The sequence below is a fragment of the Bradyrhizobium sp. AZCC 2262 genome (genome assembly GCF_036924535.1).
Taxonomy (GTDB): Bacteria; Pseudomonadota; Alphaproteobacteria; order Rhizobiales; family Xanthobacteraceae; genus Bradyrhizobium.
Genome location: NZ_JAZHRT010000001.1, coordinates 54612 through 110061, shown reverse-complemented (window position 1 = coordinate 110061; position 55450 = coordinate 54612). Strand labels below are relative to the sequence as shown.

58 protein-coding genes (2 of these 58 only partly in view) are annotated in these 55450 nt (G+C 63.5%); 27 read left to right on the top strand and 31 right to left on the bottom strand.

Annotation, left to right across the window (positions count from 1 at the left end):
- The 6 genes in view from V1283_RS00605 to V1283_RS00580 are tightly spaced (at most 24 nt apart) and all read right to left on the bottom strand, a layout consistent with a single transcriptional unit that may run on beyond the window.
- Positions 1–290, bottom strand: partial view of a flavin reductase family protein gene (locus V1283_RS00605; RefSeq protein ID WP_334384525.1) — the 5' end (the start) only. Its footprint begins 295 nt before the window's first position; only the first 290 of its 585 coding nucleotides appear in the window; its start codon is at positions 288–290; the stop codon falls past the left edge of the window.
- A 7-nt stretch (positions 291–297) separates the two neighbouring features.
- Entirely contained in the window at positions 298–1143 is an 846-nt protein-coding gene (locus tag V1283_RS00600) for an ATP-binding cassette domain-containing protein (protein WP_334384524.1), read from the bottom strand.
- 9 nt (positions 1144–1152) lie between these two features.
- Positions 1153–1959 carry an aliphatic sulfonate ABC transporter permease SsuC gene (ssuC, locus tag V1283_RS00595; RefSeq protein ID WP_334384523.1) on the bottom strand — a complete coding sequence of 269 codons (807 nt, stop codon included), beginning with the start codon at positions 1957–1959 and terminating at the stop codon, positions 1153–1155.
- Positions 1956–3125, bottom strand: a complete 1170-nt coding sequence (gene ssuD, locus V1283_RS00590) for an FMNH2-dependent alkanesulfonate monooxygenase (protein WP_442895836.1) — start codon at positions 3123–3125, stop codon at positions 1956–1958. Before ssuD ends, ssuC begins: the two co-directional genes overlap by 4 nt.
- Positions 3119–4072, bottom strand: coding sequence for a sulfonate ABC transporter substrate-binding protein (locus V1283_RS00585; RefSeq protein WP_334384521.1), 954 nt, complete (start codon positions 4070–4072; stop codon positions 3119–3121). The genes ssuD and V1283_RS00585 overlap by 7 nt, the downstream gene beginning before the upstream one ends.
- A 24-nt stretch (positions 4073–4096) precedes the next feature.
- The gene (locus V1283_RS00580; protein ID WP_334384520.1) at positions 4097–5044 is read right to left on the bottom strand and encodes a sulfonate ABC transporter substrate-binding protein; all 948 of its coding nucleotides are present in this window, start codon (positions 5042–5044) and stop codon (positions 4097–4099) included.
- 54 nt (positions 5045–5098) lie between these two features.
- On the opposite strand from V1283_RS00580, the gene V1283_RS00575 reads away from it, so the two are divergent.
- Entirely contained in the window at positions 5099–5395 is a 297-nt protein-coding gene (locus V1283_RS00575) for a hypothetical protein (RefSeq protein ID WP_334384519.1), read from the top strand.
- A gap of 216 nt (positions 5396–5611) precedes the next feature.
- Positions 5612–6523, top strand: coding sequence for an ABC transporter substrate-binding protein (locus tag V1283_RS00570; protein WP_442895835.1), 912 nt, complete (start codon positions 5612–5614; stop codon positions 6521–6523).
- Between the two features lie 70 nt (positions 6524–6593).
- On the opposite strand, the gene V1283_RS00565 is transcribed toward V1283_RS00570, so the two are convergent.
- A complete protein-coding gene (locus V1283_RS00565) occupies positions 6594–7802 on the bottom strand; it encodes an LLM class flavin-dependent oxidoreductase (RefSeq protein WP_334384518.1) in 1209 nt (402 codons plus the stop codon).
- A gap of 184 nt (positions 7803–7986) precedes the next feature.
- Here V1283_RS00565 and V1283_RS00560 point away from each other — a divergent pair, with 184 nt between their 5' ends.
- The gene (locus tag V1283_RS00560) at positions 7987–9102 is read left to right on the top strand and encodes an ATP-dependent DNA helicase (RefSeq protein ID WP_334384517.1); all 1116 of its coding nucleotides are present in this window, start codon (positions 7987–7989) and stop codon (positions 9100–9102) included.
- 97 nt (positions 9103–9199) lie between these two features.
- Here V1283_RS00560 and V1283_RS00555 read toward each other — a convergent pair whose 3' ends face one another.
- Complete coding sequence (locus V1283_RS00555) at positions 9200–10909, bottom strand: caspase family protein (protein ID WP_334384516.1); 1710 nt, start codon at positions 10907–10909, stop codon at positions 9200–9202.
- Positions 10910–11174: 265 nt separating this feature from the next.
- Here V1283_RS00555 and msrA point away from each other — a divergent pair, with 265 nt between their 5' ends.
- From msrA to V1283_RS00530, 5 genes are all read left to right on the top strand, one after another.
- On the top strand, positions 11175–11894 hold the full coding sequence (gene msrA, locus V1283_RS00550) for a peptide-methionine (S)-S-oxide reductase MsrA (RefSeq protein ID WP_334384515.1): 720 nt from the start codon (positions 11175–11177) through the stop codon (positions 11892–11894).
- Positions 11895–12038: 144 nt separating this feature from the next.
- The gene (gene msrB / locus V1283_RS00545) at positions 12039–12449 is read left to right on the top strand and encodes a peptide-methionine (R)-S-oxide reductase MsrB (protein WP_334384514.1); all 411 of its coding nucleotides are present in this window, start codon (positions 12039–12041) and stop codon (positions 12447–12449) included.
- A 125-nt stretch (positions 12450–12574) separates the two neighbouring features.
- The gene (locus V1283_RS00540) at positions 12575–12949 is read left to right on the top strand and encodes a hypothetical protein (RefSeq protein ID WP_334384513.1); all 375 of its coding nucleotides are present in this window, start codon (positions 12575–12577) and stop codon (positions 12947–12949) included.
- 144 nt (positions 12950–13093) lie between these two features.
- Positions 13094–13258: a DUF3309 family protein gene (locus V1283_RS00535; RefSeq protein ID WP_334384512.1), complete on the top strand. Its 165-nt coding sequence runs from the start codon at positions 13094–13096 to the stop codon at positions 13256–13258.
- A gap of 225 nt (positions 13259–13483) precedes the next feature.
- Positions 13484–13768, top strand: a complete 285-nt coding sequence (locus V1283_RS00530; RefSeq protein WP_212417802.1) for a hypothetical protein — start codon at positions 13484–13486, stop codon at positions 13766–13768.
- A gap of 162 nt (positions 13769–13930) precedes the next feature.
- On the opposite strand, the gene V1283_RS00525 is transcribed toward V1283_RS00530, so the two are convergent.
- Complete coding sequence (locus V1283_RS00525) at positions 13931–14467, bottom strand: DUF4112 domain-containing protein (protein ID WP_334384511.1); 537 nt, start codon at positions 14465–14467, stop codon at positions 13931–13933.
- Positions 14468–14586: 119 nt separating this feature from the next.
- Positions 14587–15549 carry an AraC family transcriptional regulator gene (locus V1283_RS00520; protein WP_334384510.1) on the bottom strand — a complete coding sequence of 321 codons (963 nt, stop codon included), beginning with the start codon at positions 15547–15549 and terminating at the stop codon, positions 14587–14589.
- A gap of 258 nt (positions 15550–15807) precedes the next feature.
- Here V1283_RS00520 and V1283_RS00515 point away from each other — a divergent pair, with 258 nt between their 5' ends.
- Together V1283_RS00515 and V1283_RS00510 are read left to right on the top strand one after the other, a co-directional pair.
- Positions 15808–16047, top strand: coding sequence for a hypothetical protein (locus V1283_RS00515; RefSeq protein WP_334384509.1), 240 nt, complete (start codon positions 15808–15810; stop codon positions 16045–16047).
- Between the two features lie 36 nt (positions 16048–16083).
- Complete coding sequence (locus V1283_RS00510) at positions 16084–16332, top strand: GCG_CRPN prefix-to-repeats domain-containing protein (protein WP_334384508.1); 249 nt, start codon at positions 16084–16086, stop codon at positions 16330–16332.
- A gap of 318 nt (positions 16333–16650) precedes the next feature.
- On the opposite strand, the gene V1283_RS00505 is transcribed toward V1283_RS00510, so the two are convergent.
- A complete protein-coding gene (locus V1283_RS00505; RefSeq protein ID WP_334384507.1) occupies positions 16651–17073 on the bottom strand; it encodes a DUF5413 family protein in 423 nt (140 codons plus the stop codon).
- Between the two features lie 172 nt (positions 17074–17245).
- Positions 17246–18382 (bottom strand): DUF2336 domain-containing protein, encoded by a 1137-nt coding sequence (locus V1283_RS00500; RefSeq protein WP_334384506.1) that lies wholly within the window; start codon positions 18380–18382, stop codon positions 17246–17248.
- A gap of 769 nt (positions 18383–19151) precedes the next feature.
- On the opposite strand from V1283_RS00500, the gene V1283_RS00495 reads away from it, so the two are divergent.
- Entirely contained in the window at positions 19152–19421 is a 270-nt protein-coding gene (locus tag V1283_RS00495) for a hypothetical protein (protein ID WP_334384505.1), read from the top strand.
- 191 nt (positions 19422–19612) lie between these two features.
- Here the strand turns inward: V1283_RS00495 and V1283_RS00490 are convergent, their stop codons facing one another.
- Together V1283_RS00490 and V1283_RS00485 are read right to left on the bottom strand one after the other, a co-directional pair.
- A complete protein-coding gene (locus V1283_RS00490) occupies positions 19613–21256 on the bottom strand; it encodes a hypothetical protein (protein ID WP_334384504.1) in 1644 nt (547 codons plus the stop codon).
- A gap of 35 nt (positions 21257–21291) precedes the next feature.
- The gene (locus V1283_RS00485; protein ID WP_334384503.1) at positions 21292–22584 is read right to left on the bottom strand and encodes an adenylosuccinate synthase; all 1293 of its coding nucleotides are present in this window, start codon (positions 22582–22584) and stop codon (positions 21292–21294) included.
- Between the two features lie 292 nt (positions 22585–22876).
- Between V1283_RS00485 and ybaK the strand changes: the two genes are divergently transcribed.
- Positions 22877–23350: a Cys-tRNA(Pro) deacylase gene (ybaK, locus tag V1283_RS00480; RefSeq protein ID WP_334384502.1), complete on the top strand. Its 474-nt coding sequence runs from the start codon at positions 22877–22879 to the stop codon at positions 23348–23350.
- Between the two features lie 31 nt (positions 23351–23381).
- Here ybaK and V1283_RS00475 read toward each other — a convergent pair whose 3' ends face one another.
- Positions 23382–23546, bottom strand: a complete 165-nt coding sequence (locus V1283_RS00475) for a hypothetical protein (protein ID WP_334384501.1) — start codon at positions 23544–23546, stop codon at positions 23382–23384.
- A gap of 394 nt (positions 23547–23940) precedes the next feature.
- Here V1283_RS00475 and V1283_RS00470 point away from each other — a divergent pair, with 394 nt between their 5' ends.
- From V1283_RS00470 to V1283_RS00460, 3 genes are all read left to right on the top strand, one after another.
- Entirely contained in the window at positions 23941–24867 is a 927-nt protein-coding gene (locus tag V1283_RS00470; protein ID WP_334384500.1) for a DMT family transporter, read from the top strand.
- Positions 24868–25085: 218 nt separating this feature from the next.
- On the top strand, positions 25086–25901 hold the full coding sequence (locus V1283_RS00465) for an MlaD family protein (RefSeq protein WP_334384499.1): 816 nt from the start codon (positions 25086–25088) through the stop codon (positions 25899–25901).
- A 38-nt stretch (positions 25902–25939) separates the two neighbouring features.
- Positions 25940–27157 (top strand): alpha-hydroxy acid oxidase, encoded by a 1218-nt coding sequence (locus V1283_RS00460; RefSeq protein ID WP_334384498.1) that lies wholly within the window; start codon positions 25940–25942, stop codon positions 27155–27157.
- 72 nt (positions 27158–27229) lie between these two features.
- Here the strand turns inward: V1283_RS00460 and V1283_RS00455 are convergent, their stop codons facing one another.
- The gene (locus tag V1283_RS00455; protein ID WP_334384497.1) at positions 27230–27634 is read right to left on the bottom strand and encodes a hypothetical protein; all 405 of its coding nucleotides are present in this window, start codon (positions 27632–27634) and stop codon (positions 27230–27232) included.
- Between the two features lie 76 nt (positions 27635–27710).
- On the opposite strand from V1283_RS00455, the gene V1283_RS00450 reads away from it, so the two are divergent.
- On the top strand, positions 27711–28319 hold the full coding sequence (locus tag V1283_RS00450) for a TetR/AcrR family transcriptional regulator (RefSeq protein WP_334384496.1): 609 nt from the start codon (positions 27711–27713) through the stop codon (positions 28317–28319).
- Between the two features lie 85 nt (positions 28320–28404).
- Here V1283_RS00450 and V1283_RS00445 read toward each other — a convergent pair whose 3' ends face one another.
- Entirely contained in the window at positions 28405–28806 is a 402-nt protein-coding gene (locus V1283_RS00445) for a DUF1330 domain-containing protein (protein WP_334384495.1), read from the bottom strand.
- Positions 28807–28922: 116 nt separating this feature from the next.
- Here V1283_RS00445 and V1283_RS00440 point away from each other — a divergent pair, with 116 nt between their 5' ends.
- Together V1283_RS00440 and V1283_RS00435 are read left to right on the top strand one after the other, a co-directional pair.
- Positions 28923–29861, top strand: a complete 939-nt coding sequence (locus V1283_RS00440; RefSeq protein ID WP_334384494.1) for a DMT family transporter — start codon at positions 28923–28925, stop codon at positions 29859–29861.
- A gap of 147 nt (positions 29862–30008) precedes the next feature.
- On the top strand, positions 30009–30935 hold the full coding sequence (locus V1283_RS00435) for a Bug family tripartite tricarboxylate transporter substrate binding protein (protein WP_334392915.1): 927 nt from the start codon (positions 30009–30011) through the stop codon (positions 30933–30935).
- A gap of 827 nt (positions 30936–31762) precedes the next feature.
- On the opposite strand, the gene V1283_RS00430 is transcribed toward V1283_RS00435, so the two are convergent.
- Positions 31763–33448, bottom strand: coding sequence for a methyl-accepting chemotaxis protein (locus V1283_RS00430; protein WP_334384493.1), 1686 nt, complete (start codon positions 33446–33448; stop codon positions 31763–31765).
- 239 nt (positions 33449–33687) lie between these two features.
- Between V1283_RS00430 and V1283_RS00425 the strand changes: the two genes are divergently transcribed.
- The 4 genes from V1283_RS00425 (at position 33688) to V1283_RS00410 (ending at position 38119) form a co-directional block, all read left to right on the top strand.
- Positions 33688–34731: a C-terminal binding protein gene (locus V1283_RS00425; RefSeq protein ID WP_334384492.1), complete on the top strand. Its 1044-nt coding sequence runs from the start codon at positions 33688–33690 to the stop codon at positions 34729–34731.
- A 76-nt stretch (positions 34732–34807) separates the two neighbouring features.
- On the top strand, positions 34808–36151 hold the full coding sequence (locus V1283_RS00420; protein ID WP_334384491.1) for an ABC transporter substrate-binding protein: 1344 nt from the start codon (positions 34808–34810) through the stop codon (positions 36149–36151).
- A 116-nt stretch (positions 36152–36267) separates the two neighbouring features.
- On the top strand, positions 36268–37224 hold the full coding sequence (locus tag V1283_RS00415; protein ID WP_334384490.1) for a carbohydrate ABC transporter permease: 957 nt from the start codon (positions 36268–36270) through the stop codon (positions 37222–37224).
- A gap of 52 nt (positions 37225–37276) precedes the next feature.
- A complete protein-coding gene (locus tag V1283_RS00410; protein ID WP_442895834.1) occupies positions 37277–38119 on the top strand; it encodes a carbohydrate ABC transporter permease in 843 nt (280 codons plus the stop codon).
- Between the two features lie 8 nt (positions 38120–38127).
- Here the strand turns inward: V1283_RS00410 and V1283_RS00405 are convergent, their stop codons facing one another.
- From V1283_RS00405 to V1283_RS00380, 6 genes are all read right to left on the bottom strand, one after another.
- A complete protein-coding gene (locus V1283_RS00405) occupies positions 38128–38952 on the bottom strand; it encodes an energy transducer TonB (RefSeq protein ID WP_334384488.1) in 825 nt (274 codons plus the stop codon).
- 5 nt (positions 38953–38957) lie between these two features.
- Positions 38958–39401: a TonB system transport protein ExbD gene (exbD, locus tag V1283_RS00400; protein WP_334384487.1), complete on the bottom strand. Its 444-nt coding sequence runs from the start codon at positions 39399–39401 to the stop codon at positions 38958–38960.
- A gap of 18 nt (positions 39402–39419) precedes the next feature.
- A complete protein-coding gene (gene exbB / locus V1283_RS00395) occupies positions 39420–40181 on the bottom strand; it encodes a tonB-system energizer ExbB (RefSeq protein WP_442895833.1) in 762 nt (253 codons plus the stop codon).
- Positions 40182–40236: 55 nt separating this feature from the next.
- Positions 40237–40752 carry a heme utilization cystosolic carrier protein HutX gene (gene hutX / locus V1283_RS00390; RefSeq protein ID WP_334384485.1) on the bottom strand — a complete coding sequence of 172 codons (516 nt, stop codon included), beginning with the start codon at positions 40750–40752 and terminating at the stop codon, positions 40237–40239.
- 14 nt (positions 40753–40766) lie between these two features.
- Positions 40767–41102 (bottom strand): antibiotic biosynthesis monooxygenase family protein, encoded by a 336-nt coding sequence (locus tag V1283_RS00385; protein ID WP_334384484.1) that lies wholly within the window; start codon positions 41100–41102, stop codon positions 40767–40769.
- 134 nt (positions 41103–41236) lie between these two features.
- Entirely contained in the window at positions 41237–43531 is a 2295-nt protein-coding gene (locus V1283_RS00380) for a TonB-dependent hemoglobin/transferrin/lactoferrin family receptor (RefSeq protein WP_442895686.1), read from the bottom strand.
- A 326-nt stretch (positions 43532–43857) separates the two neighbouring features.
- Between V1283_RS00380 and V1283_RS00375 the strand changes: the two genes are divergently transcribed.
- From V1283_RS00375 to V1283_RS00355, 5 genes are all read left to right on the top strand, one after another.
- Complete coding sequence (locus tag V1283_RS00375) at positions 43858–44064, top strand: hemin uptake protein HemP (RefSeq protein ID WP_334384482.1); 207 nt, start codon at positions 43858–43860, stop codon at positions 44062–44064.
- A 19-nt stretch (positions 44065–44083) separates the two neighbouring features.
- Entirely contained in the window at positions 44084–45037 is a 954-nt protein-coding gene (locus V1283_RS00370) for a heme/hemin ABC transporter substrate-binding protein (protein WP_334384481.1), read from the top strand.
- On the top strand, positions 45034–46125 hold the full coding sequence (locus tag V1283_RS00365; protein ID WP_334384480.1) for a FecCD family ABC transporter permease: 1092 nt from the start codon (positions 45034–45036) through the stop codon (positions 46123–46125). The genes V1283_RS00370 and V1283_RS00365 overlap by 4 nt, the downstream gene beginning before the upstream one ends.
- The gene (locus V1283_RS00360; RefSeq protein WP_334384479.1) at positions 46122–46928 is read left to right on the top strand and encodes a heme ABC transporter ATP-binding protein; all 807 of its coding nucleotides are present in this window, start codon (positions 46122–46124) and stop codon (positions 46926–46928) included. Before V1283_RS00365 ends, V1283_RS00360 begins: the two co-directional genes overlap by 4 nt.
- Positions 46929–47035: 107 nt before the next feature.
- A complete protein-coding gene (locus V1283_RS00355) occupies positions 47036–48388 on the top strand; it encodes an esterase-like activity of phytase family protein (RefSeq protein WP_334384478.1) in 1353 nt (450 codons plus the stop codon).
- A 109-nt stretch (positions 48389–48497) separates the two neighbouring features.
- On the opposite strand, the gene V1283_RS00350 is transcribed toward V1283_RS00355, so the two are convergent.
- From V1283_RS00350 to V1283_RS00320, 7 genes are all read right to left on the bottom strand, one after another.
- Complete coding sequence (locus V1283_RS00350) at positions 48498–50156, bottom strand: mucoidy inhibitor MuiA family protein (RefSeq protein WP_334384477.1); 1659 nt, start codon at positions 50154–50156, stop codon at positions 48498–48500.
- Positions 50157–50324: 168 nt separating this feature from the next.
- On the bottom strand, positions 50325–51914 hold the full coding sequence (gene serA, locus V1283_RS00345) for a phosphoglycerate dehydrogenase (protein WP_334384476.1): 1590 nt from the start codon (positions 51912–51914) through the stop codon (positions 50325–50327).
- Between the two features lie 136 nt (positions 51915–52050).
- Complete coding sequence (locus tag V1283_RS00340) at positions 52051–53223, bottom strand: phosphoserine transaminase (RefSeq protein WP_334384475.1); 1173 nt, start codon at positions 53221–53223, stop codon at positions 52051–52053.
- Between the two features lie 79 nt (positions 53224–53302).
- Positions 53303–53494, bottom strand: a complete 192-nt coding sequence (locus V1283_RS00335) for a hypothetical protein (RefSeq protein ID WP_334384474.1) — start codon at positions 53492–53494, stop codon at positions 53303–53305.
- 165 nt (positions 53495–53659) lie between these two features.
- Complete coding sequence (locus V1283_RS00330) at positions 53660–54130, bottom strand: GNAT family N-acetyltransferase (protein WP_334384473.1); 471 nt, start codon at positions 54128–54130, stop codon at positions 53660–53662.
- Positions 54131–54147: 17 nt separating this feature from the next.
- Positions 54148–54738, bottom strand: coding sequence for a glutathione S-transferase family protein (locus tag V1283_RS00325; RefSeq protein ID WP_334384472.1), 591 nt, complete (start codon positions 54736–54738; stop codon positions 54148–54150).
- An 81-nt stretch (positions 54739–54819) separates the two neighbouring features.
- Positions 54820–55450: the 3' portion of an outer membrane protein gene (locus V1283_RS00320; RefSeq protein ID WP_334384471.1), read on the bottom strand. Its footprint extends 194 nt past the window's final position; the window shows 631 of its 825 coding nt (coding positions 195–825); its start codon lies beyond the right edge, outside the window; its stop codon occupies positions 54820–54822.

The window sequence follows — 55450 nt, the reverse complement described above, 5'->3', positions numbered from 1 at the left end:
CCGGCAAACCGCTCGGCAATATCGAGCTGGTCCGATGTCAGGATGTTGACGCCGAAAAAGCCGTAGCGCTTCACCAGCGGCCAGGAGGAAGATTCCCGGTTGATGCTGACGATCAAGGCGGGCGGGTCAACCGACAGCGAGGACACCGAGGTGACCGTCATGCCCGAAATATCCCTGCCCCTTCCTGCGGTGACGACGCTGACGCCACCCGTCAATTGGCGCATGGCATTGCGAAAATCGCTCGCGGTCACTTCGGTTTCGATCGACACGGAGCGGACAATGGAGTTCATGGGCACCTCACAGGTCGGAAGTATCTTCCGTGCCTTCCAGAAGATTTTTCAGGATCGCACCTTCCAGCGCCGCGAGCTCAACCGAACCGCGCTGGCGCGGACGGGGCACATCGACGCTGAAATCCTGGGCGATGCGGCCGTCCTCGATGACAAGCACGCGATCGGCCAGGGCCACGGCCTCGGCGACATCGTGCGTCACCAGGATCGCGGTAAAGCCCTGATCGTGCCAGACCCGTTCAAGCAGCCGCTGCATCGAAATGCGTGTCAAGGCGTCGAGCGCGCCGAGCGGCTCGTCGAAAGCCAGCACGCGCGGTTGGCTGACCAGCGCGCGCGCGAGCGCCACGCGCTGCTTCTGTCCGCCTGACAGGACCGCCGGCCACTGAGATCGCTTGTCGGCGAGGCCGACCTCGACCAGCGCGCTTTCGGCGCGGGCCTGCGCATCCGGTGAATTCCGCTCGCGTCCGAGACCGACTTCGACGTTCGACAGCACGCGCGCCCATGGCAGTAGCCGGGGCTCCTGGAACATGACCCGGACGTCTTCCGGTCGCGCGTCCTCGCCAAGGCTGATCGTGCCGGCCGTAGCTGTCTCCAGACCGGCGATCAACCGCAGCAGCGTGCTCTTGCCGCAGCCGCTGCGGCCGACGATCGCAACCGACTGGCCGGCGGGAATATGCAGGTCGATGCCGCGCAGCACCTCATTGTCACCGAAGGATTTTCGCAATCCCCGGATGGCCAGCGACAGCCCGCGCGAGGACGCTTCCGATCCTCGCCGAAGCAATCGCGCCTGTTCGACGAAGTCGGGGCGATCGACCGGCTCAGCACCGGGAGAAAGAAAACGAAGGGCTTCTTGCATTTCTTGTCCTCAATGTTTCTGGAAGGCCGGATGCCAGGACAGCGTCAGCCGCTCCAGCGTGCGCGAGGCGCTGTCGGCCAGCTTGCCGAGCAAGGCATAGATCAGGATCGACAGCACCACGACGTCGATCAGCATGAACTCGCGCGCCTGCATCGCCATGTAGCCAAGGCCCGATGACGCAGCGATCGTTTCGGCCACGATCAATGTCAGCCACATGATGCCGAGCGCAAAGCGTAATCCGACGAAGATCGACGGCAGCGCGCCCGGGAAGATCACCCGGCGGAACAATTCGCCGTCGGTCATGCCATAGATGCGTCCCATCTCGATCAATTGCGGATCGACGGTGCGAATGCCGTGCAGCGTGTTGAGATAGATCGGAAAGAACACGCCGAGCGCGACCAGGAACAGCTTTGCCGATTCATCGATCCCGAACCACAGGATGACCAGCGGGATCAGTGCCAAATGCGGAATGTTGCGCACCATTTGCAGCGTCGTATCCGTGAGCCTGCTGGAGAGCTGCGACAGGCCGTTGGCGAGGCCGAACGCGAAGCCGATGCTGCCTCCGATCAGGAAGCCGACGCTGGCGCGCCAAAAACTGACCCAGATGTTGCGGACGAGTTCACCAGATAGCAGGAGTTTCCATCCCGCCAGCGCGACGTCGCTCGGCGCCGGCAGCACGCGTGCGGACACGAAGCCGGTGACGCAGGCGGCCTGCCAGATCAGGATGATGGAAAACGGCACGATCCACGGGATCAGGCCGTCGATCCGCGGCAGTTTCGGTGCACTGACGCGCGAAAAACTGTCGATGAGACTCATGATTGCGATGCCTGCTTTTGCGGGCGGTATTCATTGCCGATGGTTTCGCCGAACGGCCCGGTATTGAGGCGGATCGGTGTGACGTTGCTAGCCTTGTCGAGAGACAGCAGCGGAAACACCAGCTCGGCGAAGCGATAGGCTTCCTCCAGATGCGGGTAGCCGGACATAATGAAGGTATCGACGCCAATATCCTGATATTCCCTGATCCGCGCTGCGACGGTTTCGGGGTCACCAACCAATGCGGTACCCGCACCGCCGCGTACCAGGCCGACGCCGGCCCAGAGATTGGGACTGATCTCGAGCTTGTCACGGCGGCCGCCATGCAACTGCGCCATGCGCTGCTGGCCGACCGAATCCATCCGGGAGAAGATTTTTTGCGCCGAAGCGACGGTTTCGTCGGTGACGTGCTGGATCAGTTCATCGGCGGCCTTCCACGCTTCCGCATTGGTCTCGCGTACGATCACGTGCAGGCGAATGCCAAACGACAGCTTTCGCCCGCGCGCGGCCGCAGCCGCCTTCACTCGGTTGACCTTTTCGGCGACCAGCGCCGGCGGCTCGCCCCACGTCAGGTACTTGTCGACGGCGTCGACGGCGACGTCGATGCCTGCATCCGACGATCCGCCGAAATAGAGCGGCGGCCGCGGCGACTGCACCGGCTGGAACAGCAACCTGCCGTCTTCGATGCGAATGTGCTTGCCCTCGACATTGACGGTCTTGCCCGCGAGCAGGTCGCTATAGACGTTGAGAAACTCGCGCGTCACCTCATAGCGCTCGTCATGCGACAGGAAGACGCCATCGCCCTTGTTCTCGATGGGATCGCCGCCGGTGACGACATTGATGAGCAGACGCCCGTTCGACACCCGGTCGAGCGTCGCGGTCATGCGCGCGGCAACGCTGGGCGACTGCAGCCCGGGCCGCACCGCCACCAGATAACGCAGCCGCTCGGTCCATGGCGCCACGGCCGAGGCAACCACCCAGGAATCCTCGCAGCTTCGCCCCGTTGGCAGCAGCACGCCGAAATAGCCGAGCTGATCGGCGGCCTGCGCGATCTGGCGCAGGTAATTGAAGTTCACCTCGCGCCCACCGGTCGTGGTGCCGAGATAACGGCCGTCGCCATGGGTTGGCAGGAACCAGAGAATATTGGCGTTGGGTTGCGTGCTCACGATCCGGACCTCCGGGCCACGTCAGAAATCTTGATTTGCTTCGGGATGAGCCCGAGCGCGAAGAACGTGTCCGCGACCTGTTGCTGGTCGGCGATGACGCTCTCCGTGATCGGCTTGATGCCGTAGGACTGTCGCTTGAGCGCGACTTCAACGACCGGGACGGAAAGTCCGATCGCAGGGGCAAGCTGCTCAGCGACGGCATGGATATCCACCTTGGCCCAGTCGTCGACCTCGCTGAGTTGAGCCAGCACCAGATCGACGATCTTCGGATCGCTCTCCACGAACTTCTTCGATGAGAAATAGAACTGGTAGTTGGCGACGATGCCGGTGCCGTCGGCGAGTGTGCGTCCGCCGGTGGCGGCTTCCGCGGCGGCCTGGAACGGATCCCAGATCACCCAGGCATCGACCGCACCGCGCTCGAACGCCGCGCGGGCGTCGGCCGGTGCCAGAAACACCGGCTCGATCTCGGAGTATTTGACGCCGGCCTTCTCCAGCGCCTTCACCAGGAGATAGTGAACGTTGGAGCCCTTGTTCAGCGCGACCTTCTTGCCTTTGAGGTCGGCGACCGAATTGAGCTTGCTGTCCTTCGGCACCAGGATAGCCTCACCCTTCGGGGCCGGCGGCTCATAGGCGACATACTGAATGGGCGCACCGGCCGCCTGCGCGAAGATCGGCGGGGCTTCCCCGGTGTTACCGAAATCGATGGCGCCGACATTGAGCGCTTCGAGCAGCGGCGGACCGGATGGAAACTCCGTCCACACCACCTTGTAGCCGGCGGTCTTCAGCTTCTCCTCCAGAGTGCCCTTGCTCTTGAGCAGCACCAGCTTGCCATATTTCTGGAAGCCGATGCGCACCACCTTTTCCTGCCCGTAGGAAGCACCGACGGTGGCGGCGACCATGCTGATCGACAGCACGGCGCTCGCGATCAAGCGTTGAATCAAACGCGTCATGAGTTACGTCCTCTCGTTCGGAATTCAGCTCTGGGTATGCCGCCAGACGATGTCGCGGACGGCGATCGGCTTCGGAATCAGGCCGAGCCTGTGGAAGCGATCGGCGACGGCCTGCTGCGTCGTGACAATCTCGTCGGTCACAGGACCGATCAGGAACGAGGCGCGGTTGGCCGCAACGGTCTGGACTTCAAGCGGCACGCCGGTGACCGCGGCAAGCGCGCTCGCGACTTCGGCGCGATTGATCTCTGCCCAGCGCGCGGCCTCCGCCAGCCCGTCGATCACCTCGCGGGTTTCCCGCACATGGGTGTTGGCGAAATCGCGGTTGGCCAAATAGAACGAATTGGTCTTGGCGACTTCATGGGCGTTGATCAGGATCCGACCGTTCTGGCGCTTCTCGCCGATCGCAAAATACGGATCCCAGATCGCCCACGCTTCGATGCTGCCATTGGCGAAGGCCGGCCCCGCATCGGGCGGCGTCAGATAAACCGGGGTAATGTCCTCATAAGTGAGCCCGGCCGTTTCCAGCGTGGCGATCACCACGTTGTGGGCGCTGGAGCCTTTTGTAAACCCGACGCGCTTGCCTTTCAGGTCGGCAATGCTGCGGATGCCGGAATTGGCGGGGACGAGAATGCCCTGCCCGTTGGTGATCCGCGATCCCGCGACATAGACGACATTGGCGTTCGCGGCCTGGGCGAAGATCGGCGGCGTATCGCCGACGGCACCCAGATCGACGCTGCCGATGCTCATGGCCTCCAGCAAGGGCGGCCCCGAGGTGAACTCGATCCATTTGATGCCGATCTGCTTGCCGGCAAACCGCTTCTCGAGCACGGCCTGCTGCCGCGCGATCACCAGTACGCCGGTCTTCTGGTAACCAATCCTTATTTCCTTGACGGTTGTCTGCGCCTCCGCGCGCGACGATAGCGCCGCTATTGCACCTCCAACCGACAATCCGAGAAACTCCCGACGCTTCATTCCAAATCTCCAGACGAGCATGCGCGCGGCGTTCCGCGATCATGCGATGTCAGGATGATGGGATCGTCGGCTCAGACTGTCGAGCGCCTGCAAAAAATAACGATGCGCGTTCTGCCATTCGACAACGCCACGACGCATTTATTGTTGAATGAACGATTGCGACGATATTTTTTCCCGCAGCACGCACGATCGGAACCGTGTCCACCGCTTCACGGCGCTGTGACTTTTTCTGCCGATCGCTTCGCGCGGCGAAACTTCGACGACATGATTAAAGGCGCTCGCCGTGAGCTACTTGCTGCACAGTATTTAAGCGCCAGCCACGCTGCATATGATTTCGTTTCACGACAATGAATTCGAACGAATGATTCATTGCGACCTCATAAGACAATTCAGTCAGCCATTTCATTGACTGCGTTTCGACCGCTCGTAGGCTTTGTGGATCGCTGATTGCGCCCACGCAATGCAGCGGGTGAAATGAGAAAGATCAAAAACATGAATGCAACCAAGCTCGAATCGCGCGCCCGCGCGCGTCTCTATCGCCTCGGCGCAACGTTGCTCAGCGCGGCGATGGGCGTGGCCATCGCCGCATCGGCGCTGGCCGCGGACACCGTGACGCTCCGCGTCGGCGACCAGAAGGGCGGCAACCGTTCCTTGCTCGAAATCTCAGGCTACGCGAAGGATTTGCCTTACAGGATCGAATGGTCGGAATTTCCTGCTGCCGCGCCGATCCTCGAAGCGCTGAACGCGGGTGCGCTGGATGTCGGCTATACCGGCGACCTCTCGTTCCTCACCGTGTATGCAGCCGGCGCCCCGATCAAGGCCATCGGCGGCACCCGCTCCGATGCCAGGACGGAAGCAATCCTCGTCCGCCGGGACTCGCCGATCAGGTCGGTCGTTGACCTCAAGGGCAAGCGCCTCGCGGGAACGCGCGGCGGCTGGGGCCAGTTCCTGATCGACGCGACGCTGGAGAAAGCCGGATACAAGATCGACGACGCGACCTTCGCACCGCTTGGGCCGGTGGACGCAAAGATCGCGCTGGTCGCCGGCTCGATCGATGCATGGGCGGCCTGGGAGCCTTACGTGTCCTATGCCACGCTCAAGGATAATGCGCGGGTGATCGCCGACGGTGAAGGCCTGACGCCGACCGTCACCTTCATCGTCGCATCCGATAGCGCTATCGCCACCAAACGCGCGGCCGTGCAGGATCTCGTGCAGCGGCTCAACAAGGCACGGCTATGGTCGCTGGATCATCTGCCTGAATACGCGAAGAATACCGCGGAACTCACCAAACTTCCCGAAGACGTGCTGCTGAGCGCCTACAAGGCGCAACGCACCAGTCCGATCGCGATCGACGAAAGCATCGTCAGGGAAATTCAGGAAGCATCCGACCGCGCCACCCGCTACGGCATCCTGTCGAAGACGCTCGACGTCAACAACGCCGTCGACCGCACCTTCACGGCGGCTGCGAACTTAAACTGACGCTCGCAGCACGAGCGTGGCACGACTTACCTCCATCGCGCCGCGCTCGGCGGGATATCCACGACAACTATTATCCCGCCGCCACCTTGGGCGCCGGTGAGACGCTCACCGCCAGCTTGCCGTAACGATCCTTAAAGGCCTCGGTGTCGATTTCCTCAAGCTGGATCGCACCGCTCATCACGCCTTTCTTCCAGGCATCATGCTCGGGGTCGTTCTGGAATTCCGGCATCACCTCTTTGCCGAACAGTTCGAGCGATTCGCAGATGTGCTCGTGGGTGTTCTTGCCGGCCTGGTTGAGTAGGATCACCTGGTCGATATGGGAGGAACGGAAACGCCGCAGCTTCTTGCGGATGGTTTCCGGCGATCCGATCAGGCCGCCGCGCAGCGCCGCCTCCTGCGCTTCCGGGTTCTCCCGCTTCCACTTGTTGTACTCGTCCCACATGTTGACGGTGCCGGGGTCCGGCCGCTGCCGGTTCTGCGAGGCGCCGTAGAAGCGCAGCGCGAACTGGAAGAAGGTGGCGCCGTCCGCACGGGCGCGGGCTTCCTCGTCGGTCTTGGCGCACATGAAGAACGAGACCAGCGCCATGTTCGGATTGATCTCGTAATCGGCGAGCTTCTTCAGTCGTTTTGTAATCGCGTTGTAATAGGCATGCACCCAGGCATGCGCCGCGTCCGCGCTGACGAACTGGAAGCCGAGGGCGCCAAAACCGTTCTCGCCGGCGCGCTCGATGGTCGGCAGCTGCGAGCAGGCCATCCACAGCGGCGGATGCGGCTTCTGGACAGGCTTGGGCACCACGTTGCGCAACGGGATGTCGAAATATTTGCCGTGATGCTCGGTGCCCACCTTCGTGAACATCGGAAAGATTGCCTGCACCGCTTCCTCGAACACCTCGCGCTTGGTTTCCATGTCGCGGCCGAACGGCGTCAGTTCGGTGATGGACGCGCTCTCGCCCATACCGAACTCGCAGCGGCCATTTGACAGGAGATCGAGCACCGCGACGCGTTCGGCGACCCGCGCCGGATGGTTGGTGGTGAGCTGAAAAATGCCGTGGCCGAGCCGGATATTTTTGGTGCGCTGGCTGGCGGCGGCGAGAAAGGATTCCGGCGCAGGCGAGTGCGAATATTCCTCGAGGAAATGATGCTCCACCACCCAGGCATGGTCATAGCCGAATCGGTCGGCGGTCTCGAGTTGGGTCAGCGCGTTCTGGTAGAGCCGGAGCTCGTCACCCTCTTCCCATGGGCGCGGCAGTTGGAGCTCGTAAAAGATGCCGAATTTCATGACGCCTCCCATGAACGCTTGTTGTTTTGCGGACAGTGTATTCGCCATCCATCCTAAGTCCAGCCTCGGCTGCGAAACAGCAATTCCGTGCCACGGAAGCAGCCTTGCATGGAACGCGCGAATGGTTAGCTTTACGGTCTATTGAGTCGCGGTCTCCGCGCTCCTTGCCTCCCATCTGGACCCCATGACTACGTTCACGCCGCATCAGGATTCCGCGCTGAAGGCCGTTGCCGACTGGCTGAAGGCCAAGCCCGGCCGGAACGGCACGCCGCCGGTGTTCCGGCTGTTCGGCTATGCCGGCACCGGCAAGACCACGCTGGCGCGTCACATCGCGGACGGTGTCGACGGCGAGGTGAAGTACGCGGCTTTCACCGGCAAGGCGGCGCTGGTGATGCGCAACAAGGGTTGCGACAACGCCTCCACCATTCACTCGCTGATCTATCGCGCCAAGGAATCCGGCGTCGAGCAGCCGAGTTTCGAGCTGTGGGACGACGCGCCCGCTTCCAAGGCCAAGCTCATCGTGATCGACGAGTGTTCGATGGTCGATGCCGAGCTCGGCCGCGACCTGATGTCGTTCGACTGTCCGCTGCTGGTGCTCGGCGACCCCGCACAATTGCCGCCGATCCAGGGCGGCGGCTTCTTCACGGACTGCGAGCCCGACGCGATGCTGACCGAGGTGCATCGCCAGGCGCAGGACGACCCGATCGTGCGGATGTCGATGGATATCCGCGAGGGCCGCGAACTCGAAATCGGCCGCCATGGCGAGAGCGAGGTGGTGGCGCGCAGCGAGCTCGACCCGGATCGCGTGATGAGCGCCGACCAGGTGCTGGTCGGCCGCAACAACACGCGCCGCGCCTACAACATGCGCGTTCGCCAGAAACAGAATATCGAGGACCTCTTTCCGGTGGCCGGCGACAAGCTGGTCTGCCTGCGCAACAACCGCAAGAAAGGCCTGTTCAACGGTGGGTTGTGGCGGGTGAAGTCGCGCACCCAGCCGCGGGCGAAATCAAAAATCCTGACCATGCGGCTCTCGCCCGACGAGGAGTTCGGCCACAAGGTGACAAAAGTCTCGGTGCGCCATGATTGCTTCGAGGGCGGCATCGAGGCGATCCCGTGGGAACAGCGCAAGCCGTATGACGAGTTCGACTATGGCTATGTGCTCACCGTGCACAAGTCACAGGGCTCGCAATGGGACGACGTGGTGCTGTTCGACGAAAGCTTTGCATTCCAGGACAGCCGGGCGAGATGGCTCTACACCGGCATCACGCGCGCGGCGAAACGGCTGAGCGTGGTGGTGTAAGGTTTTTCCGTCATTCCGGGATGGTGCGCAGCACCAGACCCGGAATCTCGAGATTCCGGGTTCGATGCTTCGCATCGCCCCGGAATGACGGCAGAGACTATTTCCCCGCCACGAAGTAAAAATCCTCGCGCCCCGGCAGCGAGCCGTAGGTGAACGGCTGTTGCGTGCGATTGGTCGCCTTCCAGACATCGTCACGGACGATGTCGAACAGCTTGCGCACCTCGATCTTCGGCTCCTTGATGACGCGCGCGAGCACCGTGGCGAACGGGCTGTTGACCGAATCGCCGTCGAGCGCGGTCTCGCCGTGCTTGGCGGCGTAGACCACCATGAAGCCGGCTTCCGGCTCGATGTTGGAAAAGCCGCGGTTGACCAGTTTTAGCGCAATCGTCCGCTGCATGGTCTTCTCGAACGGGTTGTCGCGGCAGGCGTCGAGCATCACCAGGCGCAGCTTTCGCGCGCCGGCCACGGCTGCGATGACCTGCTCCAGCGCAACCGCCTGCGTTTCCGCGTCGCTGTCGGCCTTCAGCCTGGCATCGACCGGAATCAGATAATTCACGCCGCCGATTTCCATGCCGTGACCGGCATAATAGACGACGGCCCAATCCGCCTTTTCGGCCTCCACGCCGAATTCGTGCAGGGTGGCGAAGAATTTATCCCGGGTGAGATCGGGCGCCAGCGTCACCGTGGCGAAGCCGAGCTCGCGAAACGTCGACGCGATCAGTTTGGCATCGCGCGGCGGATTATCCAGCGGGGCAACGTTCTGGTAGGCGCCATTGCCGACGATCAGCGCGACCTTGCGCGGCCCCGCCGGTTGCGGCGTCGACGGCAAAGCCTTGCCCGCCGGCGCGGCCGTGCCCAGCAACGCTTCCAGCCGCTCCTTGGCGACGGCGCGCGCCAGCGTGGTGTCGATGTCCTCGCGCCGCGCCGCCACGGCGTTGGCCGCCGAGCGATAGTCGGCACGTGCGGCGGCAAGGTTGCGGCGTTTCTCGAAAAGCTGGCCGCGGCCGACATAGGCGCGAACGTAGTTCGGATTGATCTTGAGCACCTGTTCATAATCGTTGAGGGCGGCGTCGAGATTGCCTTTGCCGAGATTGGCATTGCCGCGGCTGGTCAGCGCGTAAACATTGTTCGGCGACTTCGCCAACGCTGCATTGCAGTCAACGAGCGCGTCATCGAACCTGCCCATGCCGGTGTAGGTGATGCACCGGTAGGCCGGAACTTGCGGACCGTCGGGATTGACCTTTTGCGCCTCGTCGAAGTCGGCGAGCGAGGCATCATACCGCTTCATCAATCCTTGCAGGCGGCCCCGGTTGTAATGGTGCAGGTAGCGGCTCTGATCATTGAAGATATGCTTGACCGCCAGGTCGAACTCATCGAGGGCCCGCTGCAGCTCTCCCCTGCGCATGAAGATCAGGCCGCGGTTGTTGTAGGCACTGCCGTAAGTTGGACGCAACTGCAGGCACAGATCGTAATCGGCGAGCGCACGCTCGTCGTCGCCCTTGTAGCTGTAGGCAATGCCGCGCGCGTTGATGACGTTGATATTCTGGGGCGCGATCTCGTGGGAGGCGGTGAACGCCGCGATGGCGCCATCGTAGTCCCGCTTCTTCATCAGGCTGTCGCCACGAAACCAGAAGGCGGCTGCCCGGGAGGGGCCGGTGATCTTGTCGTCGGCGATCACGCTCTCGCAGGCGGCGAGGCGTGCGACGGGTTCCGCCGTGGAATTCCGGCAGGTGTCGACATCGCCGGCGGCCCGCGCAGGGCCGGCGGCGGCAAGCATGACGAGACCCAGCAACAAGGCCCGCAACATCGGCAAAACACTCCGGTGCATGGATTTTGGTCGCGGCGCGCGACCGGCGGTTCATTGTGGAAAGGCAGGCCCGCGCCGGTCAAGCGTAACCGCTCGCCCCGCCTTAAGGCCTTGCGCGGACGTAGCTTTATTCACGAACTCGTGTGGCGCGGGCCGTAACAATCGGCAGCCAGGGCCGTATCTAGGGCATCGGACCGCCCTGAGCCAATTGCGAAACGCCGATCCCGCTCTAGACTGCCCCCAACCATTGCCGAAAGAGGAAACCATGTCCCCTCGCCATCTCAGCCGCCTGTCGCTGTGCGCTGCCGCCATCGGCGCGCTGGCCATCGCCGCGTTCGCCATCAGCCCCTCGCGCGCCTCGGAGGAGGCTGTCATCATTCCGCCACCCGCCGTCGACGTACAGGCGGCCGACGGCATCCAGAGCGCCGTGATCGCCGGCGGCTGCTTCTGGGGCGTGCAGGGCGTGTACCAGCACACATCAGGCGTTCTCAACGCGGTGTCCGGCTATTCCGGCGGCAGCAAGATGACCGCGAACTACACCATGATCGGCACCGGCACGACGGGACACGCCGAGTCGGTCGAGATCAAGTACGATCCGAAGAAGATCAGCTACGGCAAGATCCTGCAGATCTTCTTTTCCGTCGTGCATGACCCGACGCAATTGAACCGCCAGGGCCCGGACACCGGCACGCAATATCGCTCGGCGATCTTCACCGCCAATGACGAGCAAAAGAAGGTGGCGGAGGCCTATATCGCCCAGCTCAACGCCGCCAAGGTCTACAAGAAGCCGATCGTGACCAAGGTCGGCCCGCTGCAGGCGTTCTACGCGGCGGAAGACTATCACCAGGACTACCTGACGCTGCACCCGAACCAGCCCTATATTGCCTTCAACGACATCCCGAAGGTCGAGAATTTGAAGAAGATCTTCACCGAGAACTACATCGACAAGCCGACGCTGGTGAGCAACGCCAAGGCTACCAACTAATGCGCTTGTCATTCCGGGATGGTCCGAAGGACCAGACCTCAGATGTGCAATTGCACATCGGGGAATCTCGAGATTCTCAGGGGCGCAAGAGCGCCCCATAATTCGCTTCGCGCCCCGGAATGACAACGAACCCGAGGAGATTGCATGTCCGACACCAAAACATCCAGCAAGGTCGTCAAGAGCGAGGCCGAGTGGCGCAAGGAGCTTTCACCGATGCAGTACGCGGTGCTGCGCGAGAAGGCGACCGAGCGGCCGTTCTCCGGCGAATATGAGCACGAGCACCGCAAGGGCACCTATACCTGCGCCGGCTGCGGCCAGACGCTGTTCGAATCGGATGCCAAGTTCGACTCCGGCTGCGGCTGGCCGAGCTTCACCGCGCCCGCCGTGGACGGCCATGTCGACGAGGAGCGCGATGTCAGCCACGGCATGGTCCGCACCGAAGTTTTGTGCTCGAAATGCAACGGCCATCTCGGCCACGTCTTCCCCGACGGCCCCGGCCCGACCGGCCTGCGCTACTGCATCAACTCGGCCGCCTTGAAGCTGCAGCCGAAATAAAGTTTCGGCAACGCTCGAACTTGTTCCAATCCCCGTGCGACCAAGAGCTGGTCGCGCGGGGTTTTTGTTGGGTGGGACGCTTTGCCCGGTTTGCCCGGCGCGCAAACTTCAAGGAAAATTTCGAAATGCACATTTCCAAACGCCTGCTGTGCGGTCTCGGGCTTGCCGCCCTCATCATGGAGAGCGTCGTGATCCAGCCTGCCTTTGCCGCCGACAAGGTCTCCCTGTTCAAGGTCATCACCGCCAGGGACGAGATCGTGATCGGGATCAGCGAGGGCGACCTTGCCCAGATGGAAGGCCAGAACGCCGGCGGCGTCGCCAAGATGCTGGTCGCCAAAGGCTCGATGAGCGCGTGGCAATACGCGGTGCGCAAATCCGCCGGCGGCGATCTCGAGCAGGCGCCGCTGCACAAGATCGGCCTGATCGCCACGGATAGCCTTCGCGTCGAGCCTTATGCGACGCCGTTGAAGGTGCTGCCGATCGACGAGACGAAGAAATAGTTTCTCCGTCATTGCCTGCAGTCGGCGCACCAAACTTCACCCCTCTCGTCGGATCGACCAAGGACTTGCGACCCGGAATATGCTTTGATCCGGACCGCGCGGGCGTCGTTTTGCTCATGCTCGCTGGCCTTCGGAGAGCGCGCCATGTCGCTTGGAACGATACTCATCATCATCTTGATTATTGTCCTGCTGGGCGGCTTTTCCGGCCGGTTCGGCCGTTACGGCCGCGGCAGGGGCCGTTCCGTGATGGGCCTCGGTGGCGTCATTTTAATCGTGCTTCTCATCCTGCTCCTGCTCGGCAAGCTGTGAGCCAAATAAACCATTGAAATAACTTGAATTAATTTGTGTTCCCGGTAGCTATGCGTGGATTCATTATCACCCCCGATCGATGGCTTCAGGGGTCGCATTTTTGTCAAAGAAGCTTATATTAGGGAGCGAAATGACGTGCACGGCGCGGCCCGCAACTGTGGCCCCACCGTCATCCAATCCCCATTGCTCACACGCAAGAGCCGAAAAAGATTGAGGTCACCGTCCATGCGTCCCTTCAGCTACAACACCGCCGCCGAACTGTTTCCCGCCGCGATCCGCAAGAAGAAGCGGGCTGGCTTTGCCTATCGGCGTTTTGGCACCGCGGCCGAAGCAGTTCGCTTCGCGATCGAGGAGCTGCCGGCGGACTCGCTGAATGGCGCCTACCTGCAGGTCGAGGAAGCCCGCTTCGACCAGAGCGGCATCCGCTCGCTCTATGAAAGCGAAGCCTTCCCGCTGCCGCGCCGTCCGCGCGCACCCGCCAGCGCCGAAGACAAGGCCGACGCGGCCTAAGCCTCTATATTGTCAAACAGCGCGCTCCCGGCGATCGTCGCCGGGGGCGTTTTCGTTGTAGCGTTTTCGAGCGAAGTGGGTACCGGTTCGCGTGAAGAAAACGGCGTCAAAACAAGAATCTAAAGCATTATCGGTTCTGATGTAATCAGAACCGATAATGCTTTAGCGCGGCTGCTTGTCGAGCCAGCGCTTGAGCATGCGCACGTTGCGGACGTTGGCGCGGAACATGACGTCGAAGGCGTCGCCCGCGACCGGCACCATGCCGACCACGCCGTCAACCGCGACGTTGGCAAGCATCCGCGCTGTGATGTGCCAGGGCGCCCCGAGCGCACGCGCCTCGCGCACCACCCACAGCGAAATCGCGGTCGTGATGATGTCGCCGACCACGGGGATCAGGCCGATCAGCCCGTCGATGCCGTAGCGGAACTTGGTGCCGGGTACGATGAAGGCGACATCCAGCAATTTGGCGATGGCATCGAGCCGCGCCAGCCGTTGCTCGCGCGTCAGATCGCCGAACGGATTGGCGGCGGAATGACCGAAATCGAACCGGAAACCTTCGAACTGCGTGTGCAGCGGGCCTTCGGGGATTTCGCGCCCCTCTTGGTCGATGACTGGGCCGCGCCCGACCGTGCGCGTCCGGGAAGACTGCCCGGAACGTGAACGCGGCGGCGTGAAAATATCGTCGTTTGTCATGGCCATCAGATGGTAACGCGAATGCGAGCTGCAAGTTGCGTCAAAATATCGCTTTCGCTTTCAAGGCCTTTGATTTTGGCGCGTTTTCTTCACGCGAACCGGTTTCCACTTCGCTTGAAAACGCTTTACCTCCCCCGCGCCGCCGTCGGCGTCAGGCCGAAGCGGCGGCGGAAGCAGCGGTTGAAATAAGACAGATCGTTGAAGCCGCAATCGAAGGCGATGTCGCTGATGCGCCGCTCGCCGGCATGCGCCAGCAGGTCCGCCGCCTTGCGCAGCCGCAATTCCAGCAGCCGCAGGGTGAAGCTGGCGCCGGCTTCATAGAGCAATTCGTTGACATAGCGCTCGGACAGACCTGCGGCGGCGGCAAGTTTCTGCGCGGAAAAATCCGGCTCCGCAAAACGCTTTTCCAAAATCATCAGCACGGCCTTCAGCCGCACCGCGCGCACGCCGCCGCGCCGGGCGGCCCCAGCGACATCGCTGCGCGCGCCGAGGCCGAGCGCCGCCAGATCCATCAGATGGCCTGCAATGGCAACGCCCGCCTCGTCGACGGCGCCCGGATGGCGCAGCAACAGATCGCTGTAATCCATCGCCAGCGACAGCGCCCCACCCGGCTCGAGCTCGCGGCCGACCAGATCGTCGACATCAGCCACCATCGCCTTCAGCGTCACCATCGGCAGGTGCACGTTGGTGAAGCGCTTTTCGTTCATGCCGTCGGCGGCGAAGAACGGCTCGTCGAGCTTGAGCAGCGCCATCGAGCCCGGCCGCATCACGAATTCGCGGCCGCGATGGGTGACGCGGGACTCATGGCTGCCGGTGTTGCGCGCCAGGCAGTAGCGGTCGTCATTGGTCGCCAGCACCTGGCGCCTCTCGCGCCGCACCGTGGTGAAGGTGCCGTCGCAGCGGCCGAGCATGGTGGTGCCGACATGGATCGAATTCATCTCGGCGCGAAACGGCACGTCCTCGGCCGGATCGAGTTCGCCGGTGTTGGAGAAATGCTCGAACAGCTCGGCGAAAAACATGAAGCGCTGCCGCTCGCTCAGGCCCTGAGGCAGCATGTCGGTCGACAGCATTTTCTTGAGGACGGGCATTGGCGGGGAGTTCTGATGGCAGGCAGTACAGTCTGGCCACGGCCGGATGAACACCGGCTGAAGGGCGTACCGAGCCTAGCAACACGCCGCCGTGAAGAAAACAGCGCCGGACAGTCCAATCCCCGATCTTCGAGCGCCCGCCAGTCCAAGACACCGCCTGCGACCGGCCTTATCCGTGCGGCGGCAGCGGCCGCCGGGAGTTGCCGCATTCCGCATCCGGAATGGCCCGTATTGGAAAACTTCAGAGGAGACCAGGAGATGACGACACCCTTCGCCCGCAAGGCGCTGCTCGGGACCGCGATCGCCGCCAGCATCGGCATCGGCTACGCCATCGGCGCGCAGCCGCACATGACCGCCAGCATCGGCCTGTTGCAATCGGCCCGCGCCGAACTCGCCGCCGCGACGCCGAACAAGGGCGGCCACCGCGAACGCGCGCTGCAGTTGATCGACCAGGCGATCGGCGAGGTCCGCAGCGGCATCGCGTTCGCCGGCGGCTGATGGCAATATCCCACTGAGCATATCGGGAGAGATTTTATGAACAGGCTGATCGCCACCGCTTTCGTTTTCGGCATGATGGTCACAGGCGCCAACGCGATGCCGCTGGCACCGCTCGCGCCCGCGACCGATAGGAACGTCATCGAGGTCGCCGGCGGATGCGGCCGTGGCTGGCACCGCGGCCCCTATGGCGGCTGCCGCCGCAACTACGTCAACCCGGCCGCGCACGCCTGCCCGCGCGGCTGGTACCCCGGCCCCTACGGCCGCTGCCGCGCCAACGGGACCTGACGCGCGATCGGCAAACCCGTCTCCGCCCCCGGGTTTTACCGGATAGATCGGCTGCGAAAACAATCTAGAATTCAAGCATAAACCGCGGCGGGCTCGGGGCTTTCAATCACGTAACGCGTATTGCAATCACATGCGCATGAGCGGCGGGCCGAAAGGTCCGCCGTTTTTGTTGCGTAGTCGGCTGGTCCCGGCGAGAAGGTTTTCGGATTCAATTTTCAAGCAGCCCGCAGGATGGGTCGACCGAAACGATACCCATCAATGCCGGTGCAAAAGGTGACGGGTTTCGCTTCGCTCTACCCATCCTACGCTCTATATCGCTCAAGTCGAATGCGCCGGCTGCGGCGTGTCGGCATATTTGTGGGTCAGCCAGGACGACAACATCGCGGGCACCAGGCCGACGATGCCGTAGAGCACAAACTGCATCACGCCGGTATCCGGCCCGCGGGAGCCATAGAGCAACGAGGCGGCGGCAAAGCCGATGGCGCCCAGGATCAGCGTCCGCGCCACGGGAGAAATCCGCTTGAAGTGAGAGAGAATATCGTCGATGGCGCCGACCATCAGCGCCGGCACGATGCCGAACAGATAGCTGTATTGCAGCGTCTTGAAGAACGCGCCGAGGAATTTTCCGATCTCCGACCAGCTGGTGTCGTTCCAGTAGCCCGAGGCCACCGTGGTCGCGAACAGCATCAAAAATCCGCCGACGAACGGGCCGATGGCTCCGAAGATCAGATAGCGTTTCATGGCGACCTCTGCGTTGAGCCTATGGATCGAGAAAAAAGACTCACCATCGGATCAACCGCGTGGTTCCGTGACCAGACAAGATCCGATCTCGACAGCGCTCTGGCCGTAAGCAATTTCAAATCCAGTCAGGGCGGAGTCAAGGGGCAGGCGGCCTTTGATGCTGAAGCCGACGTCAAGCAGGCTGGCTCATCTTCTTGCCCGCCGTCGGCGCCGCTGCCGGCTCGTTCTTCTTTGCCAGAATCCGATCCGACCCAAACCGGATGGTCCATTGCGCGACCGACAGCAGCAAGGACTCAAACACCGCCACGCATTGTTCGAGCTCGCGATCGGTGGATGGCGGGCAATTGGGCCGGTTGCGGACGATCATCGTCGTTGTCGACCAGGTCAGCCGGGCGGCCTTGCAGGCGACGATCAGTCCATACACCCGGTCGGGCTCGAGCAAGGGTTCGATCGCCTCGACCTTGACGTCGGCTTTCAAGGCAAGGGCTGCGACCACGAGGACGTATTCACCCCTCACCGCAAACCGGTTGACGAGTGAATCGTTCAGCTTGCCGGTGCGATTGAGCGCAACGACCTCGCTTTGCGCCTGGGTGTAGTCGATCGCCTTGCGGGCCGCGCCGCCCTGTGCGGCGGCGGCCGCGGCGGAATTTTGGGTTTTCTGGCGCGCGACAGGCCGCGGCGCTGTCAGGAACCGCGCGCGAACCACGTCGGCAACCTTGCCAATGAGCTCCCGCAGCAAGCTGCCGGGAATATCCACGCGAACGCCGAGCTTTTCCGCCAGCCCCTCATCACGCTCCGCCCGCCCCACCAGCGTCGCGTAACCGCATTCGGAGAAACGCGCCCCTGTGTTCCGGGCGAGCGCGTTGGAGACGTTGACGTCGCCAAATCTCATCAGCGCGTCGGTCAGCGCTTCGTTGAGCGCCTTTCGGTCGCAGATCGCCAGCATATGCTGCTGCCCGCGGCTTTTGACGATTTCAAGCAGGTCTGCATCCGACAGACAGCTGGACTGTCTCAGAATTGGCGCGGCCACCTGGGGCTGTTCGTGGAACGCAAGCTTGCGGATGGTCTGGCGCGGCGCCCGGTCGATGGTGGACAGGGCCTCGCTGAGCTGGGTCACGGTCGCTGCTTCCACCCGCTCGACCAGGTGGGCAAGCACGCCATCGACGGCTGCAATCTGCGAGTCACCGAGGCGACCAACATTGGACAGGAACAGGTCCGTCACCTCGCCGAAGATCCGGGCATCGTGCTCGGGTCCATCCTCTTCGGCGCCGTTCAATTCCTTGCGCAGATCCGGCGAAGCGGCAGGCATGGCTATCCCACCTCCGCACGGATCGTACCGGCCCGCCGCATGACCCCAGTTCCGCCAGCTCGCATCATGCCCTCACGCCCACGGTTTGGAACGCTTCCAGCAGCGGCCGCGCCATCGCAGGGATGGCCGGGGTCTTCGTGGATCCATAGGCAGCGAAATGAACAAGCATCTGAACGCCATTCGAAAGGCCGGTTTCGGCAGCCTTTTCACTCCAACGAAGCAATGAGCCGGGTGCGAGCAATAGCCACCGATCGTACTCAGTCTTCCCTAACGGGTGGTTGTTTCGAACCCGGGATTATCCGCATTTCTACCGAGTTTTGCGGCGCAGAAGGCGAGCCCGGCCCGCTGGGCGCAACCGGGCCGGGCAACGTCCGCTTCCGGAGGCCATCCAGGACCTGTCGCGGAGGCCGCCGTTCGATCGCGGTCGGAGGACGCAGACCCAGCGACCCGCATCCGTTCCTTCGAAACCCGCCAACCTTGCAAATGCGCAAGCGTCAAAACTTCGTTGTCGCGCATCTCTCGCTTCGCTCGAAGTGGCGTGCACGCAACAGTTTAGGAAAGTGTTGATGCAAGCCATTGCAGCTTCGCAGCATTGGCGCATAATTCGCAACGGGGCGGCGCAGCACTTTTGATTCGAACATCGGCGGAGATCGAGCAACCACACCGGGTGACTTCCCGGTGATGGATGACGCGTGCGGCAGCGCAAGCCGCGTGCAGCGCCCCCAGTGAATAGCGGCCAGCACCGCGCGCAACCTTGGGGAACGCATCGATGACTTTCCATCATACAAGCAGGATCGCACTTCTCTTCGCCATCGGCGTCGCGGCGACGGCGCTTTCCGCACGCCCAGATCCCGCCTTCTCGTCGGAGGCGCAGCAGATGTGCACCGGCGACGCTCTGCGGCTATGCGGCCATGAAGTCCCCAACGTCCAGAGAATCACCGCCTGCATGGTCAGGAACCGCGCGCAGGTCAGTCCGGGCTGCCGTGCCGTAATGGATCGCGACCACGCGGCACGGAGGCGAGCCGCCACCGCCGAGTGACTGGTCGCTTCGCTCGAAGACGACCGCGAACGGCCTCAGCCGGATGATGAGCAATGCCGAGGCTGTTTTCTGGCTGGGCTTTTTCGCTACGCCGCGCAGCGATCGATTTAGCGCGCGATCTCCTGGCTCAACGGAGATCGGCTCAGGCTTGAGAGCGCATCCGCGGCGCTCCGGCTACTCTCGCCCCAGGCCTATTCCCCCCACAACGCGAACGCATCGTTGAACGCGCGTTCGCCGGGGGAGCCCTTTTCGATCGCGATGATGGCGCGGCGCTGGTTGACGTAGACCAGCGGCACGTCGAACCAGGAGCGCTCCTTCAGGAGCTGCAGATTGCGGACGCGGTCGGAATCGACGTTGGAGAGGCCGACCAGGAAGAAGCCGTCGGTGACTTTCACGGCAAGGCCCGCCAGCGGCGTGCCGCGCGCCTGCTCGTTGGACTTCATCAAAATGCCCGGCACGTTGCCGACGCCACCGCCGGAGAAATCCTGCGGCAGGATGAAGGTCAGTTCCGCTGTGTGACTCGCCGGCAGCGACGAATCGGTGTTGCGGCGGAACGACATCGTCATCTTGAACTTGCGGTCGGGAATCTCGATGTCGGCGCGCACGGCGACATCCGGCTTCTGGTTGCCGCTCGCCTTGATCGGTTCGGTGCGCCAGATCACCGAGCCGACATATTGCTTGCCCTTGGGATCGGACGGGTCCTCGTCATACAGCACGACGCGCTGCGCCACCGGCGCGACGTTTTCGCTCGACGACGGCTGGCCGACGCGATCGGGGATCTTCGGGCGCGACTGCGGTGCGGCCGGATCCTTTGGCGCTTCCGCCACCTGCGAGGATTTGAACAGGCCGCCCACGGCCGTGATTGCCGACCGGCCCCACAGGATGCCGGCGCCCACCAGAATGAGCACGATGCCGACCGCAATCGCGCTCTTGAACGGAAACACTGTGCCGACACGGGCACGCTTCTTTGGCTCGCGGTCGTGATCCTGCGAGAGCCGCGGGCGCTCACGCGATGCCGGCTGCGACGGCTGCAGCGCGTAACGGTCGGCCTCCTCCAGCGATTCGTCATACGAGTAGGGCGCGTCGGGATCGGCGCCGCGGTTTTCCATGTTCGGCTCAAGCCGGTCGAATTCCGGCGAGGGCGACGGCACGTTGGCATAGGTTTTTCGCGCGGCGCGGTTGGCCTGGGCGGCAGCGCGGCCGAGATCGTCGGCGTCGGCGGCGATGTCGCGGAAGCCGCGCATGCCGGGCGGTGGCGGCGGCGGCAGGCCGTTTTCGGGGCCGCGGCGGGGGCCACCATTTCCGCGAGGGGGCGGCGGCGGCAGGACGGCATCCTGCATCGGAACCTGCGGCGGCTGCGGACGCGGCCCGCCGGGCGGCGGCGCATCGGGGCGCAGGTTGCGCGGCAGGCGTTGTTCGTCCTGGCCAAGCGGCGGACGGGCCTCGCGCGAGGGGGGTTGAGCCGGCGGACGCGGGCGCTGTGCGCCGGGCGGTCCGGGCGGTCCGGGCGGCCCGCCCGGAGGGGCTGCGGATTCCGGCGGCCGGGCATTGGCGCGACGGAAAGCGTCGCCGCCCCGTGGGGGACCACCGGCGCTGGCGGGCCGGCTCGCCTCGCGGGCGCGCTGGGCGGCTTCCGATTCGACCTTGCGTACGGCCTCTTCCAGCGACAGCCGCTCGCGGGTGATTTCGGATTCGGAAAGCGGCGGCTGAACACTGCGCAACTGCGCGATCAGCGCGGTGCGCGCCCGCTCATAGAGCGCACGGCGGCTCTCGCCTGGAGCATTCGGGTCCAGGCCGGCAATAGCGCGTGCGATCAGCGGGTAATAATCAGCCATTTCTCTTCAATACTGGTCCGAGCGGCAACATCTCGTTAAGCCTCGAACGGGTTCTGTACCAGAATAGTATCCTCGCGTTCGGGGCTGGTGGAAAGCAACGCAATCGGGCAACCCACCAGTTCCTCGACCCGGCGGACATATTTGATGGCCTGGGCTGGCAGATCCGCCCAGGAACGGGCGTTGGCCGTTGGCTCCTTCCAGCCTTCGATCGTCTCATAAATAGGCACCACCCGGGCCTGGGCACCCTCGCCCGCCGGCAGATGGTCGATTTCCTTGCCGTCCAGCATGTAGCCGGTGCAGACCTCGATGGTGTCGAAGCCGTCGAGAATGTCGAGTTTCGTCAATGCGAGCCCGGTGATGCCGCAGGTGCGGACGGTCTGGCGCACCAGTGCGGCATCGAACCAGCCGCAGCGGCGCTTGCGGCCGGTGTTGACGCCGAACTCCTTGCCGCGGCGGCCGATCTCCTCGCCGATCTCGTTGTTGAGTTCGGTCGGGAACGGACCCTGGCCGACGCGGGTCGTATAGGCCTTGCAGATGCCGAGCACATAGCCGACCGCGCCCGGGCCCATGCCGGTGCCGGTCGCCGCCTGCGCCGCCACCGTGTTGGACGACGTGACATAGGGATAGGTGCCGTGGTCGACGTCGAGCAGCGCGCCCTGTGCGCCCTCGAACAAAATGCGTTTGCCCTCGCGGCGCTTGAGGTCGAGCAGCCGCCACACCGTCTCGGCGTAGGGCAACAGTTTTGGCGCCAGCGCGGTGAGTTCTTTCAAAATGCCGCCGCCGTCGATCTCCTCCAGATTGAGCCCGCGGCGCAGCGCGTTGTGATGCGCCAGCAGACGGTCGATCTTGTGCGGCAGCGTGTCGAGGTCGGCCAAGTCCATCAGGCGGATGGCGCGGCGGCCGACCTTGTCTTCATAGGCCGGGCCGATGCCGCGGCGGGTGGTGCCGATTGCCGTTGCCGTGTTGGAGGATTCGCGCAACGCATCGAGCTCGCGGTGCAGCGGCAGAATCAGCGTGACGTTCTCGGCGATGCGCAGGTTTTCCGGGCTGATGGCGACGCCCTGGCCCTTCAGTTTTGCGACTTCGTCGAGGAAGGCCTGGGGATCGAAGACGACGCCGTTGCCGATCACGGCCAGCTTCGAAGGCCGCAGCACGCCGGAGGGCAGCAGCGCCAGCTTGTAGGTTTCGCCGTTGATGACAAGCGTATGGCCGGCATTGTGGCCGCCCTGGAAGCGCACGACGATATCGGCCTGCTCCGACAACCAGTCGACGATCTTGCCCTTCCCCTCGTCGCCCCATTGGGCGCCGACGACGACAACATTGGCCATTTCTAAAGCGTTCCCTGCAAATTTGATGGTCTCAGCATGACCTTTCCGGAAAACCGGTCTCCATATATCCGGATCACGCTCGGGCATGATGCGGTAGCCTGCCCAGCCAAAATCACGGCCGGGGCCGTTCGCATGCGAGCCAGCCCCACCGGATAAAGGAAGCGGCTGCTCTAGGCAAGCAAGAAGGCATCTTTAAGGGGGTCTTAGAAGGGCTCCAACCCATTGATATCCCCCGAAAATCTTGACCGCCCGGGCCAGGGGCGGATTAACATCCGGCAATGACGGAAAGGCTATGTCCAAAACCACCCGTGCAACGCAAGCGCTGGAAAGGCTTGGTGTGAAATTCACCCTGCATGCCTACGACTACGACCCGGATGCGGCGAGCATCGGGCTGCAGGCGGCGGAAGCGCTCGGCATCGCGCCAGCGCGCGTGCTCAAGACGCTGATGGCCGATGTCGACGGCAAGCCGGTCTGCGCCGTGGTGCCGTCGGACTGCGAAGTCAGCATGAAAAAACTCGCCAGCGCCTTCGCCGCCAAGGCGGCGAAGATGATGCGGCCGGCGGATGCCGAACGGCTGACCGGCTACCATGTCGGCGGCATCTCGCCGTTCGGGCAGAAGAAGCGCGTGCCGGTCGCGATCGAGGAGGCGGCGCTCGGCCATACCAGCGTGTTCCTCAATGGCGGCCAGCGCGGCTTGCAAGTCGAACTCGCTCCCCAGGATGCTGTGAAGGCTTTGGGCGCGATCGCGCACGCGCTCGTGGCGTGAGCGAGCTTGGCTTCGGCTTTGGCAGGCCGCCCTACCCGGTGAGTTTGGGCTGCGTCTGCGCCCATAGCATCGCCTCGATAATGGCCTTGCGCAGTTTCGGGCGCTGCTCGTCATCGCATTCGATGAACGCCAGTATCGAATTGGCGCGAACGGCAAATTGGTGACGTGTTTCGGCTTCGGCTTCTTCGGCCGACATCGGCTTGTTCAAAGGAATGACCCATCATCTCTAGAAATTCGCCTCACGGACAGACGAAGCTGCTGCACAGCCGCCGCCTGCAAAACCGTGGTCCCAGCGATCGAACGAACGTCCCGTACTGAAATTAACCCGGAATAACCCACCGCACGCGCCCGAAAAACAAACCAAGGTTGGGTCGCGTGAACCAATCGTCCTTTGATTGCATATTCGCCTGCCCGCTGGCAACCCCAAACAACATACAAGTAACAGAGAAGGCGGCTGCATGGTCGCGATGCGTCCTGCACCATTGATGAGCGCCGCAAATCCGTGTCTGTGGCAGGGGCCGGGCTACATTTCCGGCCCGGCGTCGATCGCCGGGCAGGGCACGGCGCCATGAACCGGGCCTTACCTTGAAATGACGGCGACCGAACAGACTTCATCCCCCCGATCCGGGAACTGGCTTGCCGACCAGCCTTATCTGCTGCTCAGCATCACCGCGCTGTGCTGGGCCGGCAACGCCATCGTGGGAAGGCTGGCCGCCGGCCATATCCCGCCGGTGACGCTTTCGTTCCTGCGCTGGGCGTTCGCGTTCCTGATCATCCTGCCATTTGCCTGGAAGCATCTGGTCCGCGACTGGGCCGCGATCCGCAGCCGCCTCGGCATCATGATCCTGCTCTCCATTACCGGCATCGGCGCGTTCAACACGCTGCAATACTGGGCGCTCGAGCACACCCAGGCGCTGAACACGCTGCTGTTGCAGTCGGCTGGCCCGCTGGTGGTCGCGGTGTGGTCGCTGGTATTGCTCGGGGTGCGCCTGACGCTGGCGCAGGCCGCGGGCGTTCTGCTATCACTCGCTGGCGTGCTGATCATCCTGATGCATGGCGATCTCACCAAGCTGTCCGGCATCGACTTCAACATCGGCGATCTGATCTTCATCGTGGCGCTGGCCATCTTCGGGCTCTATTCGGTGCTGTCGCTGAAACGCCCCGCCATCCACGGCCTTTCGTTTGTCGCCTTTACCTTCGGCGCCGGCGCGGCCTGCCTGATCCCGCTGTTCATCTGGGAACTGTTCGCGCGGCCACCGATGCAGATCGACACAGCGAACCTGCTGACGCTCGCCTACGTCGCGCTATTCCCCTCGACGATCGCCTATCTCTGCTTCAATCGCGGCGTGCAACTGATCGGCGCCAACCGCGCAGCCCCGTTCTTCCACGTCGTGCCGGTGTTCGGAACCGTGATGTCGATCGTCTTCCTCGGCGAGAATCCGCAGGCGTTCCACCTCATCGGCTTCGCGCTGGTGCTGACGGGGGTGTTCGTGGCATCACGGAAACAAACGAGCTAGCGACAGGACTATCATTCCCTCTCTTCGCGGGGAGAGGGTTGGGGTGAGGGGCTCTCTCCGCAGATCCGAATGCCTCGATACCGGTACCCCCTCACCCGGATCGCATCTGACGATGCGATCCGACCTCTCCCCGCAAACGGGGCGAGGTTTAAGCGGGCCGCGGTGACTTGGCCTGGCAAATCCGCTATCTGTTGGGCCTGCATCGCTTAGGGCAATCGATGAGAGCACGTGCCAGCAATCTGATGATCGGCACCCTGACCCTGGCCCTGATCGGCGGGTCGCTCGGGGCGTGGCTCGGCTATCAGAAGCTCGCCGGCGCCAAACAGAAGACGGCGTTCCGGGTGATCTTCGAAGGTTCGGCCTCGGGCCTGCGCAAGGGCGGCAGCGTGAATTTCGCCGGCATCCGGGTCGGCGAAGTGGTGTCGCTCAAGCTCGACCATCCGCGCCGCGTCGTGGCGCTGGCGATGATCGACGGCAACACGCCGGTGAAAAGCGACACGCAAGTCGGCCTCGAATTTCAGGGATTGACGGGCATCGCGGCGATCTCCTTCACCGGCGGATCGGACGAAGCGCCGCCGCCGCCAAAGGGCCCGGACGGCATTCCGGAGTTGACGGCCGACAAGGAAGGAACGCTCAACACCCAGGAAAAAATCCGCGTGGCGCTGCGCAACGTCGACCGGGTGATCGCCGACAATGAGGTGGCGATCAAGGATACGCTGCGGAATTTCGAAACGTTCACGGCTTCGCTGTCCGGGGACGGCGAGAAGATCACCAGCATCATCGCAACCGCCGAAAACGGCGTCAATTCGGTCGACGACGCGCTGACCAGGACCAAGGATTTTCTCGGCAGCCTCGCCAGCGACAAATATGGCGGCGAATTGCTGCCGACCGTGATCTCGATGCGCGAGCTGATCGAAAGTTTCGACAACAAATCCGGGCAGTTGATCGCCGAAACGCGAAAAATGCTCGGCGACGTCAGCGCGTCCGTCAACAAGGCCGGTCAGAAATTTGGCGGACCGCCACCCCGGCGCTAACCTCCTTCCCGCACAACAATAAAAATGGAACGCCCGACGTGCTCGACAAATCCGCTAACCTGACCGCGCCGCCCACCACCGTGACCCGCACCGAGAGCGCGGTACCGCGCGCTTTGCAAAAATATCTTTCGCTCGACGATTTCGAGCTGACGGCGCGGCGCAGGATTCCAAAATTCCTCTACGGCTACATCTCCGGCGGCGCCGAGACCGACGCCGCGCTGCGCGACAACCGCAAGGCCTTCGACGAATACGGTTTTGTGCCGCGCGTGCTCAATGACGTCTCCGGCCGCGACCAGACCACTGATCTGTTCGGCAAGACCTATGCCTCGCCCTTCGGCATTCCGCCGATGGGCTCTTCGGCGCTGTGCGCCTATCGCGGCGATATCGTGCTTACGCAGGCGGCCAAGTCTGAGAACGTGCCGATGATTCTCAGCGCGTCGTCGCTGATCACGCTGGAGGACGTGCGCGCCGCCAATCAGGCGGCGTGGTATCAGGCCTATCTCGCCGGCCTGCCGGAGCGGATCGAGCCGCTGGTCGATCGCGTGGCGGCGGCCGGCTATGACACCTTCGTCGTCACCGCCGACGTGCCAGTGCCGCCGAACCGCGAGAACAACATCCGCAACGGTTTTCGGGTGCCGCTCGCGATCACGCCGCGCGTCGCCTGGGATACGGTCACCCATCCGCACTGGCTGTTCGGCACCTGGGCGCGCACCGTGATGAATTTCGGCATGCCGCATTTCGAGAACATGGACGCCAAGCGCGGCCCGCCGGTGATGGCGAAGAACCTGATGCGCAATATCGGCGCCCGCGACCAGCTCGCCTGGAAGCATGTCGAACTGATCCGCAAGAAGTGGAAGGGCAAGCTCGTCGTCAAGGGACTGGTTTCGCCGGCGGATGCGCGCATCGCGCGCGAGAGCGGCGTCGACGGCGTGATGCTGTCCAACCATGGCGGCCGCCAGCTCGACTACACGATGTCGGGCCTGCGCACGCTGCCGGAGATCGCAGCGGAAGCCAAGGGCATGACAATCATGATCGACGGCGGCATCCGCCGCGGCACCGACGTGATCAAGGCGCTCGCGCTCGGCGCGCATTTCGTCTGGGTCGGCCGTCCCTTCCTCTATGCCGCGATCGCCGGCGGCGAAGCCGGCGTGCAGCGCGCGATCTCGCTTCTGAAAGCCGAGATCGATCGCGATCTTGCACTGCTGGGTATTCGCTCGATCAGCGAGATCACGCCGGATCTGGTGCGGAAGTTCTAGAGTCGAAAAGGGCGTTCACCTCTGAACCGGGTCATGGCACGCCATGCCCCGCGGATGGGAGCCAAGTCACGCTCACGCATAACGCGCCGCACCCATGCACACCGCCGTCACCGCCAGCAATAAGGCTGCGGCGCGCTGGGCGGCGGCGATGCGCGAGCGCGCATCCGCCTCATCGGCCTTGCCGTTGCGCAAGCTCCGGATCGCGCGGCCGCCTATCGCGCCCTGAACGGCAGCGGCAACCAGCGCGGCGAGTGCACCCACAGCCAGGATTTGCTCGGCCGTACCGAATATGCCGGCATGAACGGAGTGCCCGAGATAGGCGCCGGTCAGTATCGTGACGACAGCGGCGCCCATTTGCGGACCAAGCAACTGCTCGCCGCCGGCGCCACCGGTTCGCGCCAGCGTAAAGCTCGACCCTGCCCAGAACACCGATGACAACACGTGAAGGGACAGGGTTATGATGAGGGGAATCTGCATGGGGCTCGCTCCGGATCGGATGTTGAAATTAGATATACAATATGTATAATCAATTCGTCAAAAGGATGGCGAGTGAATGAAAAAACGCGCCTATGTGAGTTCCGTGCGGTCAGAAGCCGCGGCGGAGAAGCGCGATCGCGTCATCGAGGCCGCGGCAAATTTGCTGCGCGAGGATGCGAGCATCGCACGGTTTTCGCTGGACACCGTGGCGAAGGCGGCCGGCGTGACGCGGCTTACCGTCTACAATCAGTTCGGATCGCGGCGCGGCCTGCTCGAGGCGGTGTTCGACAACATCGCCCGCCAGGGCGGGCTTCATGAAATCGCCGACGCCATGGCGATGCCGGACCCGCTGCTGGCGCTGGATCGCGTGATCGAAATCTTCTGCGGCTTCTGGGCCAGGGACGCCGCCATTGGCCGCCTCCACGAAGCGATGGCGACCGATCCCGAATTTGCAGAGGCGCTGCTCGAACGCAACGAGCGGCGGCGCAAGCTGGCCAGGATGCTGGTCGGGCACCTCGCCGCGAAGACCGCATCGCGCCGCGCGCGCGAGGACGCCGTCGACATGATCTTTGCGCTGACGAGCTACCCGATGTTCGCGATGCTGAACCGGGGGCGGTCGACCGGCGAGGTCCGCCAGCTCGTGCAAACGGCCTGCCGCGCGGCGGTTGATCCGCTGTCGCGCTAGCCTGCCGCCGTAGCCCGGATGAAGCGTAGCGTAATCCGGGGACCGTCACAGATGGCCGGACTGTCCCGGATTACGCTGCGCCGGGCTACGGGACCTCGAACTTGCTGTAGGCTTCCTTGGTCGCGATGATGACGTGCTCGGCGCAGCCGTTAATGCGGTGCGGGTCGCAGCGATTTTCGTAATCCGCTGACGTCATCATGTCGATGAAGGCGGCGACGGTGGGGTAATACACCAGCGCCAGATAATCCCATTGATTGCCGTCGGGCTCGCCGAGCGCGACCGCCTTGGCGTCGCCGGTCCATAGCAACGTGCCGCCGCGCGCCTTGATCATCGGCACCGTGAGCGCGCTATAGCGCAGATAGGCGTCCCATCCCGATCCGTCGCCGTCGAGCGAACGCTCGCGAAGCCGGATCAGGTTCACCATCACCACCGGTCCGTCATGGTCCAATTCCTCAAGACCCCTGACATTCAACAAATCCACGCCCATCGATCGGCACCTCGCAGGTCAGGCAAAAGCGCAAAGACAATGCACAGGACATTGTAGCATTGCATGCGCAGGACTTGTCGTGTGGCGGAAAATCCGGCCTATCTCGACCAGCGACCATGACCCAGCCCGCACCAGCGCCGCCTGCCCTCGATCCGGTCCGGTGGCTGAACAACCAGCCTTATCTGTTGCTCAGCCTGACCTCGCTGTTCTGGGCCGGCAACATCGTGCTGGCGCGGCATGTCGCGGGCCATGTGCCGCCCTTGACGCTGTCCTGCGTCCGCTGGATCGGCACCTTTCTGATCCTGCTGCCGTTTGCCTGGCCGCATCTGAAGCAGGACTGGCCGGTGCTGCGGGCCCATCTGCCGATGATGCTGTTTCTTTCGTTCGTCGGGTTCGCCTACAACAATGCGATCTCCTACTGGGCCCTGCAATATACCGAGGCGCTGAACGCGCTGTTGATCCAGTCGGCGGGTCCGCTGTTTGTCGCACTGTGGTCGCTGGCGCTGTTCGGCATCCGCCTCACCGGCGCGCAGCTCGCCGGCATCACCATCTCGCTCGCGGGCGTCTTGACCATCATCCTGCGCGGCGATTTTGGCGCACTCGCCAGCATCAGCCTCAACCGGGGCGACCTGATGTTTGCCAGCTCGCTGGTGTCGTTCGCATTATATTCGGCGCTGATCCCGCGCCGCCCGGTGACGCACGCGCTGTCGCTAATTTCATTCACCACCTGCTGCGGCGCGCTGATGCTGGTGCCGTTCTCGATCTGGGAATATTCGACCGGCGTCACGCTGAAGCTCGACTTCATCTCGATGGCGACGCTGGGCTATGCCGTGATCTTTCCCTCGACGCTGGCCTATTTGTTCTTCAACCGCGGGCTGGCGCTGATCGGGCCGAACCGCGCCGCGCCGTTCTTTCATCTGGTGCCGGTGTTCGGCTCGGCGATGGCGATCCTGCTGCTCGGCGAGCAGCTGCGGTTATTCCATCTGGTGGGCTATGCGCTGGTGCTGGCCGGCGTGGTGATCGCCTCCAGGCGGGCCTCGGCAAAGAAGGCTTGAGCGGGCCTGCGGCGTGGCGTCGTACCGGCTTTCTCTTTCGATCCCGGCAGGCTAGCTTGCCGGCCAAGTTATAAAAACAACCGAGGAAACAACTACATGTTCGCGTTATGGAAACGGTACCGGCAGGCCGCCGCAGTGGCTCCCCTGATGCTGGCGACGATCGCCACGGCTTCCGCGCAGGCACCCTACCCGAACCGCAACATCACGCTGGTGCTGCCCTTCGCCGCCGGCAGCGGCACCGACACCACGACGCGCCTGATCGGGAAAGAACTCGGTGTCGCGCTCGGCGTCAGCATGGTGATCGACAACAAGGCGGGCGCCAATGGCTCGATCGCGGCGAGCTATGTCGCCCGCTCCGCGCCCGACGGCTACACGCTGTTCGTGACGACAAACACGACGCATTCGGCAAATCCATACCTGCTGAAGAACATGAGCTACGACCCGGTCAAGGATTTCACGCCGATCGCGCGAACCGGCGACCTGCCGTTCATGCTGGTGATTCACCCGGACATTCCGGCGAATTCGGTGGCCGAACTGATTGCCCTCGCCAAGAAGGAGCCGGGCAAATACTCCTACGCCAGCGGCAGTTCCTCGGCGATCGTGTCGGGCGCGACGTTTGCCCGCCTCGCCGGGATCGATCTGCTTCACGTCCCCTACAAGAGCTCGCCGCCGGCTTTGACCGACGTGATCGCCGGCCGCGTCTCCATGATGTTCATCGACGTCCCGACCGGCCTGCCGCATGTAAACGCAAAGGCGCTGAAAGCGCTTGCGGTCACGACAAAGAAGCCTTCGGCCTTGCTGCCGCATCTGCCCACCATGGACGCCACGGTGAAAGGTTTCGACATCACCTCGTGGCAGGGTTATCTCGGTCCGGCCAATATGCCCAAGGATATCGTCACCAGGCTAAACACGGAAATCCGCAAGATCATTGAGCGGCCAGACATCAAGAACCAGCTCGCCGAGCGCGGCATGGAGGCGTTCTCCGGCCCGCCGGAGGAATTCGACGCCTTCTTGAAGGAGCAGCTCGTGCTCTGGGAGAAGCTGATCGCGGATGCCGGGATCGAGAAGCAGTAAAAGAAAGCGAGCCCGACGCCGCCAACAAGGTCATCATCGTCCGCCTTGTGCGCAATTGCGCACTGGAGCGGACGATGAGATAAGCTGCACCTGTTCGGGTTGCGCACTAACGGCGTGCTAGCCGGAAGTTGTCTTCGTTGATCTCGTGAACCCGGAATTGGCGGCGTTCTTCTTCTGCGCTCTCCGCTTTTTGGTTGCGGTCTCGAGTGACCTCAGCGGCTGCAGATTCGTGTTGAGGGTGTTCTTCAGCAAACTCTGGAGACGGTCCTGATACTCGCGTTCACCAATACGATCTTTGTACTTCATCGTCTCATTCCACTTCGTTGCGCAACGCGCTTTGCTACAATCATCCGCGCCGAGCGAAAGACCGCACGGTCCCGTTGGGATTGGCGAAACGCGGAGCCGTGCGGGTCATTGCACTACACATTTGGGTTAGGGATCGGCGCGCCGGCAATCAGCCGGCGCTGCTTGTCAAAATTAGCGCCCGGTTCAAACCTGTACCGCAAGGTCAGATGCACGACTTGCGACAGCGTCACTGCCCGATCATCACGCCCACGCTGCCCTGCCGGAAGTTTGCCGATATTCGCGAATCTTCTTTGGCTGCATTGTCAACCGGAGTGCAAAATTCTCGCAGGAAGCAAAATCTCTCACGAGGTCAGTTTGTTGGATTGTGATTTGATGTGGAAGAGATTTGTGTTGCCTGATTACCCCTGTGAAAAGCCCTCGCAGGATGGGCAAAGCGAAGCGTGCCCACCATTTGCGTTCCGATCCGTGGATGGATGGTGGGCACGGCGCAAGAGCGCCTTTGCCACCCTACGGTCCGCCGCTTACGCCGCCCGCACTTTGACGAGAAACTCATCCACGGCACTGCGCAGCATGCCCGACTGGGTGTCGAGCTCACGGGCGTTCGACAGCACCTCGGACGCCGCCTTGCCGGTCGCCGCCGCCGCCGTGGTGACGCCGCCGATATGCGTGGAGATCTCGTTCGATCCGGCCGCCACCGACTGAATGTTGCGGGCGATCTCGCGCGTCGCGTCGCCCTGCTGCTCGATGGCCGTCGAAATCGAGACCGTGATCTCGCTCATCTGCGCGATGGTTTCGGTAATGCCGCCGATCGAGGCCACGGCCTCGCTGGTGGAGGCCTGCATGGCCGCGACCTGGGAGGAGATTTCCTCGGTCGCCTTCGCGGTCTGGTTGGCGAGCGCCTTCACTTCCGACGCCACGACCGCAAAGCCGCGGCCGGATTCGCCGGCGCGCGCCGCTTCGATGGTGGCGTTGAGCGCCAGCAAATTGGTTTGAGCTGCGATGCTGTGGATCAGCTTCACCACTTCGCCGATCTTCTCGGCGCCAGTCGAGAGCGCGCCGACGGTCGCATTGGTGCGCTCGGCATCACCGACCGCTTTGCTCGCGATCTCGCTGGAGCGCGCCACCTGACGCGAAATCTCCGTGACCGAACTGGAAAGCTCTTCCGCCGCGGCGGCAACGGTGCCGACATTGTTCGATGAACTCTCCGACGCCGCGCCGACCGTCGCCGCACGCGCGCTGGCGTCACTCGCGGTTGATGTCATGGACTGCGCAGTGGTCTGCATGCCCGCGGCTGCCGTCGACACCGAGCGGACGATACCGTTGACGCTGCGTTCGAAGTCGCTGGCGATATTCTCCATCGCTGTGCGGCGTTCGGCAGCGGCACGCGCCTGGGTCTGCGCCTCCGCCTGTTCAAGCCCGCGGATACGCACCGCATTGTCCTTGAAAATCTGAACGGTTGCGGCCATCGCGCCGATCTCGTCGCCGCGGCCGGTGCCGGGAATTTCGCCATCGAGCTTGCCGTCGGCCAGCGCCTGCATGCGGGCGCCGAGCTCGCCGAGCGGCTTGGAGATGCTGCGGCCGATCATCCAGGCGATGCCGCCCGAGATCACCGCGATGCCGAGAATCGCAAGGCCGAGCAACCACGCGATCGGCGCCAGCTTGGCGTCGAGATCGTCGAGATAGGCGCCGGTGCCGAGATACATATCAAAGCCGGGGACCGCGACGGCGTAGCCGAGCTTGCGGATCGGCTTTTCCTCGCCGGGCTTCATATATTCATAGTACAGCAGGATCGAGCCGTTGGCCTTCACGCCGTTCATCAATTCCTGAGACAGTTTTCTGCCATTGGTCACGACATCCATGCGGTTGGTGCCGACCTGCTTCGGATCGGGCGCCAGAATCGTGATGCCGTCGTACCCGGTGCCGAACAAATAGCCGGCGCCCTTGTCGTAGGTCATGGAATTGGCCCGGCGGCCAAATTCCTTCAGCGCGGCTTCCTTGGTCATTTCGCCGGCATCGACTTGTTTCTTCAACCCGGCGGCCAGATTGAGGCCCATTTCGACAATCGCCTTGGCCTGGTCGATGCGCGCGTTCACCATCTCGCGCTGCATCAGATGGCCCGCCAGCAAGCCGGCAGCGCAAAGACCCAGCAATGCAACACCCACCAGAATACCGAGCTTGGGGGTGATCTTCAGATTTGTCAGCTTCACGTGGCATCTCCGGAGGCATTGCCGCGCGGGGTTGCGCGATTGGCGGATTGATTCCCCGCACCGTATTGTGACACCCTTTACCGCTTGGTTACGAAGTTCCCCCGTAAGAACCCGGAAGCATTCGCTTCCGACCAACCGGGGATTGTGGAGCGGAATCCGCCGCTCGCGTAAACGAATACTAAGGCGAGCGGCGCAAGGCCGAGGCCCAAACAAAAACCGATCCAATCGGGGAGCAGGAAATGCCGAAATTCAGGGTGGTGACGCCGAAGGGCGCGAGCTTCACGGTCGCCGTCGGCGGCTACGACTATGAGAAGGAGGCGCTCGATCCGATCGGGGCCGAAATCATCGAGGCGCCGGCCAACGAGGCGGAGTTCATCGCCGCCGCCAAGACCGCGGACGCGATCTACGCCAAGGGCATGCCGATCACGAAAGCGGTCATCGACGCGCTGGAAAACTGCAAGGTGATCACGCTCGGCAGCGTCGGCGTCGACTCGGTCGACGTCAAGGCCGCCACCGCCCGCGGCATTCCCGTCACCAACATCCCCGACACCTTCATCGAGGAAGTCGCCGACCACGCCATGATGCTGCTGCTGGCGGGGTTTCGGCGGCTGGTCGAGCAGGACAAGATGGTGCGCACCGGCCGCTGGTCGGAGGGCCGTCCTGCGCTTCTAAAGATTCCGCGGCTGATGGGCCAGACGCTCGGCTTCATCTCCTTCGGCCGGGTGGCACGCGCGGTCGCCAAGCGCGCGGCGCCGTTCGGCTTGCGCATGATGGCCTACGACCCCTTCATCCAGGAAACGCTGATGTACGATCACGGCGTGATCCCGTCGACGCTGTCGGAAGTGCTGTCACAGTCGGATTTCGTCTCGATGCATGCACCGGCGCGGCCGGAGGTGCATCACATGCTCACTGAGAAGCATTTCCGCCAGATGAAAAAATCCGTCGTCTTCATCAATACCGGCCGCGGCGCCACCGTGGACGAGGAATCGCTGATCAAGGCGCTGCAGGAGGGCTGGATCGCGCATGCGGCGCTCGACGTGCTGGAAAAGGAGCCGGCGTCCCACAACAACCCGATACTTTCGATGGAAAACGTCACCCTGACCGCGCATGTCGCCTCGGCATCGGCACGTTTTGACGAGGCGCGCAAGCGCCGCGTAGGCTACGAATTGTCACTGGTCCTGCAGGGCATGTGGCCGGTAAGCTGCGTCAATCCGTCGGTGCTGCAGAACACCGCGCTCCGCCGCTGGCAGCCCGTCAGCATGGATCGCGGCCCGAATAGCTAGCGACGGCCAAGAAGCGTTTTCGAACGACAGGGTTCACCGGCGATTCAACGCCGGGAACCAGCACAGGGAGAGAAGCATGAACGACATTACCCGTCGCGATGCGTTGGCTTTGGGCGCATCCGCCGCGGCCCTGGCCGTGACCGGCGCTTCGGCGCAGACCACATCCGCCATCAAGGCGGCCGACGTTCCCGCCCCCAAGCTTGCAATCGAAAAAGGCGCGAGCCTGCGCATGCTGCGCCCGGTGCGCTTTGTGCAAGCCGACGAGGACGTGTTCCGCGCCAATGCCGCCAAATTCACCAAGGAGACCGGGGTCGAGGTCAAGGTCGATTTCGTCGGCTGGGAAGACATCAACCAGCAGACCGCGGTGACCTCGAATTCCGGCGCCGGCCCCGACATCATCATCGGCTTCTCCGATGCGCCGCACATCTACATCGACAAGCTGGTCGAACTGACCGACGTCGCCGACTATCTCGGCAAGCGCTATGGCGGCTGGCAGCCGCTGGCGCAGAAATACGGCAAGCGCAACAAGAGCGACGCTTGGATCGGATTGCCATTCGGCGCCACCGCCGGCCCCCTGATCTACCGCAAATCCGTTCTGCAATCGGTCGGCTTCGACAAGGTTCCGGAAGACCATGCCGGAATTCTGGACCTGTGCCGCAAGCTGCAGAAGGCCGGCAAGCCGGCCGGCTTCGCGCTGGGCAACGCCAGGGGCGACGGCAATGGTTTTGCCAATTGGGTGTTGTGGTCGCACAACGCCTCCCTGCTCGATGAGGAAGGCAACGTCGTCATCAACAGCAAGGAGACCGTCGCCGCGCTGAACTGGGTCAAGGAACTGTACCCGACCTTCATCGCCGGCACGCCGTCGTGGAACGATGTCAGCAACAACCGCGCCTACTCCTCGCAGGAAATCTCGCTGACCGCCAACGGCGTCTCGCTGTACTTCTCGCTGAAGAATGATCCGGCGACCAAGGCCATTGCCGACGACAGCGAGCATCAGCTGCTGCCAAAAGGCCTCGCCAAAATTTCGCCGATGGCGGGCCTGACGCTGAACGCGATGCTGTTCAAGCACAGCCCGTATCCCAACGCCGCAAAGGCATTCCTGCAATACATGCTTGAAAAGGATCAGTACGAGCCGTGGCTCAACGCCAACTCCGGCTATTGGTCCCAGCCGCTCGCGGCTTATGCCGAAGCCAAGGTCTGGTCCGAAGATCCCAAGGTCAAGATCTTCAAGGACACCATGAACAGCACCTATTACGACGGCTACCAGGGCCCGATCTCGACGGCGACCGGAGCGGTCAACGCCGATTACGTGCTGGTGCAGATGTGCGCCGCGGTTGCCACCGGCGCATCTACGCCGGAGGCCGCAGCCGCGGAAGCGGAGCAGCGCTGCAAGCGGTATTTCCGGCGGCAGGGCCGGTAGGAAGCATCATTGCGAGGAGCAAAGCGACGAAGCAATCCATTTTTTCTTTGGAGACATGGATTGCTTCGCTTCGCTCGCGATGACGGCCTCACGTAGCTCGCATCGGGATCATATTGATGTCTGTAACGACTCTACCAGCACACCGCGTGGCGCTCCGGCAACCGGGCTGGATCGCACGGCTGTTCGACTACAAGCCGTTCCTGATCGTGATGTGTCTCGCGCCCGCGATCGGACTGTTGGCGGTGTTTCTCACCTATCCGCTCGGGCTGGGCGTCTGGCTCGCCTTCACCGACACCACCATCGGCAAGCGCGGCATCTTCGTTGGCCTCGAGAATTTCCAGTATCTGTGGACCGATCCCCTGTGGTGGGGCGCGGTGTTCTACAGCGTGTTCTACACCGCGGTCGCGACCTTCGGAAAGTTCGCGCTCGGCTTCTGGCTGGCGTTGCTGCTCAACAACCACTTCCCGCTCAAGAGCCTGTTGCGCGCCATCGTGCTGCTGCCGTGGATCGTGCCGACGGTGCTTTCCGCGCTGGCGTTCTGGTGGATCTACGATCCGCAGTTCTCGATCATCTCCTACCTGCTGGTCGACGTGCTGCACATCCGCTCCACCAATATCGATTTCCTCGGCACGCCGTGGCCGGCGCGCTTCTCGCTGATCGCGGCCAATATCTGGCGCGGCATTCCCTTTGTGGCGATCTCGCTGCTGGCGGGGCTGCAGACCATTTCGCCCTCGCTCTACGAGGCGGCGATGCTGGACGGCGCCAGCGCCTGGCAGCGCTTCCGCTACATCACGTTCCCGATGATGATGCCAATTCTCGCCATCGTGATGACGTTCTCGATCATCTTCACCTTTACGGATTTCCAGCTCGTCTACGCCATCACGCGCGGCGGGCCGGTCAACTCCACGCACCTCCTGGCAACGCTCGCCTTCCAGCGCGGCATCGCCGGCGGCGAGCTCGGCGAGGGTGCGGCGATCGCGGTGTCGATGATCCCGTTCCTCGTGTTCGCGACATTGTTCAGCTACTTCGGCCTCGCGCGCCGCAAATGGCAGCAGGGAGAAGCCAATGACTGACGTCACCGCCTCACCCGGCAACAGCAATGTCGCCAGCGCCACGCCCGACACGATGGCGTGGGATTCCCGCGCGCGGCGGGTGATGATGATCTATCTGCCGCTGTCCTGCTTCGTGCTGATCCTGCTGTTCCCATTCTACTGGATGGCGATCACCTCGTTCAAACCGAACGCGGAGCTCTTGAACTACAAGGAGCATAACCCGTTCTGGATCACGTCGCCGACGATCGCGCACATCAAGCATTTGCTGTTCAACACGGCCTATCCGACCTGGCTGAAGACCACGATGTTCGTGGCCGTCGGCTCGACCACCCTGTCGCTGTTTGCCTCCACGCTTGCGGCCTATGCGATCGAGCGGCTGCGCTTCCGCGGCAGTCCCTATGTGGGCTTAGGCATCTACCTCGCCTATCTCGTCCCGCCCTCGATCCTGTTCATTCCGCTGGCCACCGTGATCGTGCAGTTCGGCCTGTTCGACTCACCGATGGCGCTGATCCTGGTGTATCCGACGTTTCTGGTGCCGTTCTGCACCTGGCTCCTGATCGGCTATTTCAAGTCGATCCCGTATGAGCTGGAGGAATGTGCGCTGGTGGACGGCGCCACACGGCTGCAGATCCTGCGGCGGATCACGCTGCCGCTCGCCGTGCCCGGCCTGATCTCGGCCGGCATCTTCTCCTTCACGCTGTCGTGGAACGAGTTCATCTACGCGCTTGCCTTCATCCAGAGCGGCGCCAACAAGACGGTGCCGGTCGCGATCCTGACCGAACTCGTCACCGGCGACGTCTACCAATGGGGCGCGCTGATGGCAGGCTCGCTGCTCGGCTCGCTGCCGGTCGCGCTGTTTTATTCGCTGTTCGTGGATTACTACGTGTCGTCGCTGACGGGCGCGGTGAAGGAGTAAGCTCCGCCCTAGCGGGGCTTGAACTCTACCGGCACATTGAAGGGCATCGTCGCGTAGATGACCTCGGGCGGAAATGCCGGGAACGGCGCTGCCTGGCGGAGCATCGCCATCGCCTGCGCATCGAACGCCGCAACGCCCGAGGAGCCGCCGAGGCGGCTCGACTGCACCTGACCGCTGCGGCCCAGCGTGAAGGTCAGCCTGGCGACGCCGCGCTGGCCATTGCCACCAGATGGATATTGGTGGAAGCGCATCAGATGCGCGCGGACGCGCTGACCGTAGGCCGCCATCGCCGACGCCGCGGCGCCCGCGCTCATCGCCGACGCGGCAGGCGCCTGACGTTCGGCACGCGGCGGCGCGCTGGTGCGCGGCGCCGGCGGTGCCTCCGACGGCTTCTTGGCGTCTGGCCGGACGATTTTCGGCTTCACCGGCACCGGCTTCTGCTCGGGGACGATCTTGGTCGGGTCGGGCTTTTCCGGCGTCGGCTGTTGCTTCTGCTCCGGCGGCGCAACGACTTCCGGCTTCTCCTGCGGCGGGGTCGGCGCGATCTGCTCCGGCACGGCCTCCGCGGCCGCGGGCTCGGGCGGCGACGCGTCCGCCTGCTGCATCTCAGGTCCCGGCGTCATGTCCATCGGCGCCGCCTCCGGCGACGACGTGATGGGCGCCAGATCGACCATGATGGCCGGCATCGCCACGCCAGGCTCGGGCCGCTGGGTGTACCAGTTCATGGCCAATGCGATCAGCGCGGCATGCGCGGCCACGATCGCCATCGCCGAAACGCTCCAGCGCCGGATGACGGCCTGATCGGAGACATCATGCAGGGCGAACGCGTTCATGACGGTCAACTGCGGCCGTCGAGGCCGACCAGCGCGATCTTGAGGTAACCGGCATTGCGCAACAGGTTCATCACCTCCATCAGGTCGCCATAGCTGACGACCTTGTCGGCGCGCACATAGATGCGTTCGTTCTTCTCTCCCTTGGTGGCGGCATCGAGGGCGCCGGTCAACGCGTCGCGCGCGATGACGTCCTCGCCGACCGCAACCGAAAGATCCGGCTTCACCGTGACGAACAACGGCTTGTCCGGGCGCGGCGACGGCTCGACGGTGCTGGCCGGGAGATTGACGCCGAGATCGACGGTGGCCAGCGGGGCAGCGACCATGAAGATGATCAAGAGCACCAGCATCACGTCGATGAACGGCGTGACGTTGATCTCGTGCGCCTCGACGAGATCGTCGCCGCCGCCACGCGCCCGTCCACCGACGGCGTTACCCAGTTTGACAGCCATCGCCGGCCCTCCCGTTGCTCACTCGGCGGCGCGGGCGATATGGAACGCGCCGCGGTCGCCCTCGCGGCTGATCAGGAGCAGCACCAGTGCCGAGGCATCGCCCAGCAGCGCCCGATGGGCCGTGATCGTGCGGGTGAGATGATTGTAGATCACGACCGCCGGGATCGCCGCCACGAGACCGAGCGCGGTCGCCAGCAACGCCTCCGCAATGCCGGGCGCGACGACGGCGAGATTGGTGGTGTGGGCTTCGGAGATGCCGATGAACGAATTCATGATGCCCCAGACCGTGCCGAACAGGCCAACGAACGGCGCCGTCGCTCCAATGGTGGCGAGCACGCCGGTGCCGCGCGCGATCTGCCGCGACATTTCGGCCTCGACCCGATCCAGCCGCAGCGCCACGCGTTCCTTGAGGCCGTCGTCGAAATGGCCGCCGGAGAGGCCGGCCTCGCGCGCGGCGGACTGGATGATCTGCGCCACGGCATCGCTGCCGCCGCGGCTTTCCTGTTCGGCTTTTGCCAGCACCGTATCGGTTTCCAGCATGCGCAGGCGCCGCCTGGCGATCGCCGTCTTGCGGCGGACTTCAATGGTCTTGGCAAGCCAGATCGTCCACGTGACCAGCGAGGCGAAGGCAAGCCCGACCATGACCGCCTGCACCACGACGTCCGCATTCACGAACATGTTCCAGGGCGACAGGTTGCGCGGCAGCAGCGCGACGTCGGTGGCGGCGAGCGCCGTACCCGGCAAGGCGGCGATGCCGGCCGCGCCACACCAACGGATCATAACGTCCAGCACTGTTCGCTGCATGGTCATCTCCCGGACTGACAATGCGGATCGGCTACGCCGCGCGGGCGGACGCGATCCTCTCGGCAAGCGCATGAAAGCGCTGCAACTGGTCGCCGCGCAACGCACGCTGTTCGTCGCGGCCGACGAACACCTTGAACATGATGCCGCCGTCGACATTGATGAAGGCGATGAAGGCCGAAGACTTGCCCATGAAGGGACGCTCGACAAAAGCGACAGCCGCGCAGCGCTCGTGCCGGAGATGGCCGTGAAGCCCCTTCGGCTGCATCAGGTTGAAATAGCCGCGGCCGACCTCGCCCGCCGGGATCGAGCCCGTGAACTCGAAGATCGCGTCGTCGGTGTGGACGATCAGCGTCACCTCGCCCCATTGCGCGACATCGTTCATGGCAGCGCCAAACTCGCCGCCGGCGCCGATGCGCACCATCGCTTCCGGCAGCGCCTCGAGTACGGCGCGCGGCGTGACCTTCCGCTGCCGCGCCACATCCTCGATCACCGCGCCCGGATTCTCGGCCATATACGCCTTGAGGTCGGCCAACTCCGTGCTCAACATCGCACCCTCCCCCTTCACGCGGCGGCGCTGGATTTGCGCTCGCTCAGGATCACGTCGAATCCTTCGAACTTGGGATGGCCGAGATAGAGGCTTTCGCCGGTCTTGTTGTCGGCGCGGGCATGGGCCCGACGGAACTCATCCGATTTGGTCCAGGCTTCGAACGCGGCCTTGTCGACCCAGACCGTATGCGACGAGTACAGCGTGTGATCCTCGGCGACGGGGCCCTTGAGCAGATGAAACTCGACGAAGCCGGCCATGCTGCTGAGATAGGACTCGCGCGTGCGCCAGACGGTCTCGAAGGCCGCTTCGGAGCCAATCTTCACCTGGAACCGGTTCATTGCGATAAACATTTGAAATCTCCTTGCTGGGTTGCTGGGGTGCGCCTGGCGTACCGTTTGAGTGATTGGAAACATGAACGCACCGCAGCCGCGCTGGAGCATCAGCGCGGCCCGGTGCAACTTTATTGGCTTGTCAGCTCGTCGAACTACGCTCCGCCAAAATGGATCTTCAAGCCGGCCTTGTAGACCCTGCCCGGTCCGGGGCTCGACCACAACACGTCGTTTTGCGTGGTGCCGTCGGTCGAACTGCCGGGGATGGCATAGGGCCGGTAGTACTGGTTCAACAGATTGTCGATCGACGCCGTGAACATGATGTCCTTTGTCGCATGCCAGGTCAGGTACAGATTGACCAGCTCATACCCGGTCGAGGGCAGATAACCGGCCGGAATGTCGTTGTTGGCGCCGAACGAAGACCACTGCGCCGCCAAGATCAGCCGGCGGTCGAGCAGCCGCACGCCGCCGGTCGTGGTGATCTTGCGCGGCGTGATGGTCGCCAACCCAATGTTGGTCGCGACGTTCTTGCCGCGGATCAGATGGCCGGCGACGCCGACATACCACAGGCCCGCATCATACATCGTCTCGGCCTCGAAGCCCTCGATCTGGGCCTGCGCGATGTTCTGGTACTGATAGTATTGCGGGAACGTACCGAACGGCGGCACCGCGACAAATCCGAACGGGACGAGGTCGATATAGTTGGTGATGTCGTTGCGGAACAGGTTGAACTTGCCACGGAAACTGTCGTTGGCAGCAAAGATGCCGTCATATTTCACGTTGAGGCCGAGTTCCTTGTTCTTGCCGACCTCCGGCCGCAGGCCCGGATTGGGCAGGAAGCAGAACAGGCCAACGGTGCCATCCGGGCAAGGGAAGAAAGCGGGTCCGCCGCCGGTGGCGTGTGCACCCGAGATCAGTGTCTCCGTGATCGATGGCGCACGATAACCTTCGGCATAGCTGACATAGGGCGTAAGGCCCGCCACCGGCGTCACGCCGATGGTGATCTTCGGCGAGAAACGATCGCCGCCGCCACCGGTCGCCACCGTCGGCGAATGCAGATCGTAGCGGTCGTAACGGATCGCACTGATGACCTCGAGCCAGGTCGAATAGTTCTGCTTCAACTGCGCAAAACCGCCGGAAATGGTCCGCAAGCCGCCGGGCGTGGTGATGTTCGAATTGCCGCGGCTGTCAAACGTGCTCACGTCATCCTGAAACGCATCGATCCCGAACGTCACCGCGTTGCGCCAGTCGCCGACATTGAACCTTGTCGTGTTGTAGACGTCGATGCCGAGGGTATTGAGCGAATAGCCGCGCTTGTCGCCGACACAGCCGGAGATGTTGTTGCCGGTGTCGCCGTTGCCGCAAAAGGCCGCACCGCTGGCGCTGTTGTGAAATGTCTTGGTCTGGTCGTTGTCGGTACGATTGCCGTACAGCGACATATTCCAATCCCAGAGATTGTCGTCCGGCCTGCTGTATTTCCAGGTCAGCGCACCCATGTAGTTCTTCGCGTCCGACGCGTAGACCGACGAACCCTGGAACAGCGCGCGTTGCGCCGCCGTCAGCACCGGTCCGCGATTGAACTGACCGATGTTGTATTGGTAATCCTGAAATACGCCGCCGAGCTTTATCTCGTGTCCTTCGGCGGGGCGTACGGTAACCTTCAACAATCCGGCAGCAAGCTCGTTGCCGGTATTGCCGGTCTCGGTGCCGTTGCCGTCCTTGTAATTGCCCGACGTGCGATAGACCGCACCGCCGAAGACGTCGACATTGGGATCGGCGCGAACGCCGCCGAAGATCGAGCCGAGGCCACGAGCACTATTGGTGCCGCCGGATCCGGTCATGTCGACGCCCCAGCGCTCGCCGGGACGCACGACGTCGTTGATATCCTTGGTGCGGAACGAGACCACGCCGCCGATCGCGCCGGAGCCGTAGATGTTCGCGGTCGGGCCGCGCACCACGTCCACGCCGCCGACCAGTTCGGGATCGAGGAAGAACGAGCCGTTGGCATTGTGGCCGGTGCGCTGGTAGTTCTGCCGCGCGCCGTCGACGACGACCGCGACGCGGCCAAAATCCTGCAGGCCGCGGATGTTGATGACGGTCGCGGGATCGTCGCCGCGCTCCTGGAATGACACGCCGGGCACGTTATAGAAGATGTCGGACAGCCGGTTCGGCTGCAGGCCCTGGATCTGCTCCATCGACACAGAACTGACCGGCGCCAGCGCGTCGATCGCACGCTCGTTGGTCTTGGTCGCGACTGCCGTAATCGTATCGAGCGATTGCACCGGCGCGGCTCCAATCTGCGCCCGCGCATTCATAACCGGCGCCGTGGCCTGTGCATCCTGCTGCGGCTTGGCTTGCTGGCGCTTGGCCTGCTTCTGTTTTTTCTGTTCGGCAGAGCGCGTGACGGCCTCCGCTTCGAGCGCCTGCGAGAACGCTGCGCTTGACGACATCAATGCGAACGAAAATGCCGACGCGCCTAAAACCAAGGCGCGCGAATGCCTGACCCCGAAAGCCATACTGCCCCGACCTGTAATTGGTGTCTTGGGTTTGGCTGGCGGGCGCCGCTGGTGATGAGCGGCTGCTTGCTGGCTAACAATTTTCTTTCGCGACCGGGCACCCCCGCTCGTATCGCGTTCATCTTGGTTACGCCGCGTTGCGGAACCGGTCAATAATGCCGGGGCGCACTTTATATCGATTGTAAAGTGCAGTGGTTGGATTGCGCGTCGATCAAATTATACAAACAGCTGGTCGGAAACGCAGGGACACAACAGCAATTATGGCGGCACCTTCAGAAGACAATGTCGGAGGCGCCGGAAAACAAGCCGAAAATCCGTCGTCCGCGAGGCGCCTTCTCACCATGAACGGCAGCCGAATCGACAGCCGCGAGCTGTTTGCGTCGGAGCGCGAAATCATTATTTCGCATGGCGAGGAAAACTATCGCCTGCGGCTGACGTCGCAGAACAAGCTGATTCTGACCAAGTGATCGACCAGGTGAACCGGCAATGACATTTTGTCGCACGCTCGCATTGTCGGCTGCCGCGGGCGCTTTCCTGCTCGGCGGCGCAGCGCTCGCCGCGGGCATCACGGTGCATGATGCCCGTAACCGCGACGTCACGATCGCAGACCCCGCGCGGATCGTCTCGATCGGCGGTGCGATCACGGAAATCCTCTACGCCCTTGGTTTCGAGGACCGCCTTGCCGGCGTCGACACCACCAGCCTCTATCCGCCCGCCGCGCTGCGCGACAAGCCGAATGTCGGCTACATGCGCCAGCTTTCGGCCGAAGGCGTGCTCGGGCTCAATCCCTCGCTGGTGCTGGCCGTCCAGGGGTCCGGGCCGAAGGAAACCATGGACGTGCTGGAAGCCGCCAAGGTGCCGCTGGTGCTGGTGCCCGAAACCTTTTCGGAAGCAGGGCTGATCGAGAAGATCAAGCTGGTCGGCCACGCCATGGGCGCGGACAAGCGCGCCGAATGCCTGACCACCGCAGTCTCCGGCGATCTGGCCCGGCTGCGCGAGCTGCGCGCCAAGGTGACAAAGCCCGTGCGCGTGATGTTCGTGATGTCGTTGTTGAACGGCCGCGCCATGGCGGCAGGTCAGAAGACCGCCGCGAATGAGATCATTGCGCTCGCCGGCGGCGTCAACGCGATCGACGGCTATGACGGCTACAAGATCATCAGCGACGAGGCGATTATCGCCGCGAAACCCGACGTCGTGCTCTCGATCGCGCGCAGCAAGGATTCGCTCGACGCGGAGGCGGTGTACCTTCATCCCGCCTTTGCGCTGACCCCGGTCGTGGCTAACAAGGCGTTCATTTCCATGGATGGCCTCTATCTGCTTGGCTTTGGGCCGCGCACGGCGGCCGCGGCGCGCGATCTCTCGATCAAGCTCTACCCGACGCTGGCGCCGCAGGCGGAAAAGTTTGCTCCGGCGGTGCTGACGGCCAATTGCCGGCTATGACCGCCCTGACCGGCTCAGGCACGACGCGCCGCAGCGGCTACGCGCTGCGTCCACCGGCCGCCCTCACCCTCGCCTGCCTGCTCATCGCGCTTGCCGGCGCGGCGGTGATCGCACTTACCGTTGGCGCGGCGGGAATTCCGCTGGGACGGCTGCCCGCGGCGCTTGGCCTGTGGCCGGACGCCTTGGCCGGCCCCAATCTCGCGCGCGACCAGCTCGTGCTGTGGTCGATCCGGATTCCGCGGATCGCCGTCGCCGCCATGGTGGGCGCGTTGCTCGCGGCGTCCGGCGCCATTATGCAGGGGCTGTTTCGAAACCCCCTCGCCGACCCTGCGCTGGTCGGCGTTTCCTCCGGCGGGGCGTTTGCAGCGGCGGCAGCGATCGTCTTCACCGACAGCCATATCGGTGAGAGCGTCCGCTTCATGCAGAATCAGTTGCTGCCGATCGCAGCCTTCGCAGGCTCGCTGGGGACGACGATCATTCTGTATTCGATCGCGAGCCGCTCGGGGCGGACGTCGATCGCGATCTTCCTGCTGGCCGGCATTGCGATTGCGGCCATCGCCAATGCCGGCGTCGGGCTTTTGGTGTTCATCGCCGACGATCGCCAGTTGCGCGACATCACGTTCTGGCTATTGGGCTCGCTGAGCGGCGCGACCTGGCCCAAGCTCGCCACGCTGGCGCCGGTGCTGGCGCTCGCTTTGATCGCCTGCGTCTCGATCGCGCGCGGGCTCGATGTGCTGGTATTGGGTGAGGCCGAGGCCTTTCACAGTGGCGTCGACGTCGAGCGGCTGAAGCGGATTTCGATCGTACTGGTGTCGGCGATGACAGGCGTTGCGGTTTCGGTCTGCGGCGTGGTCGGCTTTGTCGGCATCGTGGTGCCGCATCTGCTCCGGCTGGTGATCGGGCCGGCGCACCGGCTACTGCTGCCGGCCTCGATGCTGTTGGGTGCGGTGCTGATGGTGGGAGCCGACACGCTGGCCCGCACCATCGTGGCGCCCGCGGAAATGCCGATCGGCATCCTGACGGCGGCGATCGGCGCGCCGTTCTTCCTGGGGATGCTGTTGCGCCAGCGCGGGCTGGTTTCGCTATGACCGCAATTCTCGAAGCGCAGGCGGTCTCGATGGTGGTCGGCGGCGCCACGCTGGTCGACGGCATCGATCTGCGCATCGCGGCCGGCGAAATGGTCGCGATCGTCGGCCCCAACGGCGCCGGCAAATCGACGCTGCTGCGAATGCTGTCCGGCGATCTTCGTCCGACGCGCGGGCAGATCAAATTGAAGCAGCGCGACATCCATCTCTATGCGCCGCGCGCTCTCGCCCATCACCGCGCGATGCTGTCGCAGCATGTCAACGTCACCTTCCCGTTCACGGTCGAGGAAATCGTCCATATGGGCGCGGGCGACACCGGCCGCGCCGCCGCGCAAAGGCTGGTCGATGCGGCGCTGGACGAGGTCGGGCTCACGCCTTTCAGCCACCGGCAATTGCCGACGCTCTCCGGCGGCGAGCAGCAGCGCGCGCATTTTGCCCGCGTGCTGGTGCAGCTCGCCTGCGGCGAACAACTGCACGGCCCCGGCCTGCTGCTGCTGGACGAGCCGACCTCCAGCCTCGACATGCGCCACCAGATCGATCTGGTGGAGACGGCAAGAGGGCGCGCGCAGAATGGCACCGCCGTGATCGCCGTGCTGCACGACCTCAATCTGGCAATGCGCTTCGCCGACCGCATCGTGCTGCTGCACCGTGGCAAGCTCGCCGTCGACGGCGGCCGCACCGATGCGATCACGGCCGAGACCATCCGCCGGATTTTCGAGGTCGACGTCACGATCGACTACACCGAGGACGGCGTGCCGTTCCTGCTGCCGCAGACCATGCGGCCCACCGGCGCGCCAACGGCATAACGCCGCAGCTTTATCCCACGGCGTTACGTGGCTTTCACAAAACTGTCAGTCAACTGTAACAGCAGCTCCGCAAGACACAGCGCACCATCATTCACAGGAGATCCGCCATGCGCGTGTCATTGCTCTGCTCCGTCGCTTCAGTCTTTCTGGCCAGCGCTGCATTTGCGCAGGGCGAAGGCGAATTTCCCGCCACGCTGAAGGGCCACGCCGTTCTGCCGGCGCAGACCTTCATCGACGCCCCCACCGATGCGCCCGACGATCTCAAGACCGCGGGCAAATACACCACCGGCAAGCGCGTCGACGCGATCGGCAGCGTGATGGGCAAATCCTACGAGCGCCCCACCGGCGTATCGCTGCCATTCAAGGGCCAGCCACTGCAGGGCCATTCCGGCATCAAGGTGATGCCGGACGGTTCGTTCTGGGTGCTCACCGACAACGGCATGGGCTCGCGCTACAACTCGGCGGATTCGATGCTCTACCTCAACCGCCACAAGATTGACTGGGCGACCGGCAAGATCGACCGGCAGGAAACCATCTTCCTGCACGATCCCGACAAGAAGGTGCCGTTCCGCATCCTGCACGAGGACACGGCAAAACGTTATCTCACCGGCGCCGATTTCGACACCGAGGGTTTTCAGATCATCGGCGACACCTTCTGGATCGGCGACGAGTTCGGGCCCTATGTGCTGAAGGCCGACAGGATGGGCAAGATCCTGGCCGTGTTCGAAACCACCGCCGACGGCAAGCCGGTGCGCTCGCCCGACCATTGGTCGGTGCAGTCGCCGGCCGCACCCGGCGCGACCTACACCACGGTCAATCTGCGCCGCTCCAAGGGCTATGAAGGCTTTGCCGCGTCGAAGGACGGGAAATTCCTCTACGGCCTGCTCGAAGGTCCGTTGTGGGACGCCGAGAAGAAGGACTTTGAAAAGGTCGACGGCAAGGAAGCTTCGCGGATTCTCGAATTCGACGTCGCCGCGGAGAAGTTTACCGGCCGATACTGGCAATATGTATTCGAGCAGAACGGCAACGCCATCGGCGACTTCAACATGATCGACGCCACCAGCGGCCTGATCATCGAGCGCGACAATGGCGAGGGCACCGCGGACAAGGCCTGCCCGCAAGGCCAACGCGGCGAAAACTGCTTTTCGGATCTCGCCAAATTCAAGCGCGTCTACAAGGTCGAACTTTCCAACGCCAATGTCGGCAAGCCGGTGCGCAAGATCGCCTATATCGACCTGATGAAGATCAAGGACCCCGACAACAAGGCGCGCAAGCCGCTCAACGACGGCGTCCTGACCTTCCCGTTCTTCACCATCGAGAACGTCGACCGCGTCGACGAGACGCATATCATCGTCGGCAACGACAACAATTTGCCGTTCTCGTCGAGCCGCGATCCCAACAAGGCGGACGACAACGAGTTCGTGCTGCTGGAAGTCGGCGAGTTTCTGAAGGCGAAGTGACGTCGATTACCTCTCCCCGCCCTTCGCTCGACTCCCTCTCCCCGTAAGAACGGGGAGAGGGAGAAGCAGTCCGCGACTGGCCTTGCCGCACAAAAATTCGCTCGGAGTGCTAGCCCGCAGGCACCATCACGACGCCTTTGTCCTTGGGCCAGCGGACACGCCAGGCGAAGTTGATATCCCTCACCTCACCCGCTTTGGCCTCAAAAGCCCATTCCAGCACGCCACGCCTGTCACGCAGATTGGTCGCGGTCGGCGGGGTCGTAGACGGCAGCATTTCGACCTGGATGTCCTCGTTCTCGCTGACCGGCAACTGATCCTCGATCGCGATCCGGATCGGGAAATCGTGGCCGTTGCGGACCGTGGTCTTGAACGCGCGCTCGTCGGTCTTCGACGTCGTCACGATCAGGCCGGCCGATCCCTCGTTGCGTTTCACGACGGTGCGTTCGATCTTGATCTTGTCGTCGGCGCCGAATCCGAGTCGCACGGTTTCCTCCTTGCTGGCGGCGGCCATCTGGCCGCGGCCGACGAAGATGCCGTCGCGGTAGATCGCGACCCGTCCCGGCAGGAGCGGCGCGTCCTCGTTCTGCTTGAAGCTTGCTTCGAGGAACGCGGTCGGGTCCTTCACCGGCGCGGCGCGCACCGCGAGATCGGGGGCGATGGTCGCGGTGGAGACGCGCAGGCTCTTGGCGCCTTCGCTGGCACTGAGGCTGACGCGGCCCGGAATTTTGAACACCACCTGGAAGCCGCTGACATCGGCCGTGGCCTGCTGTTCGTCGGCGCGCTCGCGCACGTCAGCCACTCTGCCTGCCCCACCGCGCAGGAGCGGCTGGGCGACGCTTTCCATCGCCGCGCTCGCGGCCGGCGCCGGACGCGGCACTTGCGGATATTGCACGATCAGCGAACTGAGTTCGGGCGCGCTGCCGCCGCGCGCGGTGCGCACGGTGGAGACGCTGAGCGCGACGTTCGACCAGTCCTCGCCCGTGGCCTGGGTGATTTCAGCGCGGCGCACCAGTTCGAGCGCGGGCTTTCGGTCCTTCGCTCCGGTATCCAGACGGGCGTCATAGAGCGGCATCCAGCGCGCGTTGCGCACCGCATAGGTCACGCGCAGCGTCGCCTTGGTCGCAGCGGCCGCCGCGAGTTCGATCCGGACTTCCAGCTTGCTCGGCGGCTTCTGCGCCCGGTCTTGTTCCAGACGCGCGATTTCGCGGTCGAGTTCGCGCTGCTTGCGCTCGGCGTCGCGGATGGCAGCGTCAGCACTGGCGACTTCCTCGCCGACCGCGGCAAAGGCCGCGCGCCATTCGGCAATCGGCCGCGCCTCGCCTTTGTCGCCGATCCCGGCGGGAGAAGTATTCGCAAAACGCTCGGCGAATTTGCGCCGCGCCGTAGCGGCATCGATCGCGCCCTGCAGATTGACGCGCTCGTCCTTCAGCGCCTCGATGCGCTTGTCGAGTTCGGGCAGGTTGACCGGCGGCGCCGCGCGCGGCGGACGGGCGTCGATCGCGCCGATCGTGAGCTTTGTGTCCGCCTCGCCCTCGACCCGCAGCGATGACGGATCCAGCGTGAGCGGAAAATCCTTGAGAACGGCCGAATTCTCGCCCGCCGGCAGATCGAGCGAGATGATCCGCGTGACGCTGGCGCCGTCGGGATAGACGGTGACGGCATCAACCGCCGAACTGGCGGGGAGATCGGCCGCCCGCGCCCCACCCGCGGCGAGCGCCGTGAGCACGACAACACTCGTCGACAAAAACCTGTTCATAATCAATCGCATGGATACCCTCCTGAACCCTTCGCCGGATAGCGACGCCCACCACTCCCGGTGATGAGACGCGGCGAGGAAGGAACTGGTTCGATTGGGATTTCCATTTGACTTCGCCGCGGCGGGACCGCGGCGAAGGATAAGCAATCCCCTCTCTGAAGGGAAAAGAACGACGCGCGGTTAGAACACCAGCGCCTTGGCCTGCTTCACCTGAGGCAAGGCCTGCACCTTGACCAGCACGTCCGGCGGGACCGCCCCGTCGATCTCGACCAGCGCGATGGCGTCGCCGCCTTGCTTGGTGCGGCCGAGATGGAAGGTGGCGATGTTGATCTGGGCCGCGCCGAGCAGGCCGGCAAAGCTGCCGATGAAGCCGGGCTTGTCCTCGTTGGTGACATAGATCATCGACTTGCCGAATTCGGCGTCGACCCGGATGCCCTTGATGTCGACCAGCCGCGGCTTGCCGTCGTGATAGACGGTGCCGGACACCGAGCGTTCCTGCCGTTCCGTGGTGACGGTGACCGTGATCAGGCTTTCATAGTCGCTCTGCGCCGCGCGCACGATCTCATCGACCACCATGCCGCGCTCTTTCGCGACGACCGGCGCGGAAACCACATTGACGTCGCCCAGCATCGGCCGCAGCAGGCCCGACAGCACCGCCGAGGTGATCGCCTTGATCTTCATCTCGGCGACGTGGCCCTCATAGGTGATCTGAACCTTGAGAATTCCACTCTCGGTGAGCTGGCCCGCGAACGAGCCGAGCTTTTCCGCGAGTTCGATGAACGGCTTCAGTTTCGGCGCTTCCTCCGCCGTGATCGACGGAAAATTCACCGCGTTCGAGATCGCGCCGGTGAGCAGATAATCCGACATCTGCTCGGCGACCTGCAGCGCGACATTTTCCTGCGCTTCCGTGGTCGCGGCGCCGAGATGCGGCGTGCAGATCACGTTGGGATGGCCGAACAGCACGTTCTTGGTGGCGGGCTCCTCGACGAACACGTCGAAGGCGGCGCCCGCGACATGCTTGGAATTCAGCGCGTCGACCAGCGCCTGCTCGTCGACCAGGCCGCCGCGGGCACAGTTGATGATGCGGACGCCCTTCTTCATCTTGGCGATCGCCGCCGCGTCGATGATGTTCTTGGTCTTCTCGGTCAGCGGCGTGTGCAGCGTGATGAAATCGGCACGCTTCAGCAATTCGTCGAGCTCGACCTTTTCGACGCCAATATCCTTGGCGCGTTCCGGCGACAGGAACGGATCGAACGCAACCACCTTCATGCGCAGGCCGAGCGCGCGGTCGGCGGCGATCGAGCCGATGTTACCGCAGCCGACGACGCCGAGCGTCTTGCCGGTGATCTCGACGCCCATGAAGCGGTTCTTTTCCCACTTTCCGGCCTGAGTGGAGGCGTCGGCTTGCGGAATTTCGCGCGCCAGCGCCAGCATCAGCGTGATCGCATGCTCGGCGGTCGTGATCGAATTGCCGAACGGCGTGTTCATCACGATGATGCCCTTGGCGGTGGCCGCCGGTATCTCGACATTGTCGACGCCGATACCGGCGCGGCCGATCACTTTCAGCCTGGTGGCCTTGTCGATGATTTTTGCGGTGGCCTTGGTCGCGGAGCGGATCGCAAGCCCGTCGTAGTTGCCGATGATCTCGGCGAGCTTGTCCTTGTCCTTGCCGAGATTGGGCTGGAAGTCGACCTCGACGCCGCGATCTTTGAAGATCTGCACGGCGGCGGGAGAGAGCGCGTCGGAAATGAGAACTTTGGGTTTTGTCATTTGGGTGATCCTTTGGGAAATCGCTGTCGTCCTGGCCGAAGCGCCTCTTGGCGCGTAGAGCCGGGACCCATACTCCGTGCTGGTGGTTATGGGCTCGCGCTTCGCTTGGCCGCGACGACGGCTATAAGAGGACGAGCTAAGCCGCCTTCGGCAGCGCGGCCTTGGTCTCGGCGAACGCCCAGTCGATCCACTGCGTCAGCAGCGCGACGTCGGAGGCTTCCACGGTAGCGCCGCACCAGATCCGCAGGCCCGCCGGCGCATCGCGGTAATAGGCGAAATCGTAACCGGCGGCTTCCTTCTCTACCAGCGCGACCAGCTTCTTGGAAAACTCCGCCTGCGCGTCCGCGTTGAGCGAAGTGATCGCGGGATCTGTGAACTTCAGGCACACCGAGGTGTTGGAGCGGATCGCAGAATCCTTCGCCAGGAAATCGATCCACGGCGTCTTCGCCCTCCAGTCCGACAGCACCTTGGTGTTGGCGTCGGCGCGTGCGATCAGCGCCTTCAGGCCGCCGATCGATTTCGCCCAGTTCAGCGCATCGAGATAATCCTCGACGCACAGCATCGACGGCGTGTTGATCGTCTCGCCCTCGAAGATGCCCTGGTTGAGCTTGCCGCCCTTGGTCAGGCGGAAAATCTTCGGCAGCGGCCATGCCGGCTTGTAGGTCTCGAGCCGCTCCACCGCGCGCGGTGAGAGGATCAGCATGCCGTGCGCGGCCTCGCCGCCCAGCGCCTTCTGCCAGGAGAACGTCACCACATCGAGCTTTGCAAAGTCGAGCGGCTGCGCGAAAGCGGCCGACGTCGCGTCACAGATGGTGAGACCTTCGCGGGTCGCACTGATCCAGTCGGCATTGGGCACGCGCACGCCTGATGTCGTGCCGTTCCAGGTGAAGACGATGTCGGAGGCCGGATCAGCCTTGCTCAGGTCGGGGATCTCACCATAGCCGGCATGCAGCTTGGTGACGTCCTTCAGCTTCAATTCCTTGACGATATCGCTGACCCAGCCTTCGCCGAAGGATTCCCAGGCGATGGTAGTGACGGGCCGCGCGCCGAGCAGCGACCACAGCGCCATTTCGACCGCGCCGGTATCGGACGCCGGCACGATGCCGATCTTGTAATCGGCCGGCACTTCAAGCACCTCGCGCGTCAGTTCGATCGCGAGCTTGAGTTTTGCCTTTCCGACCTTCGCACGATGCGAGCGGCCGAGCGCTGCGTCCTTGAGATTTTGGGGGTTCCAGCCTGGGCGCTTGGCGCAGGGGCCGGAGGAAAAATGCGGCACGTTCGGCCGCGAAGCGGGCTTCGCCACGGTCATGATCTATCCTTCCAGATAGTAAGCCTCCCGTTGGGGGGAGGTGTCCCGCGGCGGTGATTAAGGGAATCGCGCCCGATCGTCAAGAAACTTCGGGTTCTTCACGCCTGATTGATGGCTGCTCGTCCGCGTCGAGCGCCGGCTCTTGCTGCAGGAGTTCGGCGGCATCGACCAGTTTGGTCGCCTCCCGCCGGCTCGAGACCTTCAGAATGCTGGTCTTTCCGGCCTGCACGACATATTCGCTTCCGATCCGGACAATCGAATATTTTTTCATCGGAAACCCCCAAGCTGCCCAAAGCCCCATGGGAGACGCTGACATAGCGGAGACGTTCCGCTCCGTAAAATCACGGACGCCCGCGTAGTTTATCGGTTGTTAACCGGATCGCACAGCGACGACTACCTCAGGCATTCGTCACAGATACGCTTCAACCGCAGGCGATCAAAACCGCACGGTCATGCCGACATGGCTGCGCGCAAAGCCCAGCCGCTCATAAAATCGCTGCGCATCGACGCGAGTGTGATGCGTCAGCAGTTCGACCACCTTGCATCCCTTGGCCCGCGCTTCGGCAACCGCCCACTGCACCAACTGCTCGCCGATGCCGCGGCTGCGGCAATGTTTGGCGACGCGGACATCTTCGATCAGGCCGCGCGAGGCGCCTTGCGAACTCAGTCCCGGCAGAATGCAGAGCTGCAGGCAGCCGACCACGGCGCCCTCGCCGTCCTCGGCGACGACAAGCTGGATGCCAGGGTCGCGGTCGACCGTCTCGAACGCCGTGAAATAGCATTGCGGCAACGAATCCTCGATCCGCTCACGAGGCCCGCCGAGCGGATCGTCCGCCAGCATGGCGACGATCGGACCGACATCCTCGCGGCGGGCACGGCGGATGGAAACCTCTGAGATGGCAGACATGATAATTCCCGGTGTAGTCAGCGCGCCGGTGGCAGGCCGAGGAATTTTTCGGTCGCGCCGATCCAGCGGCGCACCGCGGCGTAGCCGTCGAGGTGAAAGCCGCCTTCATGTGCGAGGCGCGTATAGGCCAGCAGCGAGACGTCGGCGAGCGAGACGGCATCGCCAACCAAAAACGGCGTCAGCGCAAGCTGGTGCTCCATCCGCGCCAGCGCCGCATAGCCGCGCTTGACCTTGTCGGGGTCGAGATCGGAGGCCGGCTTCTTCAGATAGAACATCTGGAAGCGGCAGACGGCGATGTAGGGCTCATGGCTGTACTGTTCCCAGAACAGCCACTCGTCCATCTTCCCTTCCGCGAACGCATCCTGCGGAATGAGACGAGAACCGCGCGCGAGATAGCGGATGATGGCGTTGGATTGCGCCAGCGCGCGGCCATCGTCGAGTTCGATCGTCGGCACCTGGCCGGCGCCGTTGAGCTTGAGGAACTCCGTGGTTCGCGTCTCGCCCTTGAGCGTGTCGACCGCGATCCAGGTGTAGGGCAGCGCGAGATGGTCGCACACCCACTTCACCTTGAGGCAATTGCCGGAATTGGTATCGCCGTAGACCTTCATGTGCCGCCACCCTCGTTAGGGCGACACTGCAACAGGCGGCGGCAGATCTGTCAACGGCGCCGGATCGGCGCCGCGACGGGATCAGAACTTGTAGCCGAGGCCGGCGCGGACCGTGTTGATGTTGGTGTCAACCTGGGATGTGAAGCGGATATACTCCCACTCCGCACGCATGAAGAGACCGCCGACCAGATTGACGTCGACGCCAAGGCCCGCCGTGTAACCGTAGATCAGATGATTGTGCACGGCATCCGTGGCGCTCAATGTTGCCAGCGGCGTGAAAGCTCCATTTATCGTGGGGCTGACAGCATCATAGACGGTGACCGAACGTGTGATGTCGGCTTTGCCGAGCGCGAATCCGCCGAACATGTAGGGCAGAAAGCAGCCCCACGCGTAAGCGGCGCGCGCACGGAAGGTCGCCATGTCCGAAATCGAAATTGATGCCGATGAATCGACGGCAACATCGTGGAAGAAGCCGTCGGACAACGACGAGCCGCTGACCAGTTCCTTGGTCGCGCGAGACGCTCCCCCGAACTTGCCGTGCACGTAACTTACTTCGAGGCCGATGACGACGTCGTCCCATTGCGAGTTGTATCCGGCGAAGGCGCCGAAGGCCGACGAGCGCGCCGATTGCCCTCCGAGGCCGAGATTCCATTGCGAAACCTGCATCTGCTGGATGACGTTATGGTCCAGCAAGGTGGCAAGCATGGTCTCA

Bases quoted from the DNA above. Each gene is read 5' to 3' on its own strand.
- V1283_RS00360 (WP_334384479.1), top strand. From the start codon at position 46,122: ATGACCGCAATTCTCGAAGCGCAGGCGGTCTCGATGGTGGTCGGCGGC.
- V1283_RS00570 (WP_442895835.1), top strand. From the start codon at position 5,612: ATGGGCGTGGCCATCGCCGCATCGGCGCTGGCCGCGGACACCGTGACG.
- V1283_RS00340 (WP_334384475.1), bottom strand. From the start codon at position 53,223: ATGACCGTGGCGAAGCCCGCTTCGCGGCCGAACGTGCCGCATTTTTCC.
- V1283_RS00485 (WP_334384503.1), bottom strand. From the start codon at position 22,584: ATGGCCAATGTTGTCGTCGTCGGCGCCCAATGGGGCGACGAGGGGAAG.
- V1283_RS00520 (WP_334384510.1), bottom strand. From the start codon at position 15,549: ATGCCCGTCCTCAAGAAAATGCTGTCGACCGACATGCTGCCTCAGGGC.
- V1283_RS00435 (WP_334392915.1), top strand. From the start codon at position 30,009: ATGCTGGCGACGATCGCCACGGCTTCCGCGCAGGCACCCTACCCGAAC.
- V1283_RS00530 (WP_212417802.1), top strand. From the start codon at position 13,484: ATGCGTCCCTTCAGCTACAACACCGCCGCCGAACTGTTTCCCGCCGCG.
- V1283_RS00410 (WP_442895834.1), top strand. From the start codon at position 37,277: ATGGCGTGGGATTCCCGCGCGCGGCGGGTGATGATGATCTATCTGCCG.
- V1283_RS00470 (WP_334384500.1), top strand. From the start codon at position 23,941: ATGACGGCGACCGAACAGACTTCATCCCCCCGATCCGGGAACTGGCTT.
- V1283_RS00495 (WP_334384505.1), top strand. From the start codon at position 19,152: ATGACTTTCCATCATACAAGCAGGATCGCACTTCTCTTCGCCATCGGC.
- V1283_RS00335 (WP_334384474.1), bottom strand. From the start codon at position 53,494: ATGAAAAAATATTCGATTGTCCGGATCGGAAGCGAATATGTCGTGCAG.
- msrB (WP_334384514.1), top strand. From the start codon at position 12,039: ATGTCCGACACCAAAACATCCAGCAAGGTCGTCAAGAGCGAGGCCGAG.
- V1283_RS00405 (WP_334384488.1), bottom strand. From the start codon at position 38,952: ATGAACGCGTTCGCCCTGCATGATGTCTCCGATCAGGCCGTCATCCGG.
- V1283_RS00365 (WP_334384480.1), top strand. From the start codon at position 45,034: ATGACCGCCCTGACCGGCTCAGGCACGACGCGCCGCAGCGGCTACGCG.
- V1283_RS00455 (WP_334384497.1), bottom strand. From the start codon at position 27,634: ATGCAGATTCCCCTCATCATAACCCTGTCCCTTCACGTGTTGTCATCG.
- V1283_RS00355 (WP_334384478.1), top strand. From the start codon at position 47,036: ATGCGCGTGTCATTGCTCTGCTCCGTCGCTTCAGTCTTTCTGGCCAGC.
- V1283_RS00600 (WP_334384524.1), bottom strand. From the start codon at position 1,143: ATGCAAGAAGCCCTTCGTTTTCTTTCTCCCGGTGCTGAGCCGGTCGAT.
- V1283_RS00440 (WP_334384494.1), top strand. From the start codon at position 28,923: ATGACCCAGCCCGCACCAGCGCCGCCTGCCCTCGATCCGGTCCGGTGG.
- V1283_RS00500 (WP_334384506.1), bottom strand. From the start codon at position 18,382: ATGCCTGCCGCTTCGCCGGATCTGCGCAAGGAATTGAACGGCGCCGAA.
- ssuC (WP_334384523.1), bottom strand. From the start codon at position 1,959: ATGAGTCTCATCGACAGTTTTTCGCGCGTCAGTGCACCGAAACTGCCG.
- V1283_RS00510 (WP_334384508.1), top strand. From the start codon at position 16,084: ATGAACAGGCTGATCGCCACCGCTTTCGTTTTCGGCATGATGGTCACA.
- V1283_RS00515 (WP_334384509.1), top strand. From the start codon at position 15,808: ATGACGACACCCTTCGCCCGCAAGGCGCTGCTCGGGACCGCGATCGCC.
- V1283_RS00445 (WP_334384495.1), bottom strand. From the start codon at position 28,806: ATGGGCGTGGATTTGTTGAATGTCAGGGGTCTTGAGGAATTGGACCAT.
- V1283_RS00350 (WP_334384477.1), bottom strand. From the start codon at position 50,156: ATGCGATTGATTATGAACAGGTTTTTGTCGACGAGTGTTGTCGTGCTC.
- V1283_RS00450 (WP_334384496.1), top strand. From the start codon at position 27,711: ATGAAAAAACGCGCCTATGTGAGTTCCGTGCGGTCAGAAGCCGCGGCG.
- V1283_RS00465 (WP_334384499.1), top strand. From the start codon at position 25,086: ATGAGAGCACGTGCCAGCAATCTGATGATCGGCACCCTGACCCTGGCC.
- serA (WP_334384476.1), bottom strand. From the start codon at position 51,914: ATGACAAAACCCAAAGTTCTCATTTCCGACGCGCTCTCTCCCGCCGCC.
- msrA (WP_334384515.1), top strand. From the start codon at position 11,175: ATGTCCCCTCGCCATCTCAGCCGCCTGTCGCTGTGCGCTGCCGCCATC.
- V1283_RS00330 (WP_334384473.1), bottom strand. From the start codon at position 54,130: ATGTCTGCCATCTCAGAGGTTTCCATCCGCCGTGCCCGCCGCGAGGAT.
- V1283_RS00580 (WP_334384520.1), bottom strand. From the start codon at position 5,044: ATGAAGCGTCGGGAGTTTCTCGGATTGTCGGTTGGAGGTGCAATAGCG.
- V1283_RS00385 (WP_334384484.1), bottom strand. From the start codon at position 41,102: ATGTTTATCGCAATGAACCGGTTCCAGGTGAAGATTGGCTCCGAAGCG.
- V1283_RS00585 (WP_334384521.1), bottom strand. From the start codon at position 4,072: ATGACGCGTTTGATTCAACGCTTGATCGCGAGCGCCGTGCTGTCGATC.
- V1283_RS00415 (WP_334384490.1), top strand. From the start codon at position 36,268: ATGTCTGTAACGACTCTACCAGCACACCGCGTGGCGCTCCGGCAACCG.
- V1283_RS00420 (WP_334384491.1), top strand. From the start codon at position 34,808: ATGAACGACATTACCCGTCGCGATGCGTTGGCTTTGGGCGCATCCGCC.
- exbB (WP_442895833.1), bottom strand. From the start codon at position 40,181: ATGATCCGTTGGTGTGGCGCGGCCGGCATCGCCGCCTTGCCGGGTACG.
- V1283_RS00325 (WP_334384472.1), bottom strand. From the start codon at position 54,738: ATGAAGGTCTACGGCGATACCAATTCCGGCAATTGCCTCAAGGTGAAG.
- V1283_RS00490 (WP_334384504.1), bottom strand. From the start codon at position 21,256: ATGGCTGATTATTACCCGCTGATCGCACGCGCTATTGCCGGCCTGGAC.
- V1283_RS00370 (WP_334384481.1), top strand. From the start codon at position 44,084: ATGACATTTTGTCGCACGCTCGCATTGTCGGCTGCCGCGGGCGCTTTC.
- hutX (WP_334384485.1), bottom strand. From the start codon at position 40,752: ATGTTGAGCACGGAGTTGGCCGACCTCAAGGCGTATATGGCCGAGAAT.
- V1283_RS00525 (WP_334384511.1), bottom strand. From the start codon at position 14,467: ATGGCCATGACAAACGACGATATTTTCACGCCGCCGCGTTCACGTTCC.
- V1283_RS00475 (WP_334384501.1), bottom strand. From the start codon at position 23,546: ATGTCGGCCGAAGAAGCCGAAGCCGAAACACGTCACCAATTTGCCGTT.
- V1283_RS00505 (WP_334384507.1), bottom strand. From the start codon at position 17,073: ATGAAACGCTATCTGATCTTCGGAGCCATCGGCCCGTTCGTCGGCGGA.
- V1283_RS00560 (WP_334384517.1), top strand. From the start codon at position 7,987: ATGACTACGTTCACGCCGCATCAGGATTCCGCGCTGAAGGCCGTTGCC.
- V1283_RS00425 (WP_334384492.1), top strand. From the start codon at position 33,688: ATGCCGAAATTCAGGGTGGTGACGCCGAAGGGCGCGAGCTTCACGGTC.
- V1283_RS00375 (WP_334384482.1), top strand. From the start codon at position 43,858: ATGGCGGCACCTTCAGAAGACAATGTCGGAGGCGCCGGAAAACAAGCC.
- V1283_RS00535 (WP_334384512.1), top strand. From the start codon at position 13,094: ATGTCGCTTGGAACGATACTCATCATCATCTTGATTATTGTCCTGCTG.
- V1283_RS00555 (WP_334384516.1), bottom strand. From the start codon at position 10,909: ATGTTGCGGGCCTTGTTGCTGGGTCTCGTCATGCTTGCCGCCGCCGGC.
- ybaK (WP_334384502.1), top strand. From the start codon at position 22,877: ATGTCCAAAACCACCCGTGCAACGCAAGCGCTGGAAAGGCTTGGTGTG.
- exbD (WP_334384487.1), bottom strand. From the start codon at position 39,401: ATGGCTGTCAAACTGGGTAACGCCGTCGGTGGACGGGCGCGTGGCGGC.
- V1283_RS00380 (WP_442895686.1), bottom strand. From the start codon at position 43,531: ATGTCGTCAAGCGCAGCGTTCTCGCAGGCGCTCGAAGCGGAGGCCGTC.
- V1283_RS00575 (WP_334384519.1), top strand. From the start codon at position 5,099: ATGATGGGATCGTCGGCTCAGACTGTCGAGCGCCTGCAAAAAATAACG.
- V1283_RS00565 (WP_334384518.1), bottom strand. From the start codon at position 7,802: ATGAAATTCGGCATCTTTTACGAGCTCCAACTGCCGCGCCCATGGGAA.
- V1283_RS00540 (WP_334384513.1), top strand. From the start codon at position 12,575: ATGCACATTTCCAAACGCCTGCTGTGCGGTCTCGGGCTTGCCGCCCTC.